Raw genomic sequence first — 54,612 nt, forward strand, 5'->3', positions numbered from 1 at the left:
GCCGATGTCTTGCGCTGACAGAGTACTTTTCATGGAGCACCGGATGTGCGGCGTGACTGCGGAAGCCGGAGTCCCCGTCAAAGTCCCCGGCTTACCTTTCCCCGTCGCCCATCGCGGTGAATCGAAGCAGTTCTTGTCGTCAAGCCGCGTCGCGCACGGCCTCGAAATCCTCGTCCGAGGGAATAATCTGGCCGGCGGGCGTTCGGTCGAGTCGTGACAGAATCTCTTCCTCACTGGCGTTCGGCCCGGCCGCGATGCGGGCACGCGCGAGCGCGCGCGCCTGGGCCAGCCGGTACACACGCGCCTGCCGGGTCGTCTTCCGGTCCACGGTTTCCTCTCGTGCCTCTGGTTGTTGCCGTGTCATGGTCGTGCTCCTTTCGTGAGACTCGCCACATGAGTACCCATAACAATCCGATCCACTCTTTGTGTAGCTCGGCCAACCCCTGGGTGCCTTCAACGAATTGAGGAGAAGAAAAGGGCAGCTATTCGAAAGGTCTTCGGTAGCTGCGAGGCCAAATAGATTCAGCTTTGCGGTAGGGCAGGCGCGGCGGCTTTCGTACGATCGAGCGTCTGAACAATACCGCCAAGGCCGTGACTGAGAACGCTATTAGAAGCGGAAACCATGAACGGGTCACCTCGGAGGACGGCCCGGCTCCAGTCGCATGATACTCCATTGCCTGCCGGCTTGAGTGCGGCGCTCTCTTACGAAGGAGCGCGAGCTGTGCCCGCCTGCATACCTTGCGATTCGGCGCGGAGTTCGTCTACCGTATCGGCGGTGTCCTGCTGTCTACGTGATCCTGTCGCTGCGTCCCCGATCGTTAGGAGGTTGAGCGATGCTCGGGCAGATATGGGTGGAAGTGGTGGGGGATCTCATCATTGCGCGTGTGCGGGGTGAGCCCACCGAGTCACTTCTCAAAGAGTGCCAGGAGAAAGTCCTGTTTCTCGTCAAGGATGCGCGACGGGGGAAGGTGCTGTACGACACACTGGAAATGGAAGCGCCTCCGGTGGACGTGCCGCTCGCGCAACGGCAACTGGACGCCCAGCTCGGCCCGGTCACACTGCGCCGGGCGGTCGTCGTGCCGAACAGCAAGTTGGCGTACCTGGCCCGCTTGGCCTTCGGCGAAGGCGATTACCGTGTCTTCTATAATGACTTGTCATCCGCCATCAAATGGCTGAGTGAATCGACATTATGAGTGAGAAAAAGGTGGCGCCACGCGTGTTCCAAGAAGCGTTGATTTGAAGCATCACCAGGCGTCGTCTAGTTCTCGGCGACGATGTCCCGGCCCGTGCGGGCCCGCTGCGCTTTGATCGACTCCATGGCCTGGAAGAGTCGTTGCGCCGATTGCCGCCCGATCTCCTGCATGAGTCGGTAGGAGGCGGCGAGGGGTTCGGGCTCCAGCATGTCGGCCGGGCCGGTTCTCTGGTGAGCGGTGCAGGCCTTCATGTCCGCCGGCTCCACGCGCGACGACGGCGGCCGCTGGCCGGCGCGGGTCTGCCAGGCCAGGCCCAGCTTTTCCTCCAGAAAGTCCGTGAGCCAGGCCTGATCCGCCGGGGCCATTTCCTCCACTTCGATCGCAAACTCAAACTGCCGGACCCAGAGGACGGCGGCCCGCTCCACTCGGACCGGGTCTGTTTTGCCCGGGATCTGCAGTTGCAGCGTCAGCCGCATGCCCGGCGAGACGAGCATGGACCCCGCGATGCGCCAGCCGATGTGAGTGACGTCCAGGACGGTTCCTTCGGAAACGAATTCATCGTCGCCGTACACGACGGGCCAGCGGACCGGAAAGCGGCTGTGGCGGCGCATGGGATGGATCCGATTCGTCATGAGAGCTTCCTCCATTTCAACCGTGTGGAAGAAGCCTATCCGGATCGGCGAAATCGGACATTACCCGAAGAGCGTACCCCGAAAGGGGGGAGAGAGGAGGCTGGATTTCACTGTTCCTCCGCGCTAGCCTAGAGCATCCATACCGACAAGCGCTGGAGGTGTTATGACAAACCGAACGCTATTCCTCATCATGGTCGTCACCGCATGCTTCGTTCCCGCTCTCGCGGATGCCGGACGGCAAGCCGGCAAGAAAGGGGCGGTGAAGGAAGTGAAAAGTCTGTCCGAGGCGGAACAGACCAAGCTGGCCTTGAGCGCCGCGCCTTCGCATATCGCCAAGGACGCCGGCGTCATGATCTATGGGCCGGACGGGAAGCTCACGGAAACGAGGAAGAGCCAGAACGGCTTTACTTGTATCCCGACCGTCATGAACCTGCCCGAACCAGATCCCATGTGCATGGATGCGGCCGTCCAGCAATGGATGAGCGATCTCATGAACAACGCCCCGAAGCCCACCAACACGGTGCCCGGTATCGCTTACATGGCGCGCGGGGGCTCGCACTACGAAAAAGACGGTCAGGTCGTCATGTCGAGTGAAGGGGCGAAGGTGGTGTCCGAACCGCCGCACTGGATGGTGATGTGGCCGTTCGAAGCGGCGGCGACCAAGCTGCCGACCAAGCCCAATCCGTCCGGCGTGTACATCATGTTCGAGGGGACGCCATACGCGCACCTAATGGTGTATCAGGACCCCGGCAAGATGAAGTAGCGGTCCGCGATAAGCGGGCGGAGCCGATGGAACGGTTGTTCGCAGAGATGATCCTGCAGAGCGGCGGGCCTTCTTAGGCGCCGGCGTTTTCCGGATGTCGGCCCTCATGGACTTTCCCTCCCGCTTCCCTTCGCGTACGCTGTCGGTATGGCTGTCCAGGACGAGTCTCTCATCCCAACAGTGCCATGAGCCACAACCGTCGTGCTCATGTATCGCTTTAAGTCTATGCAGTAACTAAGAGACGTTCGTTGAAGCGATCCCCGCTCTTTCTCTTCGCCGGCGTACTCCGCCACCGGCGGCGTCTCATCTGAGTGATTCCCGCCACACAGGGGACTTTTTCGTTCGTTCCCGATGCTTCCAGTAGCGAGCGCCGTTCCGGGCGAGCCGCTACCCCGGCGAGTTCATGGCGGTTTTGTCGGATGCCCACAATCGGCCGCGCCCTTCCGTGGGGCATTGATCTTGCGCCTCCTGCCGGCAGCACGATCACCTCTTAATCGGAGGGACTATGAACCCGATGGCAAGCACCCGTCGCCTCTTCGCCTGGAGCATCATCATCGGGATGGCGGCGTGGCTCGCCGCCGCGGGGACGGCCGGGGCCGCCGCCCTGCAATCGCCGATGGAGTCGGTGCGCAGCACCATCGCGCAGGTGATCGGCATTCTCACGAACGAGACGTTGAAACAGCCGGAGCGGATGGCCGAGCGGCGGCGGCGGATCGAGCAGGTGGTCCGCGAACGGGTAAGTTACGAAGAGATGGCGAAACAGGCCTTGGGCGGGCACTGGCTGAATCTGACGCGGCCTGAGCGGCAGGAGTTCGTGGATCTGTTCGTCCAGTTGCTCCGTGACTCGTTCGCCGGCAAGATCGACGCCTATACCGACGAGCAGGTGTTGTACCTCGCCGAGCTGCGGGACGACCGTGTCGCCGAAGTGCGGACGAAGCTCGCCGGACGCAAGATCGACACGCTGGTGGATTTTCGTCTGGCCGACCGCTCGGGCACGTGGCTCGTGTACGACGTCGTCATCGACGGCGCCAGCGTCGTCCGCAACTACCGGGCGCAGTTCGCCGCCATCATCCGGGATGTTTCGTATCCGGGGTTGGTCAAGCGAATGCGAGAAAAAGCCCTCCTTGTAAAAACCTTCGAAACGCCCGTGGCGCCGTAACAGTGGACATTCTCCCCGCAGTTTGATTTCCATCCCCGCGACTCCGGCCGCAGCATCGGCATGCATTCCAAGGTCCGCGTGGGCTTTCTCCAGCGGCCGGGATGCAGGAGAGCCGGTATGCTCAACCAGGGTTCTTCCCAGGCCTGCGCCACGGTCAGGGGGAGCGATAGTAGGGGGCATCACGAAACGGGAGGGTCGTCCGATGAGCATTCAACGAGCCGTGAAGGATTTCATCGCCGGGAGCCGGAGCCTGTATCGGCAGTTGCGCGAAGACGGGGAGGGACTCTCCGACGTCGATCTGGTCGCGTTGCGCGAGCAATTGCACCTGCTCGATGCGGAGGCCGGCGACTTGCAGGACCGCAAGGAGTTCGGTTCCGCCGACGCCCTCTTTCTCTTCGACGGCCGGCGGCCGTCGGCGGCCAAACCCGTGGGCCGCCGGCACCACGGCTGACGCTTGGGAGAGAGCGTCAGCATGGGCCGCGAAAAAATTCTCTCGCCTGCGCGGCGTCTGCTCGTTCTCTGCTGGCTCGCCGGCGTTGCTCTGGCGGGCTCCGCTCCGGCCGGCGCCGGCGAGCCCGGGCCGGGACAATGGTCCGCCGGAGCGGGGCTCGGGTTTGTCGGCAATACGCCCGACGGCGCGGCGGAATTTGCCTTCAACGGCCACGCCGATTACTTTGTCGCCCCGCGGTTTTCCCTCGGTCCGTTGGCGCAGTACGCCGGCGCGGGGAACGATTTTCTGTTCGGCCTGTCGGCGCAAGCCAGGTATTGGTGGGACATCTCCGGGTTCGACCGTCCGGCGAAGCTCATCCTCCAAGGCGGCCTCGGTTTCGTCCGCGCCGGCATCAAGGATACCGACAGCGGCGTGGCGAACACGTATGGGTCGTTCTTGATGCCGATCGGTGTCGGGATCGACTATGCCGTGACGCCCCGCTTGGCGCTCACGGCCGATTTCCTGCTCAACTTCACGTCGCTCGGCGAAACCGTCCGGATCGGAGGGCGGGAAGTCGATCTCCACACGAACGTGATGTCGGCATTCTACCTGGGCGTCCGCTTCTAATACAGGTCAGATCAGCCGCCCGATCAACCGAACCACTGGAGGGTTTTATCCCGTCGCCAAGAACAATTTGTAGGGGCTCCGGGTCGGGACAAGGAGATAAAGATTGCTGGAGGTGCGCATCCGGCGGCGTAATACGATAAGCCTCAAATTAGCCGCCGGATCAACCGAAGGTTGGTATGGAGCTGGCGAGAGGAATCGAACCTCCAACCGGTGGTTTACAAAACCACTGCTCTGCCGATTGAGCTACGCCAGCCTGCAAGAAGTTTCGCATAGTCACAGCACGCAATCAACGGATGGCACGTTAGATGCGGCTGTAGATGGCGTGCGGATTGGGAAGAGGCTGTGGAGCAAGAGAGCTAGCCGGCATCGAGCGCGAGGGCAATGGCGACACGCCCGTCTTCGGCCTTGGCATCCACGTTGACATCCTGCACGTAGATCCGTTCCGGGGGGATCCCTTCGCGGACCACGAGATAGTCCTCGATCTGTCTAGCCCGTTCCCGCCCCAGATCCCGGATCTCGTCGTCGTCCACCGCAATGCCTTGAAGCAACCGATCCTTGAGCGCCTCCGGCGGGGCGGCCTCCCGCGCGGGCACCTTGCCGTACCTTTTGGCGTACATCGTTCGAATAAGGTCCGCCTCTTCGGCGTCGGTTAACTGCACCGCGCCGGAATCCTCTTGCGGCGGCGTGCTTCGTGGCCCTGCGGCTTTCATCGAGATCAGCTCACGGGTGAGCTTCCGGTTGGCGAGAGCGATCCGATCGGCTTCGGCATCCGCGGCGCCCGCGACTTCGAGCCGAAGCTCGGGGCGCTCGTGCAGGGCTTTCGCGAGTGCCGCGAGGTGCTTCTCGCCGGCCGGCGTCAGCGCTTTATCGCCGACTGGAAACGGCACCGCGCTCAACTCATCGTCATCTCCCCCCACGAGCCTCGCCACGGTCTGGAACGGCGCCATGGCGGCTTTTTTCACCACGTTCATGAGCGCACCGACCAACACTCGGCCGTACTGAAACTCGGGATCCTGCAGGTTACCGCGCACGGGGAGATCGATGTGGATTACGCCGTTCCGGTCCTTCAGCAACGCCACCGCCAGTTTCACCGGGAGTGAGGTGGCATCCGGACTCTCCACCTTGTCACCGAGGGTCAGCTGTTCGAGAACCACCTTGTTTTCCGCTTCGAGCGTGCTCTTGGAGAACTGGTACTGAAGGTCTACCGACGCCTTTCCCTGTTTGATGGCATACCCCGCGAACCGCATGGCATAGGGCGACAGCACGGTCAGGTCGACGTTTTTGAATCGCACGGAGACATCTGTAAAAGGGTCGTCGCTCAAGGGATTGATCCTGCCGTCAATAGACACAGGCGCATGGCGGCCGACATTCCCGCGCAGGCGGACGGCGGCTCGAGCCAGCGTCTGTGAAGAAAGCCCTGTGATGCCGCCACGGAGGCCTTCGATCCCTGTGTCGATACTCGGCTCGACCGAATAGTCGGCAAAATGGGCCGATCCATCGATCAGGCGCACGGCTTCCACCTGAATCGGGACAAGTCCCTGTCCCGGGGCGGCGGGCGCCACTCGAGTGCCGCCTTCGGAAGCGACGGAGTCGGCGCGCGTCATGATCTGCGAGACATTCGTAGTCCGATCCTGTCCGATGATGAATCGGAGATACGGCCGTTGCGCGACGACCTCCGCGATACCGATGTGCATCGGCTTCACGTCGACCTGTAAGCCGCGTACGTGCAACGCGTCCCATTTCAAGAAGTCCTGTTCTAACTGCCGGTCCTTGGTTCGGAGCTCCGTCACGCTGGCCTGTCCGGTAAAACGAATGACGGGCCTCTGGTCGGTCTCGCTCCGATACGACACATGGCCATCGAGTGTGGCGGCGCCGCTTTCGACGGAGAGCCGGGCCAGCTGATCCACATACGGCTGAAAGCCGGGAAGCTGAAGATGTGACACCTGGACATCCATGTCGGCCGTCAGCGGCGCGGGCACGACGCTGCCTGCCGCCGTGACCATGCCCTTGTCATTAACCCGGACAGAGAGGGCGACGGCAGCCTTGGCACCCGGCTCGTTGCTCAGGTTCCGAGCGGTGAAGCTCACCGGCTCGAACTCGACACGCACCGGCGGAAGCGTCTGACGATCTTCGAGCGCCAGGCTGTAGTTTTCGATGGAGACGCTGCCGATCGTCACACTCCATGAGGGCGTTCGAGGCGGTGCTTCCGCCTCTGCCATGCTCACAGGCGCTGCGTTCTGGGCACTGGCAAAGAGCTCTTGAACGTTGACTCGCCGCTGCTCATCGATCCATCCGATGACGTGCGCATCGCGGGAACGGAGCGAGGCGAATCCTACACGTCGTGTGCCGAGATCTCCCTCGATCCCGGTCACTTCGAATAGCGGCACGGTGACGAGGGGGAGCGGATCGTCTTTTTCAGTCAGCCTCAAACCCGCCACCGTCATGGTGCCCCCGGTAAGCGAGGCCCGGAGAGCAGAGCCGTCCCACCCCACGTCGTAGTCGGCGCTCACATCGAGGATTCCGTCTGCAATTTCGAACCTCACGGCGTCCTGCACGTACTCCCACAAGGAGCGCATGCCGAGCTTGGCGATCCGCAGCGTACCGGTGGACTGCATGGGTGTGAAGTGGACAGAGCCCTCCCACTCGATCCGCTCGCCCGGGCCCATCTCTCCGGCGAGGCGCAGGGTATTGGGACTGTTTGCCACCGTACTGAAGTTCCGCAGCGTCACGGTCACCGGGACAAGGTCCGCCGCGAAAGGCGTCGGCCTCGATTCGTCGTGGAATTCCACGATGCCTTGATCGATATGCAAACGCTCGATGAAAAGACTGGGCAGGCTGCGGGACTCGGGCACCGGCGCGGGCGTTTCCCGCCCGCTGTCTGAAGGAACAGAAGCGGGGAATAATTCAAGGAGATTGACCCGGCCCGCTTGGTCCACCCTGAGGACGACAAAGGGGTAGCGCAGCGTGATGGCGGAGAAGGTTGGCGCCCAGTTGATGACCGACATCAGCTCCGCATTGACGTACAGTTCCTCGAATCCGAGCAATGCGTGCGCATCGTCGCCCCACACGGCGAGATCGCGGATGGTGAGTGACAGCGTGAAGGGGTTGAGTCCGACCTCTTTCACCGTGACCGGATGGCGGAGCCGTTCACTGAGGGTGGAGTCGAGGTAAGCACGGAAAATGGGCGGGGCGATGAGAAACCCAACGAGCGCGTACAGCACGAGGCAGGCCGCGAGGATTAGCGTCCACTTGGCGGCTCTGGCGGTGCCGGGAGTGAAGTGCTGAGGTCCTTGAGAATCCGAATGGGGTTCGGCTTTGACCTGTATCGGCCGGAACTCCGGCTTCTCCAGCCTCCTCGGTATCATCGCAGGTCCCCTTGCCGATCATAGCCCCGAGCGCGTAGGTGATCTACTGTACCGAACCCTGGCCCTGACTCTCGCGGAGAGGACACGGTAGCAAGGAGAGTCTTGCGAGTCGTCCTGGGCCTGATCCCTCGCAAGGAGGCGGTTACCTGGCGACCACCCTACACCGGGCGCTCAAGCTGAAAATAATTATTCTCCAGTACATACAGCGGCCTACGCTGTGGAAGGCTTCCGACCGCTTTGACACGCCGTCCGGTCGCGTGTACGGTGTGCAGAGCAACTACGCCACGCCGACTGTCCCATCTCTCGCGCTGCCGACCTGTTACACCGCGCGCCAGATTCCCCAGTCTCCGCCGCGTCGCCCCTCACGCGATTGAGTCCTACGTCCGTCGAACGTCAGGCATGCCGGGTCCATCGTGTTGTAGTAGACCGCGGCATGAAAGGCTTTTGCGGCGCAGGAGACTCGGAAAGGATCATCCATGGAACAGCAGGCAATCCTCGGTACCAAGAACGCAAAGGGCTCGCCGACGAAGGCATTCGGGTCGGCCTGGTGAAGATCAAGACGCTGCGGCCCTGGCCGGAAGAGGAGCTGCGCGAAGCGACCAAGCACGCCGCGCACATCATCGTGCCCGAGTTCAACGTCATCGGCTGGATGGCGCGTGAAATCAAAGCCACCATCCCGCGCAGTGAACGGGTGGTCGCGGGGCCGCGCGTCTGCGGCGGCATGACGATGCCTCCCGAAATTATCGTGGAGGAGATCAAGAAGACGATCGGGCTGCGATCCGGCGTGCTGGCCGGACGAGGCAGTTGAAGCGCCGGCAAGCCCGGTCGTGCGCGCACACATCGACAATCTTCAGCGCCGCAGGCGCGGCGCATAATGAGAGAAAGCGAGGGATCGGATGAGCCTAAACTATGTGAAGTTCACGCCCGGGTTCGACCGGTTTATGCCGAAAGAATACCAGGACATGGTCAAGCAGGGTCCGTTTGGAAAGAAAACGACGGTGTCCCAGATGGGCACGTTCAAGGAGATTCTTGAGGAGCATCCGATGTGCGCCGGCTGCGCCATGACGCTGTTTATCCGGTTGGCCATCATCGCATTCCCCAATCCTGAAGACACGATTACGGTCGGCACGGCCGGCTGCGGGCGGCTCGCGATCTCACAAGCGGCGATTCCGTTCGTCTATGGGAACTATGGCGACCAGAACGGCGTGGCGAGCGGACTGTCGCGCGGCCTCCGCATCCGGTTCGGCGACCAACCGAAGGATGTGGTGGTCATGGCGGGCGACGGCGGCACCGCCGACATCGGATTCCAGCAGGTGCTCCATTCGTGGTTCCGCAAGGAACGGTTCACCACCATCATGCTGGACAACGAAGTGTACGGGAATACGGGCGGGCAGGAGAGCGGCATGACGACGAAAGGCGCGGTGCTCAAGATGGCTCCGCTCGGCAAGAAATTCGAAAAGATGGACATGGTCGCCATGGCGAAGCTGGCCGGCTGCGCTTATGTCGCCACGGTTGTGCCGAACAATCCACGGCGCGTAGAGAGCGTCATCAAGAAAGCGGTGCTGATCGCGCGCGAAGTGGGACCGACCTACATCCAGGCTTATACGTCTTGCAATATCGAATATGCCATTGCGACCGACAAGGTCATGGAAGACGCCAAGGCGGTGGAAGATGACCGCTACAAATTCCAGGAGTATGTGAGCGAGGACGCCAAGCAGTATTTGGCCGAGCGCTACGGGTATCGGGAGTTTCTCCCGAAGCCGGCTTCGAGCGGGGTAAAGGCGTAGCCAGGCCGAGCCGTATGTGCCGGCGGATTGGAGACCGGATGAAGCGCCGCGGGCCCGCGAGGAGCGGGCTGTTCCTGCTGACGGTGGTGTCGCTCGCATGCGCAAAGCCGGGCGACGTCACGCAGGCCTGGCTCGGCCATGGCGCAGGTGAACTGGCCAATGTGTGGGGGCAAGCGGGCGAAGCGTCGCTCATCCGGGGGGCGCATCATGATCATCCAATGACGACACCGGCGGATGTGGTGAGATTCCGGAGGAGAACGGCGCTCCCTGCGCACGGTTCCGGACCTGTCACGGAAAGGAGTCGCCGGGAGGATCGAACACTCACTTGCAATGATCGACGGACATCATTATCCTAGGCCGTCTTTTCGCTGGGTTCCTAGGCACGGATGAGTCACGCCCACATCTTAGTCATCGACGACGATCCGGCCGTTCGGGACATCCTTCAGGAAACCCTCGCCCAGGAAGGATACAGCGTCTCGCTTGCCGTCGACGGCGCGACGGGGCTCCAGCTCGCCAAAGATCAGCCCGTCCAGATCGCCCTCACGGACTATCAGCTGCCGGACATCGACGGCCTGGACATCATCGATCGCCTGGCGCGGCTCGACGCCAAGATCATTCCCATCATGATGACGGGCTTCGGCACGATTCAAACCGCCGTCCGCGCGATGAAGGCGGGCGCGTTCGATTTCATCACGAAACCCTTCGACCCCGACACCGTCGCCGTCGTCGTGCGGAAGGCGGTGGAGTTCCACCGGCTCCGCCAGGAAAACCATCTGCTGCGCAAAGCGGTGCGCGAGCAGTATCAGCTGGAACAATTGGTCGGCACCAGCGAGCCCATGCGCCAGGTGCTCGACTTCGTGCGCAAGGTCGCGGACAGCGACAGCACCGTGATGATCCAGGGCGAGAGCGGCACCGGCAAGGAACTGGTCGCGCGGATGCTGCACTTCAACAGTCTGCGCAAGGACCGCCCGCTGGTGCCGGTCAATTGCGGAGCGATTCCCGAAACGCTGCTCGAATCGGAGCTCTTCGGCCATGAGAAGGGCGCGTTCACCGGCGCCACCCACACCCGCATGGGCCGGTTCGAGGTGGCGAACGGCGGCACGATCTTCCTCGACGAGATCGGGGAGATGAGCCTGCCGCTGCAAGTGAAGCTGCTCCGGGTCCTCCAGGAACGCGAGTTCGAACGGGTGGGCGGGAACCGGACGATTCACGTGGACGTCCGCATCGTGGCCGCGACGAATCAGGATCTGGAAAAGCTGGTGGAGGAGAAGCGCTTCCGGCAGGATCTGTTCTATCGGCTCAACGTGATTCCCATCGTCATTCCGCCGTTGCGCGAGCGCCGCAGCGATATTCCGCTCCTGATCGACCACTTTCTGGCCCGCTTCAACCGATCCAAACAGACGAACGTGACCGGGCTCGAGCCCGAGACGCTGCGCCTGCTGACGGACTACGACTGGCCGGGCAACATCCGTGAATTGGAAAACATGGTCGAGCGCCTGGTCGTCTTGAAAAAGCAGGGCGTGCTGGCGGCGAGCGACCTGCCCGAAAAAATTTACCGGAAGCCGGCCGCCGCGCCGGAGTTGAAAGAACAGTTCATCCGTTTCAGCGAGGACGGCATCAACCTCTCCAGAGAAGTCGAACAATACGAACATCAACTCATCGTCGAGGCGCTGCGCAAGGCCAACGGCGTCACGACCAGGGCGGCGCAGCTGCTCCACCTGAACCGCACCACGCTGGTGGAAAAGCTCAAGCGGAAGGGCGTCGATCCGAAATCCCACGCCGAGGGCCTGCCGAATTGATCCCTGCCCACGTCAAAGGCTTGACGGCTGGGCGGATTCCCTGACGGGCATTCTGACGCCGCAGCGGGCTCCGGTTCCCACCGGGCGAAATTTTCCCGGCTTTCAGCAGAATTGTCCTCTCCCGGCAAGGGGGCATGGTCTTTGCTGACCGGCAAGGGCTGTGAATCGCCGTGCCGTACGATATGCGCTGCTGATCCTCTGCTGGCTCGCCGTTCCTCCGTTGGCGGCGGGACAGCCAGCGCCGCGCCCGGCGGCAGAGAAACCGGCCCAGCCGAACGCGCCGGACCGCGGCTCTGCCGCGCAGCAGGCTGAACCGCCCGAACCGCCCGGTCCGCCGTTGCCCGATGAGGGCCCGCGCGGCGAGGGCCAGCCGCAGGGCATCGACGGCCTCGCGTGGCAGGAAGGCCACGCGGCCTACGCCAAAGGAATGTGGGCGGACGCACGCCGCTCCTTCGAAACCATCGTCAAACAGTATCCCAACAGCCCGCTCCTCCCGTCGGCGCAGGCCTTTCTCATCGAATTGGCGCTCCGCGGCGACCGCACCAGTCAGGGGCGCACCGACGCCATTCACGCCTACAAAGCGCTGCTGAGAACTCATCCGCAGTCGCAGAACGCGCGCCGCGCCGCCTGGCGGATCGCGGACCTGTATCTGGAGCAAGGGCTGCTGCACGAAGCGCAGGCCGCCTATGAACAGGCGATGGCCAAATCGCTGCACTTGCCCTATGACGGTAATCGTGCCCTCCTGGGCCTGGGCTCCGCCTTCATGGCCATGCGCAAGTGGAACGACGCGGAGCATGCCTTCGTCACGCTCCGGAAACGCGCCGATCATGACGCGCTGTCGCAGCGCGCGACGATCGGGCTGGCCCATGCGCTCTATCGCCAGCGCCGCGCGTCGGAGGCGCAGGCCTTTTACGACGTGGCCTACCGCCGGTGGACGAAACTCTTCCGGCTCGACCCGCTCGCCATGCAGCGGTTCGCCGTCACGCTCGCGGCGCTGCATCACGACGCCTCCGCGCGGGACATCATGGTGCAGTTCTACAATCTCTATCCGCGCCACGAGTTCGCGCCGGCGGCCCTCCTGCACGCGGGCGACAGCCTGGCGGCCGGTTCTCATCCGGCGCTCGCCGAATTCTTTTATGCGCTGCTTCCGTCCCTCTATCGCGACACGCCGCAGGAGACGATCGCGCGGATGCGCCTCGCGACCTTGCGCGCGGACCGCATCAAACCGGCCGGAGACAATTCGGTCGAATTGACCGTCGCGGCCATGATGCATCAGGCGCCCGTCCCCGACCAAACCGACGCGGCGTTTCGCGCCACGCTCCAGGCGATCGCCATTCAGCATGCCGAGGACCCGACCGGCACCGAAGCCCTCTTCCATCTCGGCCGGTATTACGAAAAGGCCGACGACATGGGCCGTGCGTTGATGATGTACAAGGAAGCGGCGCTGCGCAGCGGCCGTGCGGACGATCCCTGGCCGCTCAAGGCCTCCGAGCGGCTGGCGACGATCCTGAAGCCCTGGATGGAAGCGGCGTTGAAATCCCGCGACGATCTGACCGTCGTGACCCTCTTTCACCGGCACGGCCCGATCGCCGACCAATTGTACGCGCAGTCGCCGCTTTTGCTCGACATCGCCGAGGCCCATCGCCGCCTGGGATTTTCACTCGAGGCCGTCCGGTTGTATCAGCACTTGATCAAAACCACGAAGAACCCGGCCGTCGTGGAGCCGACGTTGGTGGGACTGGGCCGCACCTACCTGGATCAGCAGGACCCGCAGGCGGCGCGCAAAGTGCTGGAGCGCTACCGGTTCCAGTTTCCGGGCGGGCCGCACGACACCGACGTGTTGCGCCTGCTCGTCGATGCGTTGAAACGGCAGCGCGACTGGCAAGGGTTGCTCCTGCTCTCCCGCCATTGGTTGCAGCATCACCCGCAACATCCGGAGCGCCCGCGCATGTACATCAATCTGGCCGAGACCCTCGGGCAACTGGAGCAATTTGAAGAGTCGGCGCTGGCTTATCAGGAGGCGTTGAAGGCCGGCGCGACCCAGACCGCCGACGTGCTCCTGGCCTATGCCGACCAGTTGTCCCGGCTGGACCGCCACGAGCAGGCGATCGCGGCGTACCAGGCCGCGCTCGACAAAAAGCCGACGGCCCGGCAGGCGGAATGGGTGCATCTCCAGACCGCCAAACATTGGCAGGCCTTGAAGCAATACGATCGCGCCACCGTGGCGCTGGCGGAAGTCGGCGCCACCGACGACCAGCTCATCAATCGGTATTCATCGTCCTTGAAGGGCAGCGTGCAGTCCGCGCGCCGCCCGGCGGGTGAGGAGGGGCTATGACGACAGCGACGTGGGATGCCGGTGAACGGGCCTTGCTGCAAGCGGCGTTTGAGAGCTTCGACGAGGCCGCCCACACGCTGCAGCAATCCTACAGCACGCTGACCGCGCGCGTGGAGCAAATGGATCTCGAGCTGGCGCAGAGCAACGAGGCCCTGCGGCGCCAGCTCCACGTCAACGAGGCCATGCGCAGACATCTGGACGGCATTCTGGAATCGCTCTCCACCGGCGTCCTGGTTCTGGACGGCGCCGGCGTCGTCACCCGCGCCAACGGTGCGGCCGCCGCTTTCTTGGGCGCCGGACACGCCGGCGATCTGCAGGGTCGCCCGGCGGAGGACGTCTTGCGGGCCGCCGGATTGACGTCGTCCGACCGGCCGCAGCGGATCGGATCCAGAGTCGTGACGATCACCGGCGCGCCGCTCACGGCGGAGGCGGGCGGCGCGTCGGGGAGCCTCGTGCTGCTGCACGACGTCACCCGCGTCTGCCTGCTGGAAGAGCAACTGCGGCGCCGCGAGCGGCTGGCGGCGATGGGGGAGATGATCGGCCGCATCGCCCACGAAATCCGCAATCCGCTCGGCAGCGTCGAACTCTTCGCCTCGATGGTGAGGCGGGATTCGGCCGACCGTCCCTCCGTGCAGCGATACGCCGAACAGATTTCCCAGTCCGTGCACGCGATGGACCGCCTCTTGGCCAACCTCCTCCTCTATACCAGGCCCGATCGCGCCCCGCGCGCCTGGCATCACGCGGAGCAACTGATCCTCGACTCGCTGACCTTGGCGGCCCACGCCATCGCGAAAGCCCCGGTCGATATCCGCTTGGATCTCGATCCGCGCATCCCTTTGATCTGGTGCCACGAGGGTCAGATGAAACAGGTGTGCCTGAATCTCATCGTCAACGCCGTGCAAGCCATGCCGGCCGGAGGCCGGTTGACCGTCAGCCTCACGAACGAAGCGGAATCGGCGCTCGGCGTGCCGGCCGTTCGCCTGACGGTGGCCGACACCGGCGACGGAATCGATCCTTCCCATCGCTCGCGGATCTTCGATCCATTTTTCACGACCAAGGACGAAGGCACCGGCCTCGGCCTGGCGATCGTCCATGCCATCGTCGAAGCCCACCAGGGGCACATCGACGTCGACAGCGCGCCGGGCCGCGGCACCACGTTCACCCTCGTCTTGCCCCATCCGGCTCCGCTTCGCGCGCTTCCGCCGGCCGCCGTCCAAACGTGTGTCTGCGTCGAGGAGTCGGCCCAATGAACGACCGCGACATCGAGAACCTCACCGGGGAGACACAGGACAGCGCCGAGCGGGTGCTCATCGTCGACGATGACCCATCGATGAGGACCGCGCTCATGGAATCCGTCCGCCGCCTCGGCTACGAGGTGCAGGGCGCGATCGACGGAGCCGACGCGCTGGAACGGATCGGCCGGTTTCGTCCCTGGCTCGTGCTGACGGATTTGAAAATGCCGCGCATGACCGGCTTGGACGCCATCAAGGAGATGAAGGCCCGCGCGCCGCAGACCCTCATCGTGCTGATGACGGCGTACGGCACCGTCGAGACGGCCGTCGAGGCGATGAAGCAGGGAGCCAGCGAATATCTGCTGAAGCCCTTTTCGATGGATCTTCTCGAACGGGTGATTGCGAACCTCAAAGAAGGGCGCGAGAGCGGCGTCCCCCAGCCGGCCGGCATCCCGGAGCAGCGCGCCATCCTCACGCAGGACCCGGGCATGGCGAGGCTGCTGAGCACCATCGAAGGGGTCGCGGCCAGCCAGGCGACCGTCTTGATCCACGGGGAAAGCGGCACCGGCAAGGAGTTGCTGGCCCGCTTCATTCACAGCCGCAGCCCGCGCGCGCACCGGCCGTTCATCGCGGTGAATTGCGCCGCCTTGCCGGACGGGCTCTTGGAGAGCGAGCTGTTCGGCCACGAACGCGGCGCCTTTACCGGCGCGCTCATCAGAAAGATCGGCAAATTCGAAATGGCCCATACCGGCACGTTGTTGCTGGACGAAATCAGCGAAATGAATCTGGGGTTGCAGGCCAAGCTCCTGCGCGTGCTGCAGGAGCGGGAAGTGGACCGGGTCGGCGGCCGCGAGCCGGTGCCGGTCAACATTCGCGTGATCGCCACCACCAACCGCACGCTCTACCGGGAAGTCGAGCAGGGGCGCTTCCGCGAAGACCTCTACTATCGCTTGAACGTCTTTCCGATCACGGTGCCGCCGCTGCGTGAGCGCCCGGTCGATATTCCGCTGCTGGCGCGGCATTTCGCGGCGCAGTCCGCCGCGCGCAACGGCCTCCCGCAGCCGGCGCTGTCCGAGGGCGCGATCGCCCATTTGCAGCGGCTGCCGTGGAAGGGCAACGTGCGCGAGTTGGAGAACGTCATGGAGCGGGCCGTGCTGCTGGCGGGCCATGGGCCGATCCTCTCCGAACATTGTCCGACGGAAGCACGGGGAGAGGCGCCGCCACTCCCGGCTCCCATGGCGCCGGTCGCTGCGCCGTCGAACGGGTCCCTCTGGGAAATGGAGCGCGAGCTGATCTTTAAGACGCTCGCCCGGGTGAAGGACAACCGCACCCATGCAGCCAAAGAGCTGGGCATCAGCATCAGGACCCTGCGGAACAAGCTGCGCGAATATCGTGAGGCGGCGCCGCCCATGCCGGCGAGCCATCCCTAGGGGGGGCGGTAAAGATTGCCGGGCGGCATTCGATGCCGGGTGATCGGCAGCCAGACAGCTTTGAGTCGGAAAGCATTGAGGTTCTGATGTACTCACCGACGTCCTGCTCAACGCTGGACAGCGGCATCGACGTTGCACCGACTTATGAGCTTGCCCGAGCGGCAGAAACGAAAGGACTGGGCATGACGATCTTCGATCGAACCATGCAGTTGTTGCAACGGAGCCTGGATCTCCGCAGCGCCCGCCAGCGGGTCATCGCGTCCAATTTGGCGAACGAGGAAACCCCCGGCTATCGGGCCAACGAGCTCACGTTCATGGAGCAATTGCAGTCGGCGCACAAGGGGCGGCTTCCGGTGGCCCTCGCGGTGACGCAGTCCCGTCACATCGGCCCGCGCGGGCCGCAAGGCTACCAGGCCGTGGCCGGCAAGTTGAGCGAAGTACCGGCCGGAGATTTGCCGCTGGACGCCAACTCGGTCAACCTCGAGCTAGAGATGGCGAAGTTGTCGGACAACGCCATGCAGTACAACGCCGCCGCGTCGATCACGGCCATCCGGTTTCGGCAATTGCTGAACGCGATCCGGGATGCGAGGTAAACAACTCAAAGCCGTCAGCTATCAGCCATCTGCGGTCGGCTCGGGCCGACCGCTGACAGCTCAATGAGGAGGTCATTATGGAGATCACTGACAGTTTGGCCGTGTCCGTCTCCGGTCTCGACGCGCAGCGGCGGCGGCTCAACGTCATTGCGAGCAATCTGGCGAACGCCCAATCGACGAAGACGCCCAGCGGCGGTCCGTACAAACGCCGCGACGTGGTCTTCCGCTCGGCGCCGGTTCCGAACGCCTTTCAACGGATGTTTCGCCAAGTCGCGATCGGTCCGACGGCGCACGCGCTGGAAGGCGTGTCGGTCGCCAAAGTGGTCGAAGATCAGAAGCCGGGCCAATTGGTCTACGATCCGCACCATCCCGACGCCGACCAGAAAGGCTTCGTCCGGCTGCCCAACGTGAACGTGATGGAAGAGATGGTCAATATGATCGGCGCGTCGCGCGCCTACGAAGCGAACGTGCAGGCCATCAACGCGACCCGCGCCATGTGGAACAAGGCGCTGGAGATCGGGAGGTAAGCATGAGTCAGATTCACGCGATTACTCAGGCGGCGCGCGCCATTCCGGATGTCGCCCCCGCGCCGCAGGGAACGCCGGACTCCGGCGGATTCATGGATCAACTCAAATCCGCCATCGGCAAGGCCAACGACGTCCAGATGCAAGCCAGCCAGGCGGTGGACGCCCTGATGACGGGCCAGACGCAGGATCTGCACCGCACCATGGTGGCGCTCCAGGAGGCGGACGTGTCCTTCCAGCTCATGATGCAGATCCGCAACAAGCTGGTGACGGCGTACGAAGAAATTCAACGGATGCAGATCTGACAGGCGAGACAGCCGGGATAAATCACCGCCATGTTCTCCAAATTCTCGATCAACCAACGGATGATCATCCTCATCGCCCTGGCCGGCTCGGTCGCGGGCCTGATCGCTGTGGCGCTCTGGACCCAGCAGCCCGACATGCAGGTGCTGTTCACCAATTTGAACGGCGAGGACGCGGCGGCGATCATCGACAAGCTGAAAGAGACGAAGGTGCCCTATGAGACCACCGGCGGCGGCTCCACCGTGCTGGTCCCGAGCGCGCAGGTGCATGACCTGCGACTCCAGCTCGCCACGCAGGGTCTGCCGCACGGCGGGGGAGTCGGCTATGAGATTTTCGACCGGACCTCGATCGGCATGTCCGAATTCGTGCAAAAGCTGAATTACCGCCGCGCGCTGCAGGGCGAACTGGCCCGGACGATTGCGCAGATGCCGGAAGTCGAGCGGGCGCGCGTGCATCTTGCGATTCCGGAGCGCCGCCTCTTCGCCAACGAGCAGGACCGGGCCCGCGCCTCCGTCATCCTGTCGCTGCGCAACGGGCAACTGTTGACGAAAGCCCAGGTGCAGGGCGTCGTCCATCTCGTGGCCAGCAGCGTGGAGGGGCTCCAGACCCGCGACGTCACCGTGGTGGACGGGCACGGCAACATGCTGTCGTCCACCGCCGCGGCGGATGAGACGGCCGGCTTGACCAACACGCAGTTGGAATATCAACGGGCGATCGAAAAGGACATTGAAACGCGGATTCAGACCATGCTGGAGCGGATCGTCGGCCTGAACAAGGCCGTCGTCCGCGTGTCGAGCGTGGTCGATTTCAGAAAGGTCGAGACGACCGAAGAGCGCTACGATCCGAACGGCCAGGTGGTGCGGAGCGAACAGCGCGGCCAGGAGAAATCCAACGGCGTGAACGGCGTGAGCGGCGGCGTGCCGGGCGTGCAGTCCAACGTGCCGCCGGGCACCGATCTGGAGCCGGCGCAGACCAGCTCCAGCAACAGCGCGACGAAAAACGAAACGGTCAACTACGAAATCAGCCGCACCGTGTCCCGCATCGTGGAGCCGATCGGGACCATCAAAAAGCTTTCCGTCGCCGTGCTGGTCGACGGTCTCTACGAGCCGGCGAAGGCCGCGGAGGCCGGCGCGACGGCCGGAGAGCCGGCCAAGAAGTACGTTCCACGCTCCGAAGAGGACATGAAGCGGATCGAAGAGATCGTGAAGAAAGCCATGGGCTACAACGCCGAACGGCAGGATCAGGTGCAGGTGGTGAACGTGCAATTCGGATTCGGGCCGGAGGAGCCCCAAACCGCCGCGGTCGAGGCGGTTGCCGAAGAGTCCAAGCCCTGGGTTCCGTACCTGCGCTACGCCGTCGGGGCGCTGTTGTTCCTGATGATTCTGCTCTTCGTCGTCCGGCCGCTGATCGCCATGCTCGGGGCTACGGCGGCCGCTCCGGAAATGGCGGCCGACGCGCCCGCATTGCCGGCCTCCGTCGGAGCCGTCGAGGCGTCCCTCGCCACCGGACCGGACCGCGCCCAGATCATCGATTTGGCGCGGAAGAATCCCGACACCACCGCCGTAGTCGTCAAGCAGTGGCTGAAAGGCGCGTAGGGGCGGCGGCATGGCCAAGCAACTCACGGGCGAACAAAAGGCGGCGATTCTCCTGCGGGCCATCGGCGAAGACGCGGCCGCGCAAGTGATGCGGCAGCTGGATCCGAAGGAAATCAAGAAGCTCGGCAGCTTCATGAACGGCACGGCGCAAATCTCCAAAGAAGAAGAGGATCTGGTCATTACCGATTTCAAGACGGCCAGCGCCTCGGGGGAAGTGCAATTCCAAGCCAAGGATTTCATCCGCACGATCCTCACGAAGGCCCTGGGTCCCGAGAAGGCGGCGCGCATCATCGAATCGATGTCGCGCAAGACCTATCCGGGCCTCGAAGCGTTGAAATGGGTCGACGTCAAATCGATCTCGCAATTGCTGAAAGTCGAGCACCCGCAGACCGTGGCGGTGGTGCTGGCCCATCTCGAAAGCGAGCAGGCCGGGCAGGTGTTGGCCTCTCTGCCGGAATCCATGCGGGCCGACGTCGCCCTGCGCCTCGCCACCATGGAAGACGTGCAGCCGGACGTGCTGGAAGAGCTCAGTCAAACATTGCAAGAGGCGCTCTTGGCGAGCAAAGGTCTGGGGGCGCAGAGCATCGGCGGAGCCGAGGTGATGGCGGACATTCTGACCCGCATGGACAAGGCCAACGAGGGCAGCATCATGGCCAAGATCGCGGAGAAGAGCCAACCCTTGGCCGACGCGATCCGCGCCCTGATGTTCGTCTTCGACGATCTCATCAAGCTCGACGACCGCGGCATGCAGGAATTGATGAAGGAGATCAGCAAGGACGATCTCCCGCTGGCCTTGCGCGGCGCGAATCCCGACGTGCAGGCCAAGTTCTTCAAGAACATGTCGAGCCGCGCGGCGGACATGCTCAAGGACGACATGGAGTCGAAAGGCCCCGTCAAGGTGTCCGACGTGGAAAAGGCGCAGCAGAACATTTTGAAGGTCTGCCGGAAGCTGGAAGAGGAAGGCCGCATCGTCGTCGCCGGCGCCGGAGAGGAGATGCTCTGATGGCGGCGGGAACGAGCGTGCAGGCGCCGGCCGCCGGGATCCGCCGGACCGCGCCCCGCCTGCCGGGCTCGATCGTGGCGGTGGACGACGACGAGATCATCCGCCGGCTGCTGCTCGAATTGTTCGCGCCGGAAGGCGTGCCCATCCGCCTCGCAGGATCGGCGCGCGAGGCCGTCGCGCTCATCACCCAGTCGGCGCCCGCGCTGCTCATTGTGGACGTGGCGCTGCCGGACGGCGACGGCGTCGCGGTGCTGGAGGAGGCGCAGCGGATCGACCCGCGGATCATCGGCGTGGTGATGACCGGCTCGCCCAGCGTCGAGCTGGCCGTGCGCGCCATGAAGGCCGGCGCGAGCGATTTCCTCATGAAGCCCGTGCAGAACGACGTGCTGCTGGCGACCGCGCGGCGGCTGCTGGAGCTGCACCGTCTGCGGGCCGAGGCCACGGTCGTGAAACAGGCGGCGGTGCGGTCCGGCGCGGTGCGGCTCCAGAGCCTGCCGCTCCAGACCTTCGGCGAGGACGGAACCCTGCGCGGGGAAGACGGGCTGACCGAGTTCGAGCGCGGGCTCCTCGAAGGGGAGCGGCGGGTGGAGGAACAACGGCGTCGGGAGCGCGCTCTGTTTGCCGACGCCGTGCGCCGGCTGGACGCCGCGCGCAGCGGACTGCAGCAGGCGATGGAGGAGGAGGTCGTCGCGCTGGCCTTTCAGATCGCCGGCAAAGTGCTGCGCGACGCGGCGCTGGAATCCAAGGAGCAGATCGTCGTCCAGGCCAAGGCTGCGGTCGCCGCGATCAAAGACTCCGGCTCGGTGACGATTCACGTCCATCCGGCCGACGCGCCGGCCCTCGAAGCGGCCCAATCCGAGGTGGCGGGGCAGCGTGACGTGGCCGTCACGCTGCGCATCGTGCCCGTCGCGTCGGCGCCGCGCGGCACCTGCGTCGTCCAGACGGAGAACCGGCTGATCGACGCCTCGCTGGACACGCAACTGCTGCGGCTGGGCGAAGCGTTGAAGGAAAGGAACCGCCGTGAAGCTCGGTGACGTGCTGGACGCCGTCGATCCGCTCGCGATTTCGGGACGCGTGGCCCAGGCGGTCGGCTTGGTGATCGAAGGCTACGGCCCCATGCGGACGGTCGGCGAGGTGTGCCAGATTTCCCGGGAAGACGGAGGCGGCAGCATTCCGGCGGAAGTCGTCGGCTTCCGCGGCGAACGCGTGCTGCTGATGCCGCTCGGCGAGATGCAGGGGATCGGCCCGGGCAGCCGCATTACCATGACGGGCCAGGTGGCGCATCTTCCCGTGGGGCCGGGTTTGCTGGGCCGCGTGCTGAACGGATTGGGAGAACCGCTGGACGAGCTGGGACCCGTCCGTGCCACGGGCCGGTATCCGCTGTACACCGCGCCGCCCAATCCGCTCCATCGCGCGCGCATCACGATGCCGCTGGATCTGGGCATCCGCGCCATCAACGGATTCCTGACGTGCGGGCAAGGGCAGAAGATGGGCATCTTCGCCGGCTCCGGCGTGGGGAAAAGCGTGCTGCTCGGGATGATCAGCCGCTATACGCAGGCCGACGTCAACGTCATCGCCCTGATCGGGGAGCGCGGCCGCGAAGTGAAAGAATTTCTGGAACGCGACGTCGGGCCCGCCGCTCTGCAGCGGTCGGTCGTCGTCGTCGCCACGTCGGATCAGGCGCCCCTCGTCCGGCTGCGGGCCTCCTTGGTCGCGACGGCGATCGCCGAGTATTTCCGCGACGCCGGCAAGCAGGTGCTCTTGCTGATGGATTCGCTCACCCGCTTGGCCTACAGCCAGCGGGAAGTGGGGCTCGCCATCGGCGAACCGCCGACGACGAAAGGCTATACGCCGTCGGTCTTCGCCATGCTGCCGAAGCTGTTGGAGCGCGTCGGCACCGGACCCGGCGCCGGGACCATCACCGGCCTCTACACGGTCCTGGTCGACGGGGACGACCTCAGCGATCCGATTGCGGATACGGCGCGGTCGATCCTCGACGGCCACATCGTGCTGTCCCGCGCGCTCGCGGCCCGCAACCATTTTCCGGCCATCGATCTGCTCCAGAGCACCAGCCGGGTCATGCGGGATATCGTGGGACGCGATCACGACCGGGCCGCGAGGGCCGTCCTCGAATTGATCGCGCGCTATCGGCAATCGGAGGATCTCGTGCTGCTCGGCGCCTACAAGCAGGGCATGAACCAGACGCTCGACCGGGCCGTGCAGGCGCAGGACGCGATCAACGCCTATTTGCGCCAGGATCTCGAGCAGGCGGCGCCGTTCGCCGCGTCGGTGCAGGGCCTGGCCGCGCTGGCCGCGCAATCGGCATGAGCCTCGAAGCGCTGCGCGCCTTGCGCGCACGAGCGGAGGAAGCCCTGACGATGGAGCTGGCCCGCATCGCGCATGAGCTGATCGACATGGAAGCACGGTGTGAAGCACTGGAGGCGGCGCGCGACACCGACGCCGCGGCCTATCGCATAGCGGTCGAGCGGGGGCTCGCGGTCGAAGCCGCTCTGGAATGGCATGCGCGTCTCGACGCGCACGAGGCGGCGCTCGCACAAACCCGTCAGGCCGTGCACCGGCTGCGCGCCTCGTGGAGCGGCGTTCAGGGGCAGCTGGTGGAAGCGAGCGTCGAACGAAAGATTCTGGATCGGCTGGCCGAACGGCGGCGCCGGGAGCGCCGGTTCGACGCCGACCGCCGCATCCAGCAGGCGTTGGATGACATCGCGCAGCACCGGCGTCGTGAACGGGGAACGGACGGATGAGGACCACACCGATGGCCGAGCGCCGAACCGACCGCATCATCCTGAGCCGCGCGAGCCGGGGCCGGCGGAGTCTGTCGCCGGCTCAACGCCGCTCGTACCTCTGGACCCTCGCCGGCGGTCTCGTCGGGTCCACCGTTCTCCTCTGGATCATGGTGCAGTTGGGGCAGGCGTCCGATCCGAAAAGCAAGGCGACGCTCACGCCGGCGCGGCCATCCGAGCGATCCGCATCCCACGCCGCGCCGTCCTCACCCGTGGCGGAGTCCGAGATGGACGAGCAGTCCCTGGCGCCGCCGGCGCCGGCGCTCCAGGGACCGGCGCTGGATACGCCGCGGGAGATTCTCGACATGTTGGATCTCCGCAAACGCGATCTGGACCGGCGCGAGGAGGCGATACGCCAACAGGAGGAACGGCTCATGATGGTCAAGGCGGAGATCGAGCAGCTCCTCACGAAAAACGAGGCGCTCGAACAGCGCCTTCAGCAAGCCCGCGCCAAGCAGGACCAGCAGGCCGCGGACGCGAAGGCGGAGCACACCAAGGCGCAACTCGAGCGCGAGCGCCGGGCTCAGGCGCACAAGAACGAGTACCAGGCTCAGCTGGCCAAGATGTACGAAACCATGGCGCCGGAAGAAGCCGCCGCGCGTCTGGAGCGCATGCCCGATCGGAAGGCCGTCGAAATTCTCCGGCTGGTCAAGGGCAAGACCGCCGGGGCCATCCTCGCCCAAATCAAAGTCGACCGCGCCGCCAAGCTGACGGAGCAACTGCTCACCCTAGCGCCGTAATCCAGCCCGACGAAGTCTCCGGAAGCCCTTGCTGCCCTGCCATCATTACAATAGTGTAAGGAATCTATTGTTTGGTAAGGAGCTTCTATGCCGACTTCCACCATCACCAGCAAAGGACAGACCACCATCCCAAAGGAGATTCGTGGGCAAACTCGACGGCTTCGAGCTGTTATGAATGCCGCCCGTGACACGCCCATCATCGGCCCGAAGGCGTCTACGCATAAGTGGGCGTTGCCCGGCGCCGCGTGCCGTCGCCATGAGAAAGCCTTCTCTATTCTAGATGGCCCGCGCGTCCCCGTTGAAGGCCTTGCTCCGGTACTCGATCGTCAAGCGGCTGTGGTGGTTGCCGGTGAGCTCGACGGTGATGTCGCCGGTCAGTGTCGCCCAGGTCGCGGAATAGCGGAGATGGCCGATCTGTACTGCGACGCCCCAATAGTCCGGAAGCGTCTGATACAGATCATTGTTCCAGATCGTCTGGTCGGCATGAGGCGCTCCATAGGTTTCCGTGAGCGCCGCTTTCACCGCGGCATAGTACTCGATGAATTCGTTCAATCCGTTCACCGGCCGCTGCAGCACGACGTACTGGCCGCGCACCAGCGCGCCCTCGCGAAAGTCGTAGCCCTCCACGACGCGATGGTCCAACAGCGTCCCGCCATAGATCAACGCGCCGCCGTCGTCCCGTTCGAGTTCCCGCGTCACCAGGCCCCTGATCGCCTCTTGATCGGCTCCCCACTGCGCGTCGAGAATTCCTAAAAAATCACCGACGTGCCGGGCGACTTCCGCCTGCGCGACGGCGGGATCGACGTCGTCGAAGGGAATTTCAAATGTGAGAGCCGGCGTCTCGGCACGGGCCACGCAGTGGAACGGCAGGATGGTGAACAGGAAACAGAGCAGGCGGCCGATGGATGTCATGGGGCGCCACCATAATAGGAGCGCCGGCGGAGGTCTATCCTACGAAGGATGGGAGGAAGCCATGTCTGTCTGGTCTATCTGGTCGGTCTCGTCTATCTCGTTGACCGGATAGCCGAATAGACCAGACAGACGAAATAGACCAGATAGACCGTCATGTTCTCTTTTTCGTCCTCGCCGTCGGCTGTGCCGTGAGAGGGTCCTCCGGCCAGTGGTGTTTGGGATAGCGGCCGCGGAGCTCCTTGCGGACCTCCTGGTAGGCGTTGGCCCAGAAGCTGGCGAGATCTTTGGTGACCTGCACCGGCCGTTTGGCCGGGGAGAGCAGATGCACCATCACGGGAACCCGTCCGTCCGCCACCCGCGGCGTCTCCTTGCAGCCGAACATCTCTTGTAAGCGCACCGCCAGCACCGGCAGGTCCGGTTGCTCGTACTCGATGCGCAGCCTGGAGCCGCTCGGCACCGTCAGGTGCGTGGGGGCCAAGCGGTCCAGCTTGCGCTGCTGGTCCCAGGTGAGCAGCGCGTGCAGCGGCGGCGCCAGATCCAGCCGCTTCACCCGTTCGAGCGTAGTGAAGCCGGTCACAAAGGGGCCGAGCCATTCATCCAGCCTCCGCAGCAACGCCTCGTCCGACACGTCGGGCCAATCAGAATCGGGTCCGTCGAACCTTCTCAGAAAGGCGATCCGTGCCTGCCACTGCCGAAGCTCGGGAGTCCAGGCGAGCACGTCAAGTCCCGTCTCACGGATGCCTTGCAGCAAAGCGCCGGCCGTCGATGTGTCATCCGGTTTGGAGAGGGCCTCTTCGGACAGGATCAAAGCCCGGAGGCGGCGCCGCCGCGAGGCGCGAACGGCGCAGGCCTTCTCGTCCCAAGAGACCGACTCTTCCTGAGTGATGCGGTTTCCGTAGAGCGATTCGATCTCGCCGCGCGAAATGGGCGCCGCCAGATTGATTCTGGCCCACTGGGCGCCTCCATCCAGATCGGCGACGACGAGATAAGGTTCGGCGGCCAGTGGATCGGGTGCGGCGAAGAGCGCGCCTCGTCCGTTCGTCAAGAGATAGCGGCCGCCGTCGCCGGCCTGTCGCTGCGCAATGCGATCGGGATAGGCCAGCGCCAGGAGGATCCCGGCTGCATGGTCCGGGTCCGGCGTCTCTCGCTTGCTTCCGCCGGCCTGCCGGACAAGATGGCGCCGCCAAAGGTCCGCCGTCCGCTTGACGCGCTGGAGAGCACTGCGATCCACCGCGCCGCCGGCTGCGGCGTCGTGCCGTCCATGCACCACGTCGAGCCTCAGCCGGAGATCGGCATGCCGCGAGGCGGTGTGGCCCCGCAAGAGATCCCGCTCGCTCAACAGCGCGGCCAGGTCGCAGGCCAATTCGGTCAGCCCGAGCGGGATCGCCGCAATCAGCATGTGGGCCAGGCGGGGATGCACCGGCAAGCCGGCCATGCGCCAGCCGTGCTCCGTGAGGCGGCCGTCCGCGGACAAGGCGCCGAGCTCGGTCAGGAGCTCCTTCGCCTGCGCCACCGAGCCGGTCGGAGGCGGGGTGACCCAGGATAATTGCGCCGGATCGTTCGTGCCCCACTGCGCCAGGTCGAGGATGAGCGGGGCCAGGTCGGCTTCCAGGATCTCGGGCGGGCGGCGCGGCGCGAGTGCGGCCTGTTCCCGTTCAGTCCAGAGACGATAGCAGATGCCCGGCCCGGTTCGCCCCGCTCGGCCGCGGCGTTGCTCGGCGGAATCCTGCGTGACCCGGATCGTCTCCAGCCGCGTCAGGCCCGAACGGGGATCGAACCGCGGCACGCGCAGCCGCCCCGCATCGATCACGACGCGGACGCCGTCGATCGTCAGACTGGTCTCGGCGATCGACGTCGCCAGCACGACTTTCCTCGTGCCGGCCGGCGCCGGCTCGATCGCCGCATCCTGCGCCGCCTGCGGCAAGTCGCCGTGCAAGGGGGCGATTCGGACGGTCGGGCCGAGACCGGCATCGAGCAGCTTCCGTTCGACCCCGCGGATGTCCGCCATGCCGGGCAAGAAAACCAGGAGGCTGCCCTGGTCCTGCGCCAGCGCGCGGCGAACGATCTGCGTCACGGCTGCATCCAGATGGCCGGCCGGCGGCTGTTCCAGATAGCGCGTCTCCACCGGAAAGAGCCGGCCTTCGCAGACAATCACCGGCGCGTGACCCATCAGCGCCGCGATCGGGCCGCCATCCAATGTGGCGGACATGACGAGCAGCCTGAGATCCGGGCGGAAGAGCCGCTGCGTTTCCAGGCAGAGGGCCAGACCCGCATCGGCCTGCAGGCTCCGTTCATGGAATTCATCGAATAGCACGATCGCGTACCGGCTCAATGCCGGATCGTCTTGCAGCAGCCTCGTCAACACACCTTCCGTCACGACTTCGATTGCGGTCTCCGGCCCGACCTTGCTGTCGAGCCGCATGCGATAGCCGACCGTCCGCCCGACCGGTTCCTTCAGCGAGGCCGCCATCCGGTGCGCGGCGGCGCGCGCGGCGAGCCGCCGGGGCTCCAGCATCACGATCGTTTTGCCCTGCCGCCATGGCGCGTCGAGCAGAGCCAGCGGCACGCGCGTGGTTTTGCCCGCGCCGGGCGGCGCGGTGAGCAGCACATTCGGCCCCCCCGTGAGGGCTTGGCCGAGGGCCGGCAGAACGTCTTCAATCGGCAGACGCGACATGGTAGGGTGGCGGAACTGTAACAGAGTCGGCGGGGAGAAAGGAAAGGCACGGCTACGATGTCAGCTTATCGATGGACGACCGCGAGTCCGACGCAAGCCGGTTGGTATTGGTTCCGTGGACAGGCTCACGAAGCGGATCCGTTTATCGTGCTGGTGGATGAGGCGGGACAGTTTCAATGGCCGGACGGCGGATTTCAGGAGGTGAGCTTGGCGAAAGGCGAGTGGGCGGGGCCGATCGAAGAACCGGAAGAATAAGACGTGGGTCCTGTCACCGAGCCGGGAGTCCAGCCGGCTTCGTACCCCGCCCGGTGTGGGGCCCCGCTGCAGGCGGCTGGACTCCCGGCTCAGTGCCACCCGCGCAGAGGAAATTCGATCGGACAGGGAGAGGAGGAGACTACAAGCGAGCTTGGACGGATTATCCATACTTCGCCAATCACCAAATCACTCAATCACCAAATTCTTTACCGTCGCAGTCCGCCTTTCAGCGGTTGCACGGAGGTCGTGATGCCTTGGGGGGTGACGAAGGCTTCGACCTTGTCGCCGGCTTTGATCCCGGGCTCCACGTCGGCCTGTTTGCCGAGGTTCAGGACGATTTCCTTCCCTTCCTTGTCTTTGACCACGACGCGGTCTTGATCGATTCGCAGCACCTCGCCTTCGATCGTGCCTTTCCGTTCCGGCTTACGTTCTTCCACGGCACCGAAGGCAGGGACGGCCGCGATGACGGCCAGCAACAACATCAGAGTGATCCAGAGATCGCGCAGCATAGAACTCCTCCTCGATAGGGCCTGGCACGGAAAGAAGCAAATCGAGGGCCAGTCATGTCCGTCATAACAGCGGGATAATCGGCCGGCCGTCCGTTTGTCCCGCGAGACAGACTGTCATGGCCCCCGGAAAACCTGTCCCGCTTGACGGCCTTCACCGATCCCGATCATAGTGAGACTATTTTCCGAAGGAGGACGACCGATGGGGCGTTTGGGTGGAGATCCGATTCAGCGGTTGATGAGTTTGATGTTCAAGGCGCACCCCTGGCACGGGGTCTCGATGGGGGACAAGGCGCCGGACATTGTGACGGCCTACATCGAAATCGTGCCGACCGACACGGTGAAATATGAAGTGGACAAGGAGAGCGGCTTCCTCAAGGTGGATCGCCCGCAGCGCTTCTCCAATTACTGTCCGGTGTACTATGGGCTGGTCCCCCAGACCTATTGCGGGGAGAAGGTCGCCGGATTGTTCGGCAAGCGGGCGAAGCGGAAGGGCATGGTGGGGGACGGCGATCCGCTGGACATCTGCGTGCTGACCGAAAAGACGATTCCGCACAGCGACATCCTCTTGACGGCCATTCCGATCGGCGGCTTCAGTTTGGCGGACGGCGGGGAAGCCGACGACAAGATCATCGCGGTGATGAAGAGCGACGCCGCTTACGGCGAGTACAAGGACATCGCCGACGTGCCGATCACGCTGATCGACCGCCTGCAGCATTATTTTCTGACGTACAAGCAGGCGCCCGGGACCGTGGAGCACAAGGTCGAAATCACCAGCGTCTACGGCCGCGACGAAGCGTTGAAAGTGATCCGCGCGAGCCACGCCGATTACCGGGCGAAGTTTCCCGAACTGGAATCGCTCTGGCCGGCGGGCATGGCGGAGCGATGACCATGCGGCCTCGGGACGGGAACACGCCGCGGTCCGGCGCGGCCGCGGTCGGTGAGCCGGCCGCGCGGGACCTGCTCCGCGACCTGCTCGCGCGCGAGTCGGATTTCCGGAAATTTCTGCGCCGCCGCGTCGGCGACGACGCCGTCGCCGACGATCTGCTCCAGCAGAGTTTCATGCGGGCCGTCCAGCAGGCGCATCGGATCGAGCAGCCCGACCAGAGCGTCGCCTGGTTTTATCGCATCCTGCGCAACGCGGTGATCGACTATTATCGCGCCCATGCGGCCGAGAACAAGAAGATCGAGGCGTTCACGCAGGAGCTCCAGACGTCGGGCGACGATCAGACCCCGGCCCTGGACGAGCTGCGTCCCACCGTGTGCGCCTGCTTACAGCGCCTGTTGCCGGCGCTCCGGCCCGCCTATGCGGATGTGCTGCGGCGGGTCGATCTCCAAGGCGAGGAGCCGGCCGCCGTGGCGCAGGATGTGGGCGTGACCGTGAACAATCTCACCGTCCGCCTGCACCGTGCACGCCAAGCTCTCCGCAAGAGTTTGGAACAGGCCTGCGGCCTCTGTACCAAGCACGGTTGCCTGAACTGTACGTGCGAATAGCCTCGCCGCAGTTCTTCTGCGACACTGGCGGCTCCCACCCTACTTGACGTGTCCGATTCAATTGAGCGACACTGACTCGCCTATGATGCGGAGAGCTCCCACCCACTGTCTTTCGCTGCTCTTGTTCTTCATGTTGTGTCAGGTGATCGGGACTATGTGCGCTTTGCCTGATCTCTCGATCGCGACAGAGGCTGTGACGTTGGTGGAGGACAGCATGGTCTGTCCGATGGATGGCACGATCATGTGTCCGCCGTCGCTGACCTCCTCTCCGGAACGCCAGATGAAAAGCGGCGAGGCTGTCGATCTTGATCGCACGCCGATCGTGGCGGGCCTCCCAGTGATCCATGGCGCTCCTTCCGTTCCATCGGCGTGGTCCTGGAGCAGCGCCTTTTCCATTGTCCCCATCTCCATAGCCTCCTCCTCGGTCCTTCGGATCTGATTCCCATCTCCAGTGCTTCACTCGCCGCTTGGCCGCGCCGGTCAAGCGGGCGTTGATGCGTTTGTTCAACGCGGACTGGAGGTGTCGCATGGACGACTCACGCGTTTGGAATGGCAGCGGTTGCATTGCCGGTTGTCTTCTTTCCATGACCATGTTCTTCCCGGGGTTCTTGTGGGCGGCGGAGACCGGCAATCCGCTGTCTGCAGACGGAACGACACATGGCAGCCACACAGAGCCACGCATCGGTCTTGGCGGTTTGATCGACGAGCTGGAAGCCGCCAACCCGGAGATCAAAGCCGCGCGGCAGCGGTGGGAGGCAGCCAAGGCGGTGGTGCCTCAAGTCCAGACATTACCCGATCCCAAGCTGCAGCTCGGCTATCAGCGGATGCCCATGGTGCCTCCCGTTGTGGAAGGCGCCATGTACGGATTCGGGCAAGACATTCCATTTCCCGGAAAACTCAGGCTCCGAGGCGAGGTGGCGGAACGCGACGCCGAACGGCTTGAGCAGGAGTATCAGGCGACCCGCCTCAGGCTGATCGCGGCCTTAAAAGAGGCCTACTACAGCCTGCATTTCGTCCACAAAAGCATCGAAATCGTCGGCAGCAACAAAGCGTTGCTGATGCAGTTCGAGAAGACGGCCAAGGCGCGGTACAGCGTGGGCCAAGCGGCGCAGCAGGATGTGTTCCGGGCGCAGGTGGAAATCTCGCGCGTCCTCGATCGGCTGGCGGTCTTGGATCAACAGATGGAAAGTCTCCATGCCGCCATCAATCGGCTCCTGAATCGCCCCCCCGCCGGACCGCTCGGCACTCCGGAAGAAATCCACACTACCATCCTCACGGTTCCATTACACGAGTTGAATCGCCGAGCGGACGAATTGTCCCCCGCCTTGCGGGCCTCGGCGAAGGGCATTGATCGGTCGGAGCGATCCGTTTCGCTCGCCAAACGCCAGTACTTTCCCGATTTCGATGTCCAAGCACTCGGACTCCGGAACGATCGGATCAACGACAACGGCTACCAAGTCATCGTGGGCATCAAGATTCCCCTCTTTTATGAATCGAAGCAGAAACAAGGCGTGCGGGAAGCATTGGCGGGGCTCGAAGGAGCCCGGGAGGACTTCACCGCCACCAGGCAGGATCTCTTGTTTCAGGTGAAGGACGGGTTCGTCCAAGCCCAGCGAGCCGAGCGGCTGATCACCATCTTGCGTGACGCCATCATTCCGCAGGCCACGTTGGCGCTCCAAGCGGCCCAGGCCGGATACGCGGTGGGGAAAGTGGACTTTCTCACGCTGCTGAACAGCCTTCTGACGCTGCAGGACAGCCAGCTGGAACTCCATGGGGAAATGGTCAGTCACGAGCGGGCACTGGCCAGGCTCGAAGCGTTGACCGGCGGATCGTTGAACGCTCCGCTCCCGCAGAGGACATCCAGATGAAGCATCGGCGAGTGGTCATCGTCGGACTGGTAGGCTTCATCGCCATTGCGGCCCTAGGGGCCGCGCTGTTCCGGTCCATATTGTTCCCGCCGGGAGATTCGCGATCGGGAACCATGCAGGACATGCCCGGCATGGACCGACCGCGCGATGAGTCTGGCTCACCGAAGGCGTCCGAAGCCATGCCGGATATGGAGGGCATGCAGCAGCAGGCGGAGAACGCGAAGGCGACTGAATCGGGAATGGTGGTGGTTCCGCAAGAGCGGCTGCAGACGATCGGCGTGCGCTATGAGCCGGTGACAGTCCGTCCCCTTGAAAAAGTCGTCCGGACGGTCGGGCGCGTGACGCCGGATGAGCGCCGCCTGGCCAAAGTCACCATCAAATTCCACGGCTGGATCGAACGGCTCTTCGTCAGCGCGACCGGGGATCACGTGAAGAAGGGGCAGGAGCTGTTCACCATTTATAGCCCGGACTTGGTGGCGACACAGGAGGAATATCTGCTGGCGCTTCAGGGCAGAAGGCAGCTCGGAGAAAGCGAGTTCCCGGAGGTGGCCCGCAGTTCGCACGAATTGCTCAAGGCGACGCGGCATCGCTTACATCTCTGGGACATCACGGACGACCACATCCGGGATTTGGAGCGGACGAAGCAGGTCACCAAGACCTTGCCGATCCATTCACCCATTACCGGCACGGTGATTCGCAAGGAAGTGCTGCAAGGCACCCATGTGGAGCCGGGCGAAGAGTTGTATACCATCGCGGACCTGTCGCACATCTGGGTCCTGGCCGACATCTACGAGTACGAGCTGCCGTTTGTGAAGGTCGGCCAGCAGGCGGCCGTCACCCTGTCCTACGATCCCGGCACGGTCTTCACCGGCCGCGTGGGGTTCATCTATCCCACGTTGGACCCGAAAACCCGCACGGCGAAAGTGCGGTTCGAGCTGGACAACCCGGACGACAAACTGAAACCCGACATGTACGCCAACGTGGAATTGCGGGTCGATGTGGGCGCCCGCCTGGCGATTCCACAGGAAGCCATCATCGAGTCAGGACACAAGCAGATCGTGTTTCTCCATCACGGCGGCGGGCGGCTCGAGCCGCGCTTGATCAAGACCGGCGTCCGAACCGGCGAATGGACCGAAGTGCTGGAAGGCCTCAAGGAAGGCGACCACATCGTCACCTCGGCCAATTTCTTGATCGACAGCGAAAGCCGCCTGAAGTCGGCCGTCGACAGCATGGGCGGGATGGGCATGAAATAGAACGGACGTTTGTCTTGTTTGTTTGGTTCATCCGGTTTGTCTGGTTGAACCAAACAAACAAGACAAACCAAACAAACCAAAAACAAGACCATGGTTGCACGCATCATCGAGTTCAGCGCGAGGAACCGTTTCATCGTGTTCCTGCTCGTCTTCGCTTTTTCGGCCGTCGGGCTCTGGGCGATGTGGCAGACGCCGATCGACGCGCTGCCGGATATCTCCGATACGCAGGTCATCGTGTACACGACCTGGCCCGGCCGCTCGCCCGATCTGATCGAAGACCAGATCACCTATCCGATTGTCACCGCCCTCCTGTCCGCCCCCAAAGTGACCGTCGTCCGCGGCTTCTCGGACTTCGGCTACTCGTATGTCTATGTCCTGTTCAAAGACGGGACCGACATCTATTGGGCTCGGAGCCGCGTGCTGGAATACATGAATCAGTTGGCCGGCCGGCTGCCGGACGGCGTCACCCCCCAGCTCGGTCCCGACGCGACGGGAGTCGGCTGGGTGTACCAATACGCGCTCGTCGATGAATCGGGACAACAAGACCTGGCGTCGTTGCGCAGCTTTCAGGACTGGTACCTCCGCTACTGGCTGCGCGCGGTGGAAGGGGTGGCGGAAGTGGCGAGCGTCGGCGGCTTCGTCCGCCAGTACCAGGTCAACCTCGATCCCACGAAGGTCCTCGCCTACCGCCTGTCCATTCCCTCGATCGTGGAGACGATCAGACAGAGCAACAACGACGTCGGCGGCCGCGTCGTGGAGTTTTCCGGGATCGAATACGTCGTCCGCGGGCGGGGCTACATCAAGAAGACGGAGGACATCGAGAAGATCGCCGTAAGCGTAAACGAGAACGGTACGCCGATTTTGTTGCGCGACGTGGCGACCGTGCGGCTCGGACCGGACATGCGGCGAGGTCTCGTGGACCTGGACGGCAAGGGCGAAGTGGTGGGCGGCATCGTCGTCATGCGGTTCGGCGAGAACGCGGTGACCGTGATCGAGAGGGTGAAGGCCAAGCTCAAGGACCTCGAACCTTCCATGCCGAAGGGCGTGAAGGTGGTCGGGGTGTATGATCGCAACGACCTGATCCGCGAATCGATCGCCACGGCGAACGAAAGCCTGCTGGAGGAACTGCTGGTCACGGCGCTCCTGATCGTCGCGTTTCTGCTGCATGTGCGTTCCGCCGTCGTGCCGATCCTGACGCTGCCGATCGCGGTCCTGATCGCCTTCATTCCGATGTACCTGATGCAGATCGGCATCAACATCATGTCGCTCGGCGGGATCATCGTCGCGATCGGCGACATGGTCGATGCCGCCATCGTCATGGTGGACAACGCCCACAAGCGCTTGGAAGAGTGGGAGCGCGACGGGCGCCGAGGCGAGCGGCTGCAAGTCCTCATCGATTCGGCGAAGGAAGTCGGGCCGGCGATTTTTGCCTCGGTGCTGGTCATCGCGATTTCGTTCATCCCGGTCTTCGCCCTGGAAGCCCAGGAAGGGCGGATGTTCAAGCCGCTGGCTTGGACCAACAATCTCGCCATCGCCATGTGCGCCGTGCTCGCGATCACGTTGGTGCCGGCCTCGCTGCCGACGTTCATCCGGGGACGGATTGTCCCAGAGCGGCGCCACCCGGTGAGCCGGGGCTTGCAAGGCATGTATGCGCCGCTCTTGCGTTGGACGCTGGAGCACCGGGGCACCGTGGTCCTGCTGGCCGCGGGGCTCCTGCTCAGCATCGTGCCGGTCTATCAGCGTATGGGCTCCGAATTCATGCCGCCGCTCTACGAAGGGACCATGCTGTACATGCCTACGACGCTGCCGGGATTGTCCGTCACCGAGGCGGGCCGGCTGCTCCAGATCATGGATCGCAAGCTGCGAGCATTTCCGGAAGTGGAGCATGTCTTCGGGAAGGCCGGCCGGGCGGAAACCTCCACCGACCCGGCGCCGTTCAGCATGATGGAAGTGATCGTGGAGCTGAAACCGAAGGACCAGTGGCGCCCCGGCCTGAGCTATGAAGGCCTGGTCGACGAGATGGACCGGGCGCTGCAATTTCCCGGCGTGACCAACGCATGGACCATGCCGATCCGAAACCGGATCGATATGCTCACCACCGGGATCCGCACGCCGGTGGGCATCAAGATCTTCGGCCCGGACCTCAAGCAGATAGAGCGACTCGGCGAGCACCTGGAGATGGTCCTCAAAGACGTCCCCGGTACACGGAGCGTGTATGCCGAGCGAGTCTCCGGCGGGTACTACCTGGATTTTGACATCAACCGAGACGAGATCGCCCGCTATGGCCTCACGCTGATGGACGTGGGCCGGACCATCGAAACCGCCATCGGCGGCGAAAACATCGCGGCCACCATCGAAGGACGGGAGCGGTATCCGATCAATGTGCGCTATCTCCGAGAGCTACGGGACGATCCGCAAAAACTCCAAAGGGTCTTGGTTCAAACGCCGACCGGCGCACAGGTGCCGCTGGCGCAACTCGCCACGTTGCGGTTTGTCAGCGGCCCTCCGATGATCCGGGATGAGAACGGCATGCTGGCCGGCTACGTCTTCCTGGACATGGCCGGTCGCGACGTGGGGAGCTACGTGGACGATCTCAAGCAGGCAGCGGCGGCGAAGGTGCAACTGCCGCCCGGCTATACGATCGTCTGGTCGGGGCAATATGAGTTCATGGAGCGGGCGAAAGAGCGACTGAAGCTCGTGGTGCCGCTGACGCTCATCATCATCTTCGTCGCCTTCTACTTCACGTTCCGTTCAGTCGCCGAGACCTTCATGGTGATGGTCGGCGTGCCGCTCTCGCTGGTGGGCGCCGTCTGGTATCTGTCGGTGCTCGGATACAACATGAGCATCGCCGTGTGGGTCGGGATGATCACCGTGGTGGGGACGGCGGCGGAAACGAGCGCCGTGATGTTGGCCTATCTGGACGAAGCCTGCGCGCGGCGCAAAGCGGCGGGCCGGCTCAAGACGGTGCAAGACGTCATAGATACGGTCCACATGGGCGCCGTGGAACGCATCAGGCCGATGGCGATGATCGGGTTCGTGGACGTGATCGGCCTGTTTCCGGTCATGTGGGCCACGGGTACCGGCGCCGACGTGATGAAGCGCATCGCCGCCCCGCAGGTCGGCGGGGTCTTCTCCGCCATGATCCTGACGCTGTTCGTCATCCCGCCCGTCTACGTGATGTGGCGGTGGTGGAAAGAACGGACGTCAGGAGGCGGAGGTGACGGAAATGGAAGTGACGGGATTCGCTAGTTTTGAGGCGGCAAGCGACGAGATCTTGGTTTGTCGCTCAAGCGTTCGTAGACTTCGAACTTCGTTTCCATCTTGACAAGGCGATGGTCAAGATCCCTGAGCATGCGGGTGAGCTCATGGATGTCGTCCGAGAGGGTCGTGACTCGCTCTTCCAGCGTGATGATCTTGCGCAGCGCGGCGAGCGCGTCTCCGGCCCAACTCATCGCTTTCGGCTCACCAGGCTGCGCTTCAGGCTGTTAACCGCCGCGTGGGCTTCGTCGAGCTTGCTGATCATGCGCGTCAACGCTTTGTCGGCTTCCCCGGCCAGGAGACCGAGCTGTAGTTCGCCCTCGTCGTCACGTTCCAAATGGCGATCCAATGCCGTCCGAATTTCATCGGACACCGTGGCTTGGCGTTGCTTGGCACGGCGCGAGAGGGCTTTCTTCTGCGAGGGCGTGAGATAAATCGATGTCATGACTTTGGCTGCCATATCTTCTCCTTGATCGAGACACACGTATATCACACATATGTTGCGCCATCAACCAGCATGAGTCTTGCTCGATGGGCCGTCTGGAGACGACACTTCTCGATAGCTTGCTGGGCTTGGAAGCACGCGGTGTCATAAGGGATGAGGCGATATACTAAGGGCCTGACATCACCGGTTACGAGGATGAAGCCAGCGCCGCAGGCCGCACGAGTTCCGCCATCAAACGGTTGAACTTGTCCGGTTCTTCGGCCGGCGGTTCATGACCGGATTCTTCGAACCAGATGATTCTGATTCAGACAATGTCCAATGGTCCATTGGCGTCGCGCCTCCGAGCCGCCATGGAAACGGCCTTGAATGCAAAGGGGGTCAGAAAGCCAGAGATCGAGATAGAGCGAATCGAAAACACCCAAAAAACCGTGATCGGAAAACGCCAATTGATCGTGGCCATGAGACGATGAAATCGATCATGTAGTCGCCACGCGAGATAGGCAGCTGCGAAGAAGGGAAGGCATACTTGAAAATAGTATGTTGAGGGTGGCGCATGATCAGTGCCAAGGATCCAGTCTGCGGCATGACGGTCTTCAGGGAACAGGCAATGACCGCCGCCTATGAAGGCCGGACCTGGTATTTCTGTTCGGAGCTCTGCCGGCGATCCTTCCTGGCCGATCCCGAGCGATACCTGGGAGCACGTGAGCCGTCGGAAATTGTCAGCCCCTCCGCCCGGCGCATCGCCTACTTTACGATGGAGGCGGCGCTTGATCCTGCGATGCCGACGTACAGCGGAGGCTTGGGAGTCCTGGCCGGCGACACGTTGCGATCCTGCGCCGATCTTAAAATTCCCGTTGTGGGAGTGAGCTTGCTCTATTGGAAGGGCTACTTCGAGCAGAAGCTCGACGAATGGGGCAACCAACAGGAGCATCCGGTCACCTGGGAACCCGGAGGTCCGCTTCGTCTTCTGCCGGTCACGGTGTCTCTGACCATAGAAGGACGGACCGTCGTCGTCCAAGCCTGGCAGTACGAGCCCGTGGGTGTCACAGGCGGCAGGCTTCCGGTGCTTTTGTTGGATACCAATCGGCCCGAGAATGCCCCGGAAGACAGAGAGCTGACCTTTTGGCTCTACGGAGGTGACGAGCGCTACAGACTCGCGCAGGAAATCGTCCTCGGCATCGGAGGCGTCCGGATGCTCCAAGCCCTTGGGTACACCGAGATAGACCGGTTTCACATGAATGAAGGCCACGCCGCCTTATTGACGCTTCAATTGCTACGGGATGCGACGCCGGTCGGTTCGACGGAGTGGGACTTCGCTGCGGTGAGGCGGCGCTGCGTCTTTACGACCCATACCCCGGTGCCGGCCGGCCACGATCAATTTGCCTATGATCTCGTCCGTTGCGTCATGGGAGACCTGCTCCCGCTGGAGGTCCTGCAGATGCTGGGTGGGAGGGACCGGCTCAACATGACGTTGCTTGGCTTCAACATGAGCACCCATATCAACGGCGTCGCCAAGCGACATGGCGAAGTTTCTCAAGAGATGTTTCCCGGATATGCCATCGATTCCATCACGAACGGCATCCATTCGGTCGCCTGGACCTCCGAGCCGTTTCGGCAGCTCTATGATCGCGCGATTCCGGGGTGGCGAACCGATCCCTTCTCTCTTCGCTATGCGATCAGTCTGTCAAACCAGGACATCTGGGACGCTCACGTGCAGGCCAAGACGCGGTTGCTCGATGAGGTGAGGCGGCGCACGCAACGACAGTTGAATCTTGACGCCTTCACGATCGGCTTCGCCCGACGGGCGACATTGTACAAACGGGCGGATCTGCTTCTGTCGGCTCCCCATGAATTGATCGAGACGGTCAAGCAGGTGGGAGCTCTGCAGATCCTTTTCGCCGGTAAGGCCCATCCCAAGGATGAGCCCGGCAAGGAGATGATCCGGCGTGTCGTGCAAGCAGCCAAGCAGCTGGAACGGGATGTCACGATCCTCTACCTCGACAACTACGAACTGCTGCTCGCTCGACTGATGACCGCCGGCGTGGATCTGTGGCTCAACACCCCGCAACGGCCGTTGGAAGCCTCCGGCACGTCCGGCATGAAGGCGGCGCACAACGGCGTGCCAAGTCTGAGCGTCTTGGACGGGTGGTGGCTGGAAGGCCACATCGAAGGCGTGACGGGCTGGTCGATCGGCTCACGAACCATGGCCCAGAAGCCCGATCAGCCGGAGGAGGCGCGAGAGCTGTATCAGAAGCTGCGCTGGACGATCATGCCGATGTACTACCGGTCGCGGGATCATTGGATCGATGTCATGCGGCAGACGATCGCGCTCAACGCCTCCTTCTTCAACACTCACCGCATGGTGCAGCAGTACGCGGCCAATGCGTATGTGTGACACGTCTTCCGGCGGAGCACGACCCGGCTGCCCAGAGTAAGAGCTTCTGCATGACGCGCTCCCTGGAGCGCCAGTTCGGCTCGAACCTCGACCGCGGCCTGACTCAGACGGAGGCCGAGCGTCGGCTTGCCTCGGCCCGGTCCGAACGAGCAGCCTGAGGCGCCGCAGCCTGCGCCTCTCACGATGTTTCTGACGCAATTCTCCGGCTTGATCATCTGGGTCCTGCTCGGCGCCGCGGTGGTGTCCGGTTTGTTGCAGGAATGGATCGACGCGGCGGCGATCGTGGCAATCATGATCCCGAACGCGTTGCTGTGTACTATGGCCGTCCGATCCCTGCGGCTTGGAGTGCGGCCGCATCAATCGGACCTCTACGGCAGCAGTCCAGCAGCCTGTCATCGACCGCCACCGCCGGGACGGCGGTCATGCCATAGCGGGCCGCTTTGTCCCGGCATTCGTTGGTCGCACAGCCTTCCCGAAGATCGTACACCTGCACTTCGCAAGTGGGGCAGGCGAGAGATTTCACGAGACTGACGGTCGTGGCACAGAGTGGACAACCGGACGTAAACACTTCAACGCGTCGCTTGTGAGTCGTCATTGTGCCTCCTCCTGTGTTCTTCCAAGTTGTGGATGATGGGACATCTCGCTTCCAGCGTGCCGCTCTCGCATGAACGGATCAACGTCCGGAGCGAGCGGCCGAGGGCCTGTAGTTGGCGCACTTTTCGGTTCACCTCGGCGAGCTTTTCACGCGCCTTTCGCTGCACCGCACCGCGCGGTGCCGAGGCATTCACGCGGAGATTCAGCAACTCCCTGATCTCGCGCAGGGTGAAGCCCAACGCCTGCGCGTTTTTGATGAAGTGCAGGCGCCGGATTTCGTCTCGGCTATAGAGTCGATAGCCGGACGGTCGGCGAGCAATCGGCTTGAGAAGGTGAAGTCGCTCATAGTAACGAACCGTTTGCACGGTGATGCCGGTCGCTCCGGCCACTTGCCCGATTGTCAGCTCCGAGCTCATCGCAGTGCCTCGTTACATACGCTACACCCTGTACCACGGTACAAAGTCAAGAGGGGAATCAGGCGGCATGGCGGTCCTGAGTCTCACGCTATGGACGTTGCAGCGTGTCACTCGGAATACTGGCGTGCCTCTTTTCGATGCTTTGACATCGAGGAGTAAGGTGTTCTCTCAAGTTCTCCCCAGCTACGTATCAAAGTCGGGCTTCCGGCGGGGTGGGACAACCAGGAGCTTTAACTCCTCGGGCAGTTTTTTGCCACTCGATAGCCTGCCGCTTCCGCTTCCGCTGCGCTGTTGAACTTCACTCGGTTCTTTGCAGCCACCTGGCTGTAATTGGGACAGTCTGGACGGTGATAGATATGGCTGTGGCGGTTCCCAATGATCGGGAGCGTCAGAGTATTCGGTTGGTCTGTGGGCGGACTGCGCTCCGCCGATGAGCCAAGGCTGGGAGGACGTCTGTCGAGCAGGGCGAAATCGGAAGGATCAAGCGGTTGACCACGCCGGAGCTTGCGAAAGACCCAGGGCGGGATAGGGTCGGCGTCTCTCCACAGTTCCTTTTTGGAGGCTCTTGCCTCATTCTCCAGTGTTGCGAGTTCTTCATTGTCTGGCGCGTACCTTCGGAACCACCAAGCCAGCCCTGCCTTGACCAACTGGTGGTTGAGGAGACGCCCGTCAGGAAGGATCACATCGGCAATCGTTCGCCCGAACGCATCCGAGCCATGAGCCTGCACCGTCACCGTTTTGTGGTAGGCGAGCTTGGTGGTGAATTCCTTGGCCCGGCGCCCATAGGCTTGCCCTTCCTCCGGACAGTCGATTCCGTAGAGCCGAACATCTTCATTTAGGCCGTTATGACGGACGATGAGATCATCACCGTCGATCACGCTGATCACTCGGGCGGTGAACTCCTCGGCAGCTGCGGTTGGGGATAGCGGAAGGATGAGGAGCCATGAGACGACGAAACGAGGCAACAGCAGGACCATAACACACCCCAAAGAACGCCCGGCTGGAACCGGGGTCTGGAGGGACTATCGCCGGAAGGCGATGACGTTATGCAAGGTTAGGCGATGGCTTTCAATGTTCCCAGCGGCTACATCAAGGTCGGGTATCCGGCGGCATGCGGGCGAGAACGCATCGCGCACCCGGTCAGCCAAGTCGACAGCGTCGGCGGCCGCAGGCTGTGCCTATCTTTCATAGAGGAGCTTGCCTTCGGCCAGCGCGGTAGAGATGAAGGCATTGGGAACAGCCTTCCACTCCTCGACTTCTTGGGGAGTCCATACGACGACATCCTTGGCAGGAAACACTCCGCAAAGCACCCGCCGATATCGCCCCGAACGCCGATAGCGCGGCAGGTCGGACTCTTCGATGATCAGCAGGTCCAAATCGCTGTCAGGACGGGCAGTACCCTTCGCATGGGAGCCGAACAGGACGATTTTGGTGGGTGAACCAACGGTAAGAATGCGATGGACCACTTCTTCCAGGAGTTGGTCCGTGACCGGGGGGAATGTGAGAGCACCCGCCATCCGCCGAGATCTCCGGTAAGTCGACGGCCGTCATGATAGCGAATGCCGCCGAGCTTTTCCACAGATACAGAGAGCAGTCGGCCTCTCTGCGCTGAGGAGTAACCCGTGCTGGATGAGACGGATGCCTGCGATGGCGAAAACAGTTTATGCGGCAGTGGGTGCTTCGAAATACGCAGGATGGTCTTCTTGAAAGGAACCAGAAAAGACTCGCGGTACATTTCCGATTCTCCCTAATGCTTCGGTTCACCGGCGGGCCGTCCGACGTCTTCTCTCGCGATCCCTTTGAACGCTGTGATCCGCTTCGTACTCCTTGCTCTTAGGGGCGACGAAGACAATGCGCAGTTCACGCTGTTTGTCGCCCTCACCAGCACGCAAGATCAGATTGCCGCCCTTCTCGAATCGAAGGTCATTAAGTCTCTTTCTGAACTCTTCCATTCTGTTTGCTTGTCCACGAAATAGAGTCCTAATCGACTTCTCATATGTCCGGTCGAGGGCATCAATTACCGCTTCGCAATGTACATCAAGCGCCTCGTCTAGTTTGACGGCGCGGTTCCGATCACCACGATTTTCCGTCAGCGTACAAGTGAACCCCGCCAAGTCGATGCGGACTGGAACAAATGCCTGCTTGGAGTTCGACCCTGGTGCCAAAAAGTCCAAACTATGCGAGGCGAGCTGGTGTCGTAGCGTCCTTATTTCAAGCCCATGAAAGATACCCTTGATGTCTCGCGGATTTGGACAATTCATCAGAAGGTATAGTTTCAGTACAGCCTGCTGCTGAATATATGCTGCGTTTAATACTCCATAGAGGCGAAGGTATTGTTCACCAATGTCTTCGTAGCGCGATGGACCATCGAGGCCGAACCGAAGGAAATTTGCAATGGCCAACGAGGCGTCACCGATGACGTCCATTGCTACGCAGACAAAGCTCCAGTCCGTCTCGGAGTTCAACTGCAGCGCTTTATTAAGGATGTTCCTTGTTCCGCCGAACGCATGAATTCACGAGATCTCGAAAAGCATCGGCGTACGATTGAAGAATCTCGATTTGCTTCTTCATTTAACCTCTGCCGCATAACACTTCGGCTAATCGTCGCGGCGTAGTCGCGCTTGTGTTGGGCCGCTTGTTAGGCACTAATCGCATAGTAGGAGACTACTGCCTCGGCCCCTCTTCCTCACCCCGAATCTAGTCATGATCGGGAACGCATAGTCGCATCGTCAGAGGGCTACCCTTTGATAACCGCTTCTCACGAAGCTTGATCATCTCAACGAAGTAAAATAAGACAGCGCGTGTTAGTTGGAGTGTCTCGATTAACTGGTTCTCAAAAGCTCCACGCTCATAATGATCGATGTGCCGACATTCACGACTCGACTTTGCGCCGAAGTCATGCAGCACGGCGAAGCGGTGTGTGGATGTGTTGCGGATTGACCGCTTGTTCTGTAGGAATCCGCCCTCGGGGAGGTCGTAAGAGACTTCGGTCAAGGCAATCAGTGCGGTGTTCCCTAAGGCGATCTCACGGTGTATCTCAGGTTGCCAGGTCAGCGGTTCATCCCTCTTTGGCTTCACGAACCATCTCGTCTGAAAGTCGATTGACTTTGGGTCACCCGGAAGACCGAGATATTCGCTTGCCGCAACAGCAGTCTTGTCGAGCACATCCATACAGGACCGCTGGGACAGGGTAAGAACTGAAGACCGAATGCCGTAGGTTGCGTAGTCTAAGGTGTCGGAGTATTTCCCGCTGTCGGTAAGTTCCTCTTCCAGCGCCAGATACGCTAGAAACCGCGCCGTTAGGTAGTCAGCTTTAAGTACATTGAACATCGCGAAGATTGGCGGAACACCGTGCTCGGTGTTAATGGTCTCGGTAATGGTTTCGATGTGCAGCGAGTCCCAACGCTGCATCGCCAGGTCGAGGCCTTCAATGGTTGGTGTCAGGGCCAAGCGATGCTTCGCCACAAACCGCTGGTAGTTAGTAGCTGAAGATAAGTTTGGCAAAGCTCCGCTTTCAGTTCTCGTCTCTATCAACTCGGACAACTGTTTGTATGCCTGCTCTCCTGCCAGCTCTCGAATCCTCTCACGGTTCTCTCGCGCAGTTCTCAAGTGCCGCGCAGCAACTCCAAGCAGGACATCTCGGTTTCCCGTGCCTTCGTTTGCAAATCGGAGAAGAATTTTCGCGGCACCAGTGAGCGCAACCCCGTTAGTTGGGTCGCTCTCAAGCGCACTCAGATAGCAGTCGTACGCCTCGACAGAGCGGTATGCTTTTATAAGCGCGTTACCAAGATTGGTGAGTGCCTGAGAGGCGATGAATGAGCCAGCCTCTCCTTCTTCTGCAAATCGGTATAGGCGTCTGGCTTTGCGTCGCAGATCAGCCGTGTCGCAATACCAGGCCGGACCCGAATAGGAGCGGAGATCAGCCTTTCCCGTAAGTCCGTTAGCCAGAGAGTATTGGAGGTCACCACGGTTGGGGTCGCTATCCAGAAGGCGCTGAAGTAAGTTCACACCCTCGTCCACTGCTCGGACGTCATTTGCCGCGATTCCTCCGTCTATCAGGATCCCCACCCTTAGCGCATTGAGATCGCGTCCGTTTAACACATCATCAGGAGTGAGCGCACGTGCAGCTTCAATGGCCAACCGCGGATCTTGGTCGATGAGCGCGTTTAGTGTAGCGTGGCATTCGCGGAACCGCCGTTCGACGTCCTTGGTATCCACGACCTTGTTCATCTTTTGGTGATCCATTACGCGTCCAACGCCGGCCCCCAGCTGCCGTTACAAATGGGACTGAGGGAAGAGGAGACGCTGGAGGCGGGCACCAACAAGGCATTTAGCCGCTTCTTGTTGCCTTCTGCAGCCGGTAGGGCGGCTATCCTACGCAAGTCGCCTTGTCTCGATTGGATGAAAGTAGAGGTGAATAGCATCGAAGCCATGGGCCACAGGAACCAGACTCCCATCGCGCCAGCGAACCATGCCGGAAGTCCGCGTAGCATCCACCACAAGCAGCAATTCCACTCGTGCGATCGCCTTGCGGTAGTTGGATAGCTTTGACGCCTTTTCATCGATAACCGGCCCGATGTCGTTGGTCGCCAACCATCCACGCCAGCCCACGGAGTTGTTGATGCAGACCCAGCGACGATACTGGCCGACCTCTGGCGGCAGCGAGGTCAAGTGGAACGGATAGTCGCGCACAGTGAACTGGCGTCTATTCCACGGATCGGCAGGGCGCGCAGCTCTGAGGCGATCGGCCAATGCGCCCGTGTTCGCATCGAAGCGGTCGGGGATCTGCGCCTTGACGAGAAGCGGCAACCCGTGTCGTGAATAGTAATCTGACGCCAGCCGCCTCAGGTACTGCATACGCCGGGACTCGGCGGCCTTTGACGGTGAACCAGCCGGGCCCTGATTGCGGAAGACCTGGGCAACCTCGATGCCAAACTGCACCTTTCCGTCCGAAATGAGGAAGTCGGGAGACTCGCGCTCCTCAACGATTACGTAGCTCGGGCCCAGGCGCTGCAGAAAGGCCCCCACAAAGATGCGCTCCTGAACTTTGGACGCCATGAGATCGCGCCAAAACTATGAAGTGAGCAGCCAAGACACTGAGCCTTCTAGCGGCCTATCTTGTGTAGTTCCTCAACCTGAAATGCATAAATCGCCTGGATTCTCCTTGAAATAGCAGAGAGTGTCAACGTGGTCATATACAGAGAAGCCTGCACCACTCACGCAGCCTGGCTCTCCCGAGCCGGTCTGCAGGGCTGTCCATCCCATGTCCGCCTCACTGCCAACAAGCCCATGGTCTGGGCGCTTGCGCATGTACGATCAGGTGTCACGAGGGGAGGAGTGATCATGGATAAGGCAAAGCGGAAGCGGCTTGAAGCGCGTGGGTGGCGAATCGGGATGGCAAGCGAGTTCTTGGGGCTGAATCCGGAAGAAGCCGCGCTGGTCGAGATGAAGGTGCGCCTGAGCCAGGCTTTGCGGGCGCGTCGCGAAGCTCGCGGCCTTTCGCAGGTCGCCCTTGCGAAGCGGCTGAGGTCGAGTCAGTCGCGTGTGGCGAAGATGGAGGCGGCGGATCAGACCGTCTCGATCGATTTGCTCCTACGAGGGTTGGTGATGCTCGGCGCGACGCCACGAGATATCGGGAAGGTCCTGGGGCGCAACTCCGGGGTGGCTGCGTGATCAGTCTGGACGGCGGTAGATATGGCTGCGGCGGTTTGGATCGCCAGCATCCGAGTCATACACGCTGCGCGTGCAATTTTTCTGTTGCGAGGTCCGCACGGCGCTGTCACTTCAGCAGCCTCCCGATGACCGCGTTCCTCACGCGTTCTTGGATAGGCGGTCTCGATCAGGGACGCGACAGGCGCGCGGCACGAAGCTCCTCGACATGCAACTCAGCCCAATTGTGCAGAGCGCGCAGGGGATCAATGAGTGTCTGTCCTAACGTCGTCAACGAATACTCCACCTTGGGCGGAACCGTGGGATAGACCGTTCGCTCGACAAGCCCGTCGCGTTCCAAACTCCTCAGCGTCTGTGTCAGCATCTTCTGAGAGATTCCCTGGAGCTGCCGCTGCAACTCCCGGTGTCGCTTGGGGCCGTTCGCCAATCCGCAGATAATCAAGGCCGTCCACTTATTGGCAATACGCCCAAGCACTTCTTGCGTCGAAGTGAGGGGACTCTGTGATCGTCCTCGAGGCACCGGAAAGTACCTATAGCACAGAGCGGTGCCCTCTTCCAAACCGCCCGCTGAGTGTTATCACTGTGCACGTCATCCACGAGAAAGGGGACGCTATGGCGTTCACGATCGATGTATTCTCCGACCTCATTTGCCCATGGTGCTACATCGGGAAACGGCGGCTTTCTCAGGCGCTCGCGCAACTCGGTCCCGACATGGAGACCGAGGTGCATTGGCGGCCGTTCCAATTGAACCCGGCCATGCCTCGCGAAGGCATGGATCGCCAGGCCTACCGGACGGCGAAGTTCGGCAGTTGGGCGCGCTCGCAAGCACTCGACGCACAAGTGGCGCGCGCCGGCGTCGAAGTGGGGATCCAATTCGACTTTGATCGAATGGCACGCACCCCGAACACGTCGTTGGCTCATCGTCTGGTGGTGCTCGGCCGGCAGGAAAAGGTGGAAGACGCCGTTGTCGAACGCCTCTTTCGCGCCTATTTCACCGAAGGATACGACATCGGCAACGCGGATGTTCTCGTGGCCATGGCCGTGAAGAGCGGAATCGACGGCGAAACCGCGCGGCGGTATCTGGATAGCGACGAAGCAGTGCGCGAGCTGCAGGCGGAAGAGGCCCGAGCGCGCAACCTCGGCATCACGGGTGTGCCGTTTTTTGTGCTCAACGACGTGCATGCGATGTCGGGAGCGCAGCCTGCCGAGGTTTTGGCCGCGGGCATTCGGAAAGTCTTGGAGAGGGGGGCGAGCAGTGCTCGCTGAGGCACATGCCGACGAAACACAAACGCGCCACAGTGATTGGAGGCTCCTTGGCCGGCCTCTTCGCGGGTGCGCTGCTCCACCGTGGCGGCTGGGAGGTGCAGGTCTATGAGCGCTCTCCGCGAGAGCTCGAAAGCCGCGGCGGCGGCATCGTCCTGCAGCCCGAGGTAGTGGAGGTCTTTCGGCGACTCGAACTGGACCCGGATGGCCCGGCGGGTGTCTGGGCCAGGGAGCGCATCTTCCTGGATCGAGCCGGACGAATCGCGCAGCGGATGACCGTGCTGCAAAAGCAGACGTCCTGGAACGCGATCTATCGCGCTCTGCGCACCGTGTTCCCATAGACCGGTATCACCAGGGAGCCACGTTCCGTACGCTCCGGCAAACGCCTGATCACGTGCGGGCCACCATCGACGGCGTCGGCGAGGTGGAGAGCGAGCTGCTGATCAGCGCCGACGGGGGCGGCTCGGCGGTCCGCGGGGTTGTGCTGCCGGACATACGCGCTCAGTATGCCGGGTATGTGGCGTTTCGTGGCCTTGTGCCTGAAGAGCAGCTGCCTCGAGCAGCGGCCGACCTTCTTCGCGACCGGTTCACCTTCTTCGAGTACCCGCGCTCGCACATGCTCGTGTACCTGGTGGCGCGCGAGGATTTATCCGTGGCGCCCGGGTCGCGCCGCTACAACTGGGTCTGGTATCGCAATGCCGACGAGGAGACCGAGCTTGAGCCAATGCTCACTGATCGCACCGGACTACGCCGTGAAAGCGGGGTCGCGCCGGGCATGCTGGCGCCTGAAGTCGAGCGAGTGCTACGCGAAGCCGCTCGTGAGCAGCTCCCATGGCCCATGCGCATGCTGATAGAGGCAACACGGGAGCCGTTTGTGCAGGCGATCGTGGATCTGGAAGTGCCGCGCATGGTGCATGGACGCGTGGCGCTCCTCGGGGATGCCGCATTCGTGCCGCGTCCACATACAGCCGCGAGTACGTCGAAGGCGGCCGCAAACGTGCTGGCGTTGGTCGAGGCCCTCGAAGCAGAGCCGGATGTGACCCATGCGCTGCGGAAGTGGGAGCCGGGCCAACTGCAACTCGGACGCTACTTGCGCCGCTGGGGCCAGATGCTCGGGGACCGCTCCCAGTTTCCGGATCGCGGGGAAACAGTCCAGTGGTGAGGAGAAGGGACCTGAATGTCTCGACGAGGCGCTCGACTCTGTCGAGAAAGGAGGAGGGAAAGATGATGACCGGAGACAATCACGCCCATCACGAGCATGGACATCACCAGCACCACGCCATGGCGGAAGACGGCGCGTCCCTCAACCGCCTTGCGGTCTCGGCCACGGTCCATTGCTTGACCGGTTGCGCCATCGGGGAGGTATTGGGCATGGTCATCGGGACTGCGCTGGGGTGGAGCAATTGGCCGACCGTCGCGTTGGCGGTCGTGCTCGCCTTCGTGTTCGGCTACGCCCTCACGCTCTGGCCGCTGCGCCGGGCCGGGATAGCGTGGGGGACGGCGTTGGGGCTCGCCTTCGCGTCCGACACGGTGTCCATCACGATCATGGAGCTCGTGGACAACGCGGTCATGCTGGCCATCCCGGGAGCCATGGAGGCGGGGTTGACGGATTTCTTGTTCTGGGGCAGCTTGGCGGTCTCGCTGATCGTGGCGGGTGTCGCGGCCTTTCCTGTGAACCGCTGGCTCATCGCGCAAGGGAAGGGGCACGCGGTGGTCCATGCGCACCATGGTCACTGATGAGACGGAATGATGAAAGGCGCGTTCATACGGACGGCGGTGATCCTGGCGGCGGCCATGATCGCGCTCGCCGCCTGCGCCCAGTTCGAGCCGCGCGACAAGCGGTTCTACTACCGCGCGCTCTGGAACTTTTCGTTGCGCGAAGATCTGGCCGAGCTGGACAGCGAATTCAACGGCGTGGATTTCGGCCATTCGAATCTGTACGAAAATTTGTTGTTGACCGGCGGCAAGGACGTGCCGGCCATCGAGGACCGCGCCCGGAAGGAGACGCTGGCGTTCATCGCGACCAAGCCGCGACTGAATCCGAACGAAGAGGCGATCGCGCCGAATTACATGAAACTCGCCTGGCGTGCGCAGAACACCTTCGACGAGGCGCATGCGCTGCACCGGGCGACCTACGACATCATGGTGTCCGACGAACGGGACAAGGATCGGGCTATCAAGAACGTGCTGGCCTACTACCAGGAGAGTCCGTATGCCATCACGGCCAAGCGGCTCGATCATCACCGGCTGGACCGATTTCCCTATTCCAAAACGTTCCGCGCGCGATTTCCACTCTTCAACGCGACGATCTGGGCCTACCACTATCTGCAGGTCGCCGTGTATGACCCGCTGCAGGCCGCGCCGGATCTCGCGGCGAAGACCCGAGCGGTCCGGCCGATTCTCGGGACCTATCGCGGCTATCTGGCACGACCGCCGATCGAATGGACCTTCATGCCGCTCACCGCGGAGCTGAGCCCCGCGTTCGCCGCGCGCTATCCGGAGGTGGCCAATATCTTCGACAACCTGCACATGCTGCACGACAACATCAGCGACATCCTGGCCTCCGAACTGCTGCCGACGTGGGACGCCAAGCGGGCGGAAATCTATCGAGTCGTGAATACGTACTACCTGGCGAGCGCCGACGCGACCAATCCGATGATCGCGACGCCGACCGCAGACCGGGAGCACCGGCATTGAAGAGGGCTCCGGCGCCATGGGCCATGCCGGCGGTCCTGGTCCCGCTGTTGCTGATGCCGGCGGCGGGATCGGCGCTGGATCACGACAATCTCGATCCCAACCGGCCCATCGCCATTGAAGACGCCTACGCGATCCCGAAAGGCGAAATCGGGGTGGAAGGCGGCGTCCGTGTCACCGATCGACGGGAAGGCCGCACACGTGTGACCTTCCAGCCGCAAATTCTGTACGGCGCCTTCGACAACACGCAGATTGAGATCCAGGGCGATCTGTTCAGCGATGCGCCGGCGGCGATCGGCCCGAGCAAGTCCGGCGATCTCCATTTGGCTGTCCTCTACAACTTCAATACGGAAACGACCCGCCTGCCGGCCCTGGCCGTCCGCGTCGGCACGGAATTCCCGACGGGGGTGAATTCTCAGGGCGTCGATACGCAGGTGACGGGCATCGTGACGCGCTCCTTCGGCCGCCTGCGCGCGCATCTCAACGCGGGCTATCAATTTGCGGGTGCGCCCCGCGGGCAGGAGCGGCCGGGAGCGTATCGCGTCGTGGCGGCGGTGAGCTATCCGCTCGGCTATCCGCTTCGCTTCCGCGAAACGATCATCGCGAGTGTCTACACCCGCCAGGCCGACCTGCGTGGGCGGCGCAACCATACGGGCGTCGAAGCCGGCATCCGCCATCAATTCACTTCGCGGATCGTCCTGGACGCCGGCCTGGGAACGGAATTTCTCGGCCCCGCCGATCGGATCGCCTTTCAAGGCATCGTCGGCGTGTCGGTCGGGTTTTGACCTTCCCCCAGTCGCGGCGCCAGGGGTTTCCCTGGTGCCCTGCCCCGAAGACCCTGGTATAGAGAACAAGACGGCGGGAGGTCCGTGGAAGGGGTCCTTCATGCCGGGGTGAGAGAACAACCGAGAACAGAGGAGGCGCAAGGTGAACCGATCCGCCCTGATCGCCGTGTCCGTCCTGTTGGCCGGGCTACTCTACGGCTGTGCGAAAGACGACGTGATTCCCATTGCCCTGTCGAAGGATTTCATGCCGGTCTCCGGCCTGCGCATGGTGATCAGCGATTTTACGGACGCGCGGGTCGATCGCCGGCGTCTGGGCACGAGACAATCCTTCTTCGGATCCGAAGACCTCTTCCAGATCAAGGACGAGACGCCGGGCCAAGCCGTCGCCAAGGCGCTCACGAAACACCTCACGCGAAACGGATGGCCGGTGGAATATGTCCTGGCGTCGGCCCGGCAGCAGGCCGGCGATGTCGCGATTTCGGGGACGATCGTGGAGCTGTCGCTCGATTCCACCCGCGGCCTCTTCACCACCGACATCGTGGCGAAGAGCAAGCTCGCGATCCAGGCCGCGAACAAAGACGGCAGCACCCTGACCTACACCGTCAACGGCGACGGCCGCTACAACGTGTGGTGGTTCGAGGAGCAGGACGCGCAGGAACTGATGCGGGATGTGCTGGAGCACAGCTTCGATAAGTTCGTCGGCATTACGACGTTCGACGCGGCGGGGCTGCGGTTCCGGCAACCGGGCGAGCGTCCGTCCGGTGACGGCGGACGCTGAGAGCCCGCCGGCGTTCAGCGGCTCTGGTCCTCACGGCGGGAGCGCCACCCGGCGCAGCGCCGTCATGGGACCGTGTCGCCGCAGCGCCGCCAGCTGCGCGGGACTCTTTGCGAGCAGCGCCCCGGCGAAGCCGAGCGCATTGATCGAGACGCCCTCGAAGCATTCCTCGGATCGCGGCACCAGCAGCAGCCATTTGCGCGTCGCCAGCAGATTGTACGGCCCGGTCATCGCCTGGCTGCCGGTGCTCGCTTCCACCGACAAGCCGGCGGCGCGCAGCAGCGCCCGGTAGCAGGCATGCGCCGACGCGCCGCTGTCTTTCTCCGGATTGATCCAGTCGGCATCCATCGGGGCGCAGGCATGCCGGAAGGGCAGGCCGGGCACCGTTCCGACCGGATTTTCCATGTGCGTGAACCGCAACAACGGCTCGATCGGCAAGGGAGACAACCCCGTCTCGGCCAGCGGGACGATCTGCAAATGTTTGTGAGCCTGACTGGCCCCGGCCTCCTGGCCGGCGTTGTAAAAGGCCAGGCCGTCGATCTCCGTCAGCGCCGCGAGGAGCGCCTCGCAATCTTTTTGGGTGAGTTGCGCCCGCTGATCTTCGAACGCCCGTGTGACGATCAAGAGATGCGGTTCGAGGACGGAGTACTTGTTCAACAGCGCGACGTGGGTCGGGGAGATCGACGCTACGAACAGATCAGGATCGTAGGGCAGGAAGGGGTTCCGATTCGCCGGCGCCCCGCTCACTGGCTTGGCATTTGACTGCATGACCTTGATCTGAAAGGCCACCCCATCCTGCTCGAGCACTTCGGTTATGGTATGGATGGAGTGGATCGCTCCCAGCCGGCGGGCGCGGGCCGCCCGCTCGTGCAAGGCCATCAACAGCGTGCCGGGCGTCAGCACACGATCCTGTTCATCCGGCGGCTGCTGCGACGACGCTTGGGAAACTCTCCACGCCGGCGTCCGGTCCGCGGGAGCTGCCCCTCCCGTCGGCCGGCCTGCGCCTTCCGCCTGTCCGAGCCGCGGGCTGCTATTGGCCGTCTTCCCGGGCTTCACGTGCCTCCTGCCGGCCTCCGGAGTCGTTGGGTTTGACGATCTTGGTAATGCGGTCATCCGGATCCAATTCGATGCTTACTTGATCCCCCTGCGCAATGCGGTCGCCCTTCAGCAGATCGGGGTTTTCCACCGGGAGCGTCCACTTCTCGCCCTCCTTCGTGCGGAACGTCACCGTCCGCTCGGCACGATCGATGCCGATGATCGTGCTGCCGTTGAAGTTGGTGGCGGCCTCGCCGGTCTGGACCGCGGCCGCAGCCACGCCGAACGACCAGACAGCGATCACTATGAGTCGCAATAGGTTCATCATGAAACCTCCGGGCCTGTATGGTGGTAGGGATGAAAGCCGACGAACTTACCGACGATCGCCGCAAATGTTCTGCCAGGAACGTGGAAAGACAAATCGTAACGATTGCGACCGGTTGACCCGATCGCCGGGACGGGCACGGGCATCTTGTCCCGGCTCCGGCGGACATTCTGTCTTCCCATCGCCGGACGGGTTGACCGAGGCGGCGGCGACTTCCGATAATGCCCTCTCTGAAGGAGCTCTGTGAACATCCGGCGGCGGAAGAGCGCTACCTGAAAGACCTACGGAACAAGCAAGAGGGAAAGGCTGCATTCATGGACGATCTTGGATGGCTGCTCCTCGTCATCGGCCTCGGCTGGCTGGCGGCCGAATCGGCCCGCCGGTGGTATCGGCGCCGCGTCGCGTCCAGGCTGGCGGACCGGCTGCTCGAAGACGTCGTCAAAGGGAAGGACATGTTTCGGCGGTAGGCGTCACGACTCCGGCGCCATGATGCCGGGGATATGATGCTCAGACGGCAGGCCGGCGGATGACAGCCGGCGCCGCGTGAATGCTACGGCGTGCTTTCCAGGAGGTCCACGAAGGCTTTCAGTCGCGACGACATCGCGGGCGCCATCCGGATAAATTCCAGTCCGCACCGGTGGTCGGCGACCCACCGCACGGCCGCCAGCTCCACCGCCACCGGCGGCATATCGTTCAGCAGAACCACTTCCAAGGACACGTACGCGGCCGCCGCCGGGAGCCGTTCGGCGGTCACGGCGCAGCCCTGGGCCGACAGATTGAGGATCGTCGCGCCGTGCCGGTCGTTTCCGACGGCGTAGACTGCCGGAAGCTGGACGGCAAAACGCCGGCTTTGGCGAGGTCGCATCATTCCGCTACTGCATCGCCACCGCGCGGACCTGCCGATAGGAGGTGAGGCCGCGCAGGACCTTCTGGATGCCGTCCTGCAAAAGCGTCACCATTCCCTGGCGCATGGCGACGCCGACGATCTCGGCGGTCTTCGCTTTGGACTGGATCAGGCTCTTGACCTCGGGCGACCCCACCAGCAGTTCGTGGAGCGGAATGCGGCCCTTGAAGCCCGATCGGTTGCAGAACTCGCAACCTCGTCCCCGATAGAACAGGAGGTCGGGCGTGTACGACAGGCCCATCCGGTTCCAGAACGCCGCCCCGTATCCCTGCACCAGTTCCTCGTATTCCTCCCGTGTCGGATGGTACGGCTCCTTGCACTGTTCGCAGATCCGCTTGCACAGGCGCTTGGCGACGACGCCCAACATGGCGTCCGCGAAATTAAAGGAATCGCAGCCCATGTCCAGTAAGCGCGTGATCGTTTCGACGGCGCTGTTGGTGTGCAGCGTGCTCAGTACCAAGTGTCCCGTGAGCGACGCCTCGATGGCGATGTCCGCCGTCTCTTTATCCCGCATCTCGCCGATCATGATGACGTCGGGGTCGGCGCGCAGAAAGGCGCGCAGGGCCGCGGAAAAGGTGAAGCCGATCTTCGGATGGACCTGCACCTGGCGCAACCCGTCCTGAGTGATTTCGATCGGATCTTCCGCCGTCCAAATTTTCCGCTCATCCGTGTTGATATGGCGCAGGAGCGCATGCAGCGTCGTGGTTTTTCCGGAGCCGGTGGGCCCGACGCACAGGATGATGCCGTGCGGCTTCTCCGCGAGCGCCTTGAGCTGGGCCA

The 54,612-nt window shown here is 63.0% G+C and carries 58 protein-coding genes, 1 tRNA gene and 1 pseudogene (2 of these 60 running past the window's edge); 38 read left to right on the top strand and 22 right to left on the bottom strand.

The features are described 5' to 3' along the window. Positions 1-18, top strand: partial view of a hypothetical protein gene (locus NITMOv2_RS23415; protein ID WP_145976242.1) — the end only. It extends 345 nt beyond the left edge of the window; 18 of the gene's 363 nt are visible here — the last part of the coding sequence; the start codon falls outside the window, past its left edge; the stop codon is at positions 16-18. A gap of 121 nt (positions 19-139) precedes the next feature. Here NITMOv2_RS23415 and NITMOv2_RS08730 read toward each other — a convergent pair whose 3' ends face one another. Continuing rightward, a complete protein-coding gene (locus tag NITMOv2_RS08730; protein ID WP_053379501.1) occupies positions 140-364 on the bottom strand; it encodes a hypothetical protein in 225 nt (74 codons plus the stop codon). A 469-nt stretch (positions 365-833) separates the two neighbouring features. Here NITMOv2_RS08730 and NITMOv2_RS08735 point away from each other — a divergent pair, with 469 nt between their 5' ends. After that, positions 834-1,193 carry a hypothetical protein gene (locus tag NITMOv2_RS08735; protein ID WP_053379502.1) on the top strand — a complete coding sequence of 120 codons (360 nt, stop codon included), beginning with the start codon at positions 834-836 and terminating at the stop codon, positions 1,191-1,193. 65 nt (positions 1,194-1,258) lie between these two features. Here the strand turns inward: NITMOv2_RS08735 and NITMOv2_RS08740 are convergent, their stop codons facing one another. Further along, entirely contained in the window at positions 1,259-1,825 is a 567-nt protein-coding gene (locus NITMOv2_RS08740) for a PilZ domain-containing protein (RefSeq protein WP_053379503.1), read from the bottom strand. A gap of 163 nt (positions 1,826-1,988) precedes the next feature. Here NITMOv2_RS08740 and NITMOv2_RS08745 point away from each other — a divergent pair, with 163 nt between their 5' ends. The 4 genes from NITMOv2_RS08745 to NITMOv2_RS08760 all read left to right on the top strand — a co-directional run bounded on the left by NITMOv2_RS08745 (position 1,989) and on the right by NITMOv2_RS08760 (position 4,804). Further along, the gene (locus tag NITMOv2_RS08745) at positions 1,989-2,588 is read left to right on the top strand and encodes a hypothetical protein (protein WP_053379504.1); all 600 of its coding nucleotides are present in this window, start codon (positions 1,989-1,991) and stop codon (positions 2,586-2,588) included. A gap of 505 nt (positions 2,589-3,093) precedes the next feature. After that, the gene (locus tag NITMOv2_RS08750) at positions 3,094-3,747 is read left to right on the top strand and encodes a Tgt2/MlaC family protein (RefSeq protein WP_053379505.1); all 654 of its coding nucleotides are present in this window, start codon (positions 3,094-3,096) and stop codon (positions 3,745-3,747) included. Positions 3,748-3,949: 202 nt separating this feature from the next. Beyond that, the gene (locus NITMOv2_RS08755; protein ID WP_053379506.1) at positions 3,950-4,198 is read left to right on the top strand and encodes a hypothetical protein; all 249 of its coding nucleotides are present in this window, start codon (positions 3,950-3,952) and stop codon (positions 4,196-4,198) included. 21 nt (positions 4,199-4,219) lie between these two features. Continuing rightward, complete coding sequence (locus NITMOv2_RS08760; protein ID WP_053379507.1) at positions 4,220-4,804, top strand: outer membrane beta-barrel protein; 585 nt, start codon at positions 4,220-4,222, stop codon at positions 4,802-4,804. 177 nt (positions 4,805-4,981) lie between these two features. Here NITMOv2_RS08760 and NITMOv2_RS08765 read toward each other — a convergent pair. Continuing rightward, positions 4,982-5,057 (bottom strand) — tRNA-Thr (locus NITMOv2_RS08765). A gap of 103 nt (positions 5,058-5,160) precedes the next feature. Next, positions 5,161-8,169, bottom strand: coding sequence for a DUF748 domain-containing protein (locus tag NITMOv2_RS08770; protein WP_053379508.1), 3,009 nt, complete (start codon positions 8,167-8,169; stop codon positions 5,161-5,163). Positions 8,170-8,602: 433 nt separating this feature from the next. Between NITMOv2_RS08770 and NITMOv2_RS08775 the strand changes: the two genes are divergently transcribed. The 15 genes from NITMOv2_RS08775 (at position 8,603) to NITMOv2_RS08845 (ending at position 24,311) form a co-directional block, all read left to right on the top strand. After that, positions 8,603-8,977: a hypothetical protein gene (locus NITMOv2_RS08775; RefSeq protein ID WP_053379509.1), complete on the top strand. Its 375-nt coding sequence runs from the start codon at positions 8,603-8,605 to the stop codon at positions 8,975-8,977. Positions 8,978-9,065: 88 nt separating this feature from the next. Beyond that, complete coding sequence (locus NITMOv2_RS08780; RefSeq protein ID WP_053379510.1) at positions 9,066-9,956, top strand: thiamine pyrophosphate-dependent enzyme; 891 nt, start codon at positions 9,066-9,068, stop codon at positions 9,954-9,956. Between the two features lie 386 nt (positions 9,957-10,342). Then, positions 10,343-11,755, top strand: coding sequence for a sigma-54-dependent transcriptional regulator (locus NITMOv2_RS08785; RefSeq protein ID WP_053379511.1), 1,413 nt, complete (start codon positions 10,343-10,345; stop codon positions 11,753-11,755). A gap of 160 nt (positions 11,756-11,915) precedes the next feature. Further along, positions 11,916-14,090 carry a tol-pal system YbgF family protein gene (locus NITMOv2_RS08790; protein WP_053379512.1) on the top strand — a complete coding sequence of 725 codons (2,175 nt, stop codon included), beginning with the start codon at positions 11,916-11,918 and terminating at the stop codon, positions 14,088-14,090. After that, complete coding sequence (locus NITMOv2_RS08795) at positions 14,087-15,340, top strand: two-component system sensor histidine kinase NtrB (protein ID WP_053379513.1); 1,254 nt, start codon at positions 14,087-14,089, stop codon at positions 15,338-15,340. The genes NITMOv2_RS08790 and NITMOv2_RS08795 overlap by 4 nt, the downstream gene beginning before the upstream one ends. Continuing rightward, the gene (locus NITMOv2_RS08800; RefSeq protein ID WP_053379514.1) at positions 15,337-16,752 is read left to right on the top strand and encodes a sigma-54-dependent transcriptional regulator; all 1,416 of its coding nucleotides are present in this window, start codon (positions 15,337-15,339) and stop codon (positions 16,750-16,752) included. Before NITMOv2_RS08795 ends, NITMOv2_RS08800 begins: the two co-directional genes overlap by 4 nt. An 86-nt stretch (positions 16,753-16,838) precedes the next feature. Next, positions 16,839-17,345 (top strand): flagellar basal body rod protein FlgB, encoded by a 507-nt coding sequence (gene flgB / locus NITMOv2_RS08805; protein ID WP_187299413.1) that lies wholly within the window; start codon positions 16,839-16,841, stop codon positions 17,343-17,345. 77 nt (positions 17,346-17,422) lie between these two features. Next, on the top strand, positions 17,423-17,872 hold the full coding sequence (gene flgC / locus NITMOv2_RS08810) for a flagellar basal body rod protein FlgC (protein WP_053379516.1): 450 nt from the start codon (positions 17,423-17,425) through the stop codon (positions 17,870-17,872). Positions 17,873-17,874: 2 nt separating this feature from the next. Further along, on the top strand, positions 17,875-18,174 hold the full coding sequence (fliE, locus tag NITMOv2_RS08815) for a flagellar hook-basal body complex protein FliE (RefSeq protein ID WP_053379517.1): 300 nt from the start codon (positions 17,875-17,877) through the stop codon (positions 18,172-18,174). Positions 18,175-18,204: 30 nt separating this feature from the next. Further along, complete coding sequence (gene fliF / locus NITMOv2_RS08820) at positions 18,205-19,767, top strand: flagellar basal-body MS-ring/collar protein FliF (protein WP_053379518.1); 1,563 nt, start codon at positions 18,205-18,207, stop codon at positions 19,765-19,767. Between the two features lie 10 nt (positions 19,768-19,777). Then, on the top strand, positions 19,778-20,770 hold the full coding sequence (gene fliG / locus NITMOv2_RS08825) for a flagellar motor switch protein FliG (RefSeq protein ID WP_053379519.1): 993 nt from the start codon (positions 19,778-19,780) through the stop codon (positions 20,768-20,770). Beyond that, on the top strand, positions 20,770-21,804 hold the full coding sequence (locus NITMOv2_RS08830; RefSeq protein WP_053379520.1) for a response regulator: 1,035 nt from the start codon (positions 20,770-20,772) through the stop codon (positions 21,802-21,804). The genes fliG and NITMOv2_RS08830 overlap by 1 nt, the downstream gene beginning before the upstream one ends. Continuing rightward, entirely contained in the window at positions 21,791-23,098 is a 1,308-nt protein-coding gene (locus NITMOv2_RS08835) for a FliI/YscN family ATPase (RefSeq protein WP_053379521.1), read from the top strand. The genes NITMOv2_RS08830 and NITMOv2_RS08835 overlap by 14 nt, the downstream gene beginning before the upstream one ends. Further along, positions 23,095-23,532, top strand: coding sequence for a flagellar FliJ family protein (locus NITMOv2_RS08840; RefSeq protein WP_053379522.1), 438 nt, complete (start codon positions 23,095-23,097; stop codon positions 23,530-23,532). The genes NITMOv2_RS08835 and NITMOv2_RS08840 overlap by 4 nt, the downstream gene beginning before the upstream one ends. Before the next feature lie 11 nt (positions 23,533-23,543). Beyond that, complete coding sequence (locus NITMOv2_RS08845) at positions 23,544-24,311, top strand: MotE family protein (protein ID WP_053379523.1); 768 nt, start codon at positions 23,544-23,546, stop codon at positions 24,309-24,311. A gap of 276 nt (positions 24,312-24,587) precedes the next feature. On the opposite strand, the gene NITMOv2_RS08850 is transcribed toward NITMOv2_RS08845, so the two are convergent. Both NITMOv2_RS08850 and hrpB read right to left on the bottom strand, forming a co-directional pair. Then, positions 24,588-25,223, bottom strand: coding sequence for a hypothetical protein (locus NITMOv2_RS08850; protein ID WP_053379524.1), 636 nt, complete (start codon positions 25,221-25,223; stop codon positions 24,588-24,590). A gap of 151 nt (positions 25,224-25,374) precedes the next feature. Then, a complete protein-coding gene (gene hrpB, locus NITMOv2_RS08855; protein WP_053379525.1) occupies positions 25,375-27,897 on the bottom strand; it encodes an ATP-dependent helicase HrpB in 2,523 nt (840 codons plus the stop codon). 57 nt (positions 27,898-27,954) lie between these two features. On the opposite strand from hrpB, the gene NITMOv2_RS08860 reads away from it, so the two are divergent. Then, complete coding sequence (locus NITMOv2_RS08860; RefSeq protein WP_053379526.1) at positions 27,955-28,152, top strand: hypothetical protein; 198 nt, start codon at positions 27,955-27,957, stop codon at positions 28,150-28,152. Positions 28,153-28,358: 206 nt separating this feature from the next. On the opposite strand, the gene NITMOv2_RS08865 is transcribed toward NITMOv2_RS08860, so the two are convergent. Beyond that, on the bottom strand, positions 28,359-28,661 hold the full coding sequence (locus NITMOv2_RS08865; protein ID WP_053379527.1) for a hypothetical protein: 303 nt from the start codon (positions 28,659-28,661) through the stop codon (positions 28,359-28,361). A gap of 199 nt (positions 28,662-28,860) precedes the next feature. Here NITMOv2_RS08865 and NITMOv2_RS08870 point away from each other — a divergent pair, with 199 nt between their 5' ends. Both NITMOv2_RS08870 and NITMOv2_RS08875 read left to right on the top strand, forming a co-directional pair. Beyond that, positions 28,861-29,547: an inorganic pyrophosphatase gene (locus tag NITMOv2_RS08870; protein ID WP_053379528.1), complete on the top strand. Its 687-nt coding sequence runs from the start codon at positions 28,861-28,863 to the stop codon at positions 29,545-29,547. Then, positions 29,544-30,152, top strand: coding sequence for an RNA polymerase sigma factor (locus NITMOv2_RS08875; protein WP_083447882.1), 609 nt, complete (start codon positions 29,544-29,546; stop codon positions 30,150-30,152). Before NITMOv2_RS08870 ends, NITMOv2_RS08875 begins: the two co-directional genes overlap by 4 nt. Positions 30,153-30,290: 138 nt before the next feature. Here the strand turns inward: NITMOv2_RS08875 and NITMOv2_RS08880 are convergent, their stop codons facing one another. Next, positions 30,291-30,548, bottom strand: coding sequence for a hypothetical protein (locus NITMOv2_RS08880; protein ID WP_145976243.1), 258 nt, complete (start codon positions 30,546-30,548; stop codon positions 30,291-30,293). Positions 30,549-30,736: 188 nt separating this feature from the next. Between NITMOv2_RS08880 and NITMOv2_RS08885 the strand changes: the two genes are divergently transcribed. From NITMOv2_RS08885 to NITMOv2_RS08895, 3 genes are all read left to right on the top strand, one after another. Further along, complete coding sequence (locus NITMOv2_RS08885; protein ID WP_187299414.1) at positions 30,737-32,020, top strand: TolC family protein; 1,284 nt, start codon at positions 30,737-30,739, stop codon at positions 32,018-32,020. Beyond that, positions 32,017-33,273 (top strand): efflux RND transporter periplasmic adaptor subunit, encoded by a 1,257-nt coding sequence (locus NITMOv2_RS08890; RefSeq protein ID WP_202967336.1) that lies wholly within the window; start codon positions 32,017-32,019, stop codon positions 33,271-33,273. The genes NITMOv2_RS08885 and NITMOv2_RS08890 overlap by 4 nt, the downstream gene beginning before the upstream one ends. A gap of 90 nt (positions 33,274-33,363) precedes the next feature. Beyond that, positions 33,364-36,522 carry an efflux RND transporter permease subunit gene (locus tag NITMOv2_RS08895; RefSeq protein WP_053379530.1) on the top strand — a complete coding sequence of 1,053 codons (3,159 nt, stop codon included), beginning with the start codon at positions 33,364-33,366 and terminating at the stop codon, positions 36,520-36,522. On the opposite strand, the gene NITMOv2_RS08900 is transcribed toward NITMOv2_RS08895, so the two are convergent. Further along, the gene (locus NITMOv2_RS08900; RefSeq protein WP_053379531.1) at positions 36,519-36,725 is read right to left on the bottom strand and encodes a hypothetical protein; all 207 of its coding nucleotides are present in this window, start codon (positions 36,723-36,725) and stop codon (positions 36,519-36,521) included. The two genes, NITMOv2_RS08895 and NITMOv2_RS08900, sit on opposite strands and share 4 nt — an antisense overlap. Continuing rightward, positions 36,722-36,991, bottom strand: a complete 270-nt coding sequence (locus tag NITMOv2_RS08905) for a hypothetical protein (protein WP_053379532.1) — start codon at positions 36,989-36,991, stop codon at positions 36,722-36,724. The genes NITMOv2_RS08900 and NITMOv2_RS08905 overlap by 4 nt, the downstream gene beginning before the upstream one ends. A gap of 538 nt (positions 36,992-37,529) precedes the next feature. On the opposite strand from NITMOv2_RS08905, the gene glgP reads away from it, so the two are divergent. Next, complete coding sequence (glgP, locus tag NITMOv2_RS08910) at positions 37,530-39,371, top strand: alpha-glucan family phosphorylase (RefSeq protein ID WP_053379533.1); 1,842 nt, start codon at positions 37,530-37,532, stop codon at positions 39,369-39,371. 126 nt (positions 39,372-39,497) lie between these two features. Continuing rightward, positions 39,498-39,605 (top strand): annotated as a pseudogene (locus NITMOv2_RS25005) (cation-transporting P-type ATPase); the annotation flags it as partial. Positions 39,606-39,687: 82 nt separating this feature from the next. On the opposite strand, the gene NITMOv2_RS24435 reads toward NITMOv2_RS25005, so the two are convergent. The 7 genes from NITMOv2_RS24435 to NITMOv2_RS08945 form a co-directional block, all read right to left on the bottom strand. Beyond that, a complete protein-coding gene (locus NITMOv2_RS24435) occupies positions 39,688-39,966 on the bottom strand; it encodes a thioredoxin domain-containing protein (protein ID WP_083447884.1) in 279 nt (92 codons plus the stop codon). Beyond that, positions 39,941-40,381, bottom strand: a complete 441-nt coding sequence (locus NITMOv2_RS08920; protein ID WP_053379535.1) for a heavy metal-responsive transcriptional regulator — start codon at positions 40,379-40,381, stop codon at positions 39,941-39,943. Before NITMOv2_RS08920 ends, NITMOv2_RS24435 begins: the two co-directional genes overlap by 26 nt. Before the next feature lie 230 nt (positions 40,382-40,611). Further along, complete coding sequence (locus tag NITMOv2_RS08925; protein WP_053379536.1) at positions 40,612-41,358, bottom strand: thermonuclease family protein; 747 nt, start codon at positions 41,356-41,358, stop codon at positions 40,612-40,614. A gap of 201 nt (positions 41,359-41,559) precedes the next feature. After that, positions 41,560-41,898 (bottom strand): nucleotidyltransferase domain-containing protein, encoded by a 339-nt coding sequence (locus tag NITMOv2_RS08930; protein ID WP_053379537.1) that lies wholly within the window; start codon positions 41,896-41,898, stop codon positions 41,560-41,562. Between the two features lie 243 nt (positions 41,899-42,141). Continuing rightward, a complete protein-coding gene (locus tag NITMOv2_RS08935; protein WP_053379538.1) occupies positions 42,142-42,807 on the bottom strand; it encodes a hypothetical protein in 666 nt (221 codons plus the stop codon). 271 nt (positions 42,808-43,078) lie between these two features. Continuing rightward, on the bottom strand, positions 43,079-44,611 hold the full coding sequence (locus NITMOv2_RS08940) for an LA2681 family HEPN domain-containing protein (RefSeq protein ID WP_145976245.1): 1,533 nt from the start codon (positions 44,609-44,611) through the stop codon (positions 43,079-43,081). 144 nt (positions 44,612-44,755) lie between these two features. Further along, positions 44,756-45,439, bottom strand: coding sequence for a hypothetical protein (locus NITMOv2_RS08945; RefSeq protein WP_053379540.1), 684 nt, complete (start codon positions 45,437-45,439; stop codon positions 44,756-44,758). Positions 45,440-45,724: 285 nt separating this feature from the next. Here NITMOv2_RS08945 and NITMOv2_RS08950 point away from each other — a divergent pair, with 285 nt between their 5' ends. Beyond that, the gene (locus NITMOv2_RS08950; RefSeq protein ID WP_053379541.1) at positions 45,725-46,054 is read left to right on the top strand and encodes a helix-turn-helix transcriptional regulator; all 330 of its coding nucleotides are present in this window, start codon (positions 45,725-45,727) and stop codon (positions 46,052-46,054) included. Positions 46,055-46,220: 166 nt separating this feature from the next. Here the strand turns inward: NITMOv2_RS08950 and NITMOv2_RS24655 are convergent, their stop codons facing one another. Beyond that, positions 46,221-46,571 (bottom strand): winged helix-turn-helix transcriptional regulator, encoded by a 351-nt coding sequence (locus NITMOv2_RS24655; protein ID WP_053382036.1) that lies wholly within the window; start codon positions 46,569-46,571, stop codon positions 46,221-46,223. Positions 46,572-46,663: 92 nt separating this feature from the next. Here NITMOv2_RS24655 and NITMOv2_RS08960 point away from each other — a divergent pair, with 92 nt between their 5' ends. From NITMOv2_RS08960 to NITMOv2_RS08985, 7 genes are all read left to right on the top strand, one after another. Next, entirely contained in the window at positions 46,664-47,317 is a 654-nt protein-coding gene (locus NITMOv2_RS08960; RefSeq protein ID WP_053379542.1) for a DsbA family oxidoreductase, read from the top strand. Between the two features lie 5 nt (positions 47,318-47,322). Further along, entirely contained in the window at positions 47,323-47,655 is a 333-nt protein-coding gene (locus tag NITMOv2_RS24225) for a Rossmann-fold NAD(P)-binding domain-containing protein (protein ID WP_202967338.1), read from the top strand. A gap of 53 nt (positions 47,656-47,708) precedes the next feature. Continuing rightward, positions 47,709-48,476 carry an FAD binding domain-containing protein gene (locus tag NITMOv2_RS08965; protein ID WP_202967339.1) on the top strand — a complete coding sequence of 256 codons (768 nt, stop codon included), beginning with the start codon at positions 47,709-47,711 and terminating at the stop codon, positions 48,474-48,476. A 62-nt stretch (positions 48,477-48,538) separates the two neighbouring features. After that, entirely contained in the window at positions 48,539-49,051 is a 513-nt protein-coding gene (locus NITMOv2_RS08970; RefSeq protein WP_053379543.1) for a DUF4396 domain-containing protein, read from the top strand. A gap of 9 nt (positions 49,052-49,060) precedes the next feature. Then, positions 49,061-50,011 (top strand): hypothetical protein, encoded by a 951-nt coding sequence (locus NITMOv2_RS23850; RefSeq protein WP_053379544.1) that lies wholly within the window; start codon positions 49,061-49,063, stop codon positions 50,009-50,011. A gap of 23 nt (positions 50,012-50,034) precedes the next feature. Beyond that, a complete protein-coding gene (locus tag NITMOv2_RS08980) occupies positions 50,035-50,793 on the top strand; it encodes a transporter (protein ID WP_053379545.1) in 759 nt (252 codons plus the stop codon). Positions 50,794-50,935: 142 nt separating this feature from the next. Next, a complete protein-coding gene (locus NITMOv2_RS08985; RefSeq protein ID WP_053379546.1) occupies positions 50,936-51,571 on the top strand; it encodes a hypothetical protein in 636 nt (211 codons plus the stop codon). A 30-nt stretch (positions 51,572-51,601) separates the two neighbouring features. Here the strand turns inward: NITMOv2_RS08985 and NITMOv2_RS08990 are convergent, their stop codons facing one another. Together NITMOv2_RS08990 and NITMOv2_RS08995 are read right to left on the bottom strand one after the other, a co-directional pair. After that, positions 51,602-52,624, bottom strand: coding sequence for an ATP adenylyltransferase family protein (locus NITMOv2_RS08990; protein ID WP_202967340.1), 1,023 nt, complete (start codon positions 52,622-52,624; stop codon positions 51,602-51,604). Continuing rightward, complete coding sequence (locus NITMOv2_RS08995; protein WP_053379547.1) at positions 52,599-52,931, bottom strand: hypothetical protein; 333 nt, start codon at positions 52,929-52,931, stop codon at positions 52,599-52,601. The genes NITMOv2_RS08990 and NITMOv2_RS08995 overlap by 26 nt, the downstream gene beginning before the upstream one ends. A gap of 311 nt (positions 52,932-53,242) precedes the next feature. Between NITMOv2_RS08995 and NITMOv2_RS24445 the strand changes: the two genes are divergently transcribed. Further along, a complete protein-coding gene (locus NITMOv2_RS24445) occupies positions 53,243-53,395 on the top strand; it encodes a hypothetical protein (protein ID WP_238590495.1) in 153 nt (50 codons plus the stop codon). 83 nt (positions 53,396-53,478) lie between these two features. Here the strand turns inward: NITMOv2_RS24445 and NITMOv2_RS09005 are convergent, their stop codons facing one another. Beyond that, complete coding sequence (locus tag NITMOv2_RS09005; protein WP_053379549.1) at positions 53,479-53,796, bottom strand: PilZ domain-containing protein; 318 nt, start codon at positions 53,794-53,796, stop codon at positions 53,479-53,481. Between the two features lie 4 nt (positions 53,797-53,800). After that, on the bottom strand, positions 53,801-54,612 hold the 3' portion of the coding sequence (locus tag NITMOv2_RS09010; protein WP_053379550.1) for a GspE/PulE family protein. The gene runs 940 nt beyond the window's last position; 812 of the gene's 1,752 nt are visible here — the last part of the coding sequence; its start codon lies beyond the right edge, outside the window — the gene reads right to left on this strand; its stop codon occupies positions 53,801-53,803.

It is taken from the genome of Nitrospira moscoviensis, from assembly GCF_001273775.1.
GTDB lineage: Bacteria > Nitrospirota > Nitrospiria > Nitrospirales > Nitrospiraceae > Nitrospira_D > Nitrospira_D moscoviensis.

What these genes read in the sequence shown, in the direction of transcription:
- NITMOv2_RS08800 (WP_053379514.1), top strand. Translation starts at nt 15,337, where the DNA reads ATGAACGACCGCGACATCGAGAACCTCACCGGGGAGACACAGGACAGC.
- fliG (WP_053379519.1), top strand. Translation starts at nt 19,778, where the DNA reads ATGGCCAAGCAACTCACGGGCGAACAAAAGGCGGCGATTCTCCTGCGG.
- NITMOv2_RS08905 (WP_053379532.1), bottom strand. Translation starts at nt 36,991, where the DNA reads ATGGCAGCCAAAGTCATGACATCGATTTATCTCACGCCCTCGCAGAAG.
- NITMOv2_RS24445 (WP_238590495.1), top strand. Translation starts at nt 53,243, where the DNA reads ATGGACGATCTTGGATGGCTGCTCCTCGTCATCGGCCTCGGCTGGCTG.
- NITMOv2_RS08735 (WP_053379502.1), top strand. Translation starts at nt 834, where the DNA reads ATGCTCGGGCAGATATGGGTGGAAGTGGTGGGGGATCTCATCATTGCG.
- NITMOv2_RS08755 (WP_053379506.1), top strand. Translation starts at nt 3,950, where the DNA reads ATGAGCATTCAACGAGCCGTGAAGGATTTCATCGCCGGGAGCCGGAGC.
- NITMOv2_RS24225 (WP_202967338.1), top strand. Translation starts at nt 47,323, where the DNA reads ATGCCGACGAAACACAAACGCGCCACAGTGATTGGAGGCTCCTTGGCC.
- NITMOv2_RS08935 (WP_053379538.1), bottom strand. Translation starts at nt 42,807, where the DNA reads ATGGACGTCATCGGTGACGCCTCGTTGGCCATTGCAAATTTCCTTCGG.
- NITMOv2_RS08865 (WP_053379527.1), bottom strand. Translation starts at nt 28,661, where the DNA reads ATGCTGCGCGATCTCTGGATCACTCTGATGTTGTTGCTGGCCGTCATC.
- NITMOv2_RS08780 (WP_053379510.1), top strand. Translation starts at nt 9,066, where the DNA reads ATGAGCCTAAACTATGTGAAGTTCACGCCCGGGTTCGACCGGTTTATG.
- NITMOv2_RS08745 (WP_053379504.1), top strand. Translation starts at nt 1,989, where the DNA reads ATGACAAACCGAACGCTATTCCTCATCATGGTCGTCACCGCATGCTTC.
- NITMOv2_RS08950 (WP_053379541.1), top strand. Translation starts at nt 45,725, where the DNA reads ATGGATAAGGCAAAGCGGAAGCGGCTTGAAGCGCGTGGGTGGCGAATC.
- NITMOv2_RS08845 (WP_053379523.1), top strand. Translation starts at nt 23,544, where the DNA reads ATGGCCGAGCGCCGAACCGACCGCATCATCCTGAGCCGCGCGAGCCGG.
- NITMOv2_RS08770 (WP_053379508.1), bottom strand. Translation starts at nt 8,169, where the DNA reads ATGATACCGAGGAGGCTGGAGAAGCCGGAGTTCCGGCCGATACAGGTC.
- flgB (WP_187299413.1), top strand. Translation starts at nt 16,839, where the DNA reads ATGTACTCACCGACGTCCTGCTCAACGCTGGACAGCGGCATCGACGTT.
- fliE (WP_053379517.1), top strand. Translation starts at nt 17,875, where the DNA reads ATGAGTCAGATTCACGCGATTACTCAGGCGGCGCGCGCCATTCCGGAT.
- glgP (WP_053379533.1), top strand. Translation starts at nt 37,530, where the DNA reads ATGATCAGTGCCAAGGATCCAGTCTGCGGCATGACGGTCTTCAGGGAA.
- flgC (WP_053379516.1), top strand. Translation starts at nt 17,423, where the DNA reads ATGGAGATCACTGACAGTTTGGCCGTGTCCGTCTCCGGTCTCGACGCG.
- NITMOv2_RS08945 (WP_053379540.1), bottom strand. Translation starts at nt 45,439, where the DNA reads ATGGCGTCCAAAGTTCAGGAGCGCATCTTTGTGGGGGCCTTTCTGCAG.
- NITMOv2_RS08925 (WP_053379536.1), bottom strand. Translation starts at nt 41,358, where the DNA reads ATGGTCCTGCTGTTGCCTCGTTTCGTCGTCTCATGGCTCCTCATCCTT.
- NITMOv2_RS08840 (WP_053379522.1), top strand. Translation starts at nt 23,095, where the DNA reads ATGAGCCTCGAAGCGCTGCGCGCCTTGCGCGCACGAGCGGAGGAAGCC.
- NITMOv2_RS08960 (WP_053379542.1), top strand. Translation starts at nt 46,664, where the DNA reads ATGGCGTTCACGATCGATGTATTCTCCGACCTCATTTGCCCATGGTGC.
- NITMOv2_RS09005 (WP_053379549.1), bottom strand. Translation starts at nt 53,796, where the DNA reads ATGATGCGACCTCGCCAAAGCCGGCGTTTTGCCGTCCAGCTTCCGGCA.
- NITMOv2_RS08740 (WP_053379503.1), bottom strand. Translation starts at nt 1,825, where the DNA reads ATGACGAATCGGATCCATCCCATGCGCCGCCACAGCCGCTTTCCGGTC.
- NITMOv2_RS08880 (WP_145976243.1), bottom strand. Translation starts at nt 30,548, where the DNA reads ATGGAAAAGGCGCTGCTCCAGGACCACGCCGATGGAACGGAAGGAGCG.
- NITMOv2_RS08900 (WP_053379531.1), bottom strand. Translation starts at nt 36,725, where the DNA reads ATGAGTTGGGCCGGAGACGCGCTCGCCGCGCTGCGCAAGATCATCACG.
- NITMOv2_RS08920 (WP_053379535.1), bottom strand. Translation starts at nt 40,381, where the DNA reads ATGAGCTCGGAGCTGACAATCGGGCAAGTGGCCGGAGCGACCGGCATC.
- NITMOv2_RS08775 (WP_053379509.1), top strand. Translation starts at nt 8,603, where the DNA reads ATGAAAGGCTTTTGCGGCGCAGGAGACTCGGAAAGGATCATCCATGGA.
- NITMOv2_RS08850 (WP_053379524.1), bottom strand. Translation starts at nt 25,223, where the DNA reads ATGACATCCATCGGCCGCCTGCTCTGTTTCCTGTTCACCATCCTGCCG.
- NITMOv2_RS08760 (WP_053379507.1), top strand. Translation starts at nt 4,220, where the DNA reads ATGGGCCGCGAAAAAATTCTCTCGCCTGCGCGGCGTCTGCTCGTTCTC.
- NITMOv2_RS08895 (WP_053379530.1), top strand. Translation starts at nt 33,364, where the DNA reads ATGGTTGCACGCATCATCGAGTTCAGCGCGAGGAACCGTTTCATCGTG.
- NITMOv2_RS08795 (WP_053379513.1), top strand. Translation starts at nt 14,087, where the DNA reads ATGACGACAGCGACGTGGGATGCCGGTGAACGGGCCTTGCTGCAAGCG.
- NITMOv2_RS08730 (WP_053379501.1), bottom strand. Translation starts at nt 364, where the DNA reads ATGACACGGCAACAACCAGAGGCACGAGAGGAAACCGTGGACCGGAAG.
- hrpB (WP_053379525.1), bottom strand. Translation starts at nt 27,897, where the DNA reads ATGTCGCGTCTGCCGATTGAAGACGTTCTGCCGGCCCTCGGCCAAGCC.
- NITMOv2_RS08750 (WP_053379505.1), top strand. Translation starts at nt 3,094, where the DNA reads ATGAACCCGATGGCAAGCACCCGTCGCCTCTTCGCCTGGAGCATCATC.
- NITMOv2_RS08930 (WP_053379537.1), bottom strand. Translation starts at nt 41,898, where the DNA reads ATGGCGGGTGCTCTCACATTCCCCCCGGTCACGGACCAACTCCTGGAA.
- NITMOv2_RS08785 (WP_053379511.1), top strand. Translation starts at nt 10,343, where the DNA reads ATGAGTCACGCCCACATCTTAGTCATCGACGACGATCCGGCCGTTCGG.
- NITMOv2_RS24435 (WP_083447884.1), bottom strand. Translation starts at nt 39,966, where the DNA reads ATGACGACTCACAAGCGACGCGTTGAAGTGTTTACGTCCGGTTGTCCA.
- NITMOv2_RS08970 (WP_053379543.1), top strand. Translation starts at nt 48,539, where the DNA reads ATGATGACCGGAGACAATCACGCCCATCACGAGCATGGACATCACCAG.
- NITMOv2_RS08980 (WP_053379545.1), top strand. Translation starts at nt 50,035, where the DNA reads ATGCCGGCGGTCCTGGTCCCGCTGTTGCTGATGCCGGCGGCGGGATCG.
- NITMOv2_RS08885 (WP_187299414.1), top strand. Translation starts at nt 30,737, where the DNA reads ATGACCATGTTCTTCCCGGGGTTCTTGTGGGCGGCGGAGACCGGCAAT.
- NITMOv2_RS08875 (WP_083447882.1), top strand. Translation starts at nt 29,544, where the DNA reads ATGACCATGCGGCCTCGGGACGGGAACACGCCGCGGTCCGGCGCGGCC.
- NITMOv2_RS08830 (WP_053379520.1), top strand. Translation starts at nt 20,770, where the DNA reads ATGGCGGCGGGAACGAGCGTGCAGGCGCCGGCCGCCGGGATCCGCCGG.
- NITMOv2_RS08860 (WP_053379526.1), top strand. Translation starts at nt 27,955, where the DNA reads ATGTCAGCTTATCGATGGACGACCGCGAGTCCGACGCAAGCCGGTTGG.
- NITMOv2_RS08940 (WP_145976245.1), bottom strand. Translation starts at nt 44,611, where the DNA reads ATGAACAAGGTCGTGGATACCAAGGACGTCGAACGGCGGTTCCGCGAA.
- NITMOv2_RS08890 (WP_202967336.1), top strand. Translation starts at nt 32,017, where the DNA reads ATGAAGCATCGGCGAGTGGTCATCGTCGGACTGGTAGGCTTCATCGCC.
- NITMOv2_RS08870 (WP_053379528.1), top strand. Translation starts at nt 28,861, where the DNA reads ATGGGGCGTTTGGGTGGAGATCCGATTCAGCGGTTGATGAGTTTGATG.
- NITMOv2_RS08995 (WP_053379547.1), bottom strand. Translation starts at nt 52,931, where the DNA reads ATGATGAACCTATTGCGACTCATAGTGATCGCTGTCTGGTCGTTCGGC.
- NITMOv2_RS23850 (WP_053379544.1), top strand. Translation starts at nt 49,061, where the DNA reads ATGATGAAAGGCGCGTTCATACGGACGGCGGTGATCCTGGCGGCGGCC.
- fliF (WP_053379518.1), top strand. Translation starts at nt 18,205, where the DNA reads ATGTTCTCCAAATTCTCGATCAACCAACGGATGATCATCCTCATCGCC.